Below are 57,671 nucleotides of genomic sequence, written 5' to 3' on the forward strand. Positions count from 1 at the left end.
CCGGTATAATGACCGAGCCCAGGTAGCCGGGAATTCCGGCAGCAGACTTTGCGTGGATGGCCTTCGAATGGGGAAGCCCTCCCCCACAGGAAAGCCCACCCCGGCGCGAAGGAAGCCCCCCGCCACACAGGAATACCACCCCGGCGGAGGCCGGGACCCAACTGGGTGACGGCGCTGAATTACGTTGCGCCCCGTCACTGCAACCTTTCCAATTGGGCCCCGGCCTCCGCCGGGGTGGTTGGCTTGCTCGAAAAGGTATGAGCCCAAGCCGGTTTTCCCGGCCCGCTACACAGAGGGACTTATCCGCAACACGACAGAGCCACAGCCAGCGTAGGTGCTTCCCGAAACCGCACCACCCCGGCGGAGGCCGGGGCCCAGTTGGATAGGTTGCGGTAACGATGCGCAACGCCAATCAGCGACGTTTCCCAACTGGACCCCGGCCTTCGCCGGGGCGGGCTTTGGGGCGTGTCGTTCGGGAGATGTGCTCGGACTGTTTCGGGAGACGTGGTTCGCAGGACGTGGTGCGGAAGGCGTAATTCGGAGGACGTGGTTCGACCCCAGCATTGGTCCACGGCCAGCTCCCCCCGACACAAGATCAAACGGCTCCCGCCATCCAACCCCGCTCATCCACCCCGCAAGCAGCGCATCGCGCGCCTATTTCGCGCCCTTGTCCCACGTCACCAGATCACCCTCGGCGATCCCCAGTTCCGCGGCCCTGCCGCCCATCAGTTCCAGCACCGCGCCGACCGGCTCCCCTGACGGGATCGGCGTTTCCGAGAACGGCACCGTATTCTCCGCGATCCGGGCGATCGTGCCGTCCGCGCGAATATACAGGATATCCAGCGAGCTCGGCGTGTTCTTCATCCAGAAGCTCGCCGGGACCGGCGCGCCGCCCGTCGGCGGATACGGCCAGAACAGCATGCCGCCGTCGGGCTTCAGGTCGGTGCGAAACATCAGCCCGCGCGCTTGTTCGTCCTGCGTCCTGGCGCGCTCGACGGTGAACGCATGCGTCCCGTTCGCGCTCTTGATCGTCAGCGCGAGCGTGCCATCCTTGGCCACCTCGGTATCAGCGTCGCTGTTCATGTACGCGACGCCCCCGGCGCCGACGCCCAGCGCCAGCACCCCCGCCAACACAGCCTTGGCAACAAAACTCATCCCAGTTCCTCTTCGACCGCAACGGCCAGCGGACCCTTGCGCCCGGCGACGACGCGCACGCGCAGCGGTTGATCGGGTTCGACCGATTCGATCCCGGCGCGGCGCAGCGTTTCCATGTGCACGAAGATGTCGCTGCCATCGGCGCCCCGTACCAGGAAACCATAGCCCTTCAAACGGTTGAACCATTTGACCGCCGCCGCTTCGAACGGTCCGGCGGCGTCGATCATCGCGATCGGATCGATCCGGTCGGGCGAGGTGGGAGGACGGACGGTTTCCTCGACGGCGTTGGTCAGGTCGATCGAGACGATCTCGCGCGCCTGGAAGCCGCGACCGCGCTGCACCGCCAGCGTCTCGACCCGCGCGCCCTCGGGCAGGCTGCGGCGGCCATGCGGTTGCAGCACCGAGAAATGGACGAGGATATCGCCGACGGTCTCGTCGTCCGCGACCGCGAACCCGAACCCGCGGGTGACGTCGAACCATTTGATCACGCCGCCGATCGCACGCGCGTCGAGAGCAGCCGTCGCCGCTCCCGAAACCGAACCATCGGCCGCACCCGAAACCGATCCCCCGGCGGCCTCCGGGACCGATCCCGGAACCGCGATCATCGTCGATACGACCTGCGCCGTCATGTCCGCATCCTGCTGCGTCTCGTTACGCATCGTTACACCCCTGAACCCCTTGCTAGCACGCTTCGTCGCAACCGCAACGAACCCGATGCGATCCTCAGTCGAAATCCATCGATTCGGGCGTATCGGACGGCGGTGCAGCAACAATTTTGCGCGCAAGATCGAAGCGGTGGCCCGCCCGCATCATCGCAGCGAGCTGTTTTTCGTGAAGCTTCCGGTCGCCTTCGCCATTGCCGTAAGGCCCGATTCGCTTGCGACGCGCAAAGGCGAGCGCCGATTCGACGGCGCGATCGGCGATCGCCGGCGCCACCGATTCCGCATCGCCCTCGTCGATTCCCGCCTCGCGAAACGCCCCCGCGACCCGTCGCGCGCCGAGCCCGCGTCGCTGCATCGCAGCAGCCCGCTGTTCGGCGAAGGCCCGGTCGTCGACATAGCCGAGATCGGCCATCCGCTGCGCCAATTCGGCGGGCTCGGCCGGTGCCGCAGTGGAGCCCCCGTCCCAGCCGCGCTCGCGGATCTTGCGCATGAGATAGTCGGTCAGCCGGCCCCGCGTCGTCGCGAACCGCTCGACATAGCGCAGCGCCATCCGCTCCAGCGCCGCGGCGTCGAGCGGTTTGAGCGGGGCACGTTCGGCGTTCCTGCCACCTCCACCAGCCCGCCCGCCAGCCCGCGCGCCAGCCCGTCCGGGCGCGCCCGACTTTCCACGGCTGTTGGGGCGCCCTGTCGCGCGATCGGGGTCGTCATCGTCGGACACGCCATCATTGTGCCACACTGACACCCGAAGTTGAACGGCTAGACTAGAAATAGGTGTGCTGCGTTCAGCCGCCATGCCGGGCAAGACGCCAAAGACAGGAACTGCGATGACGACAGAGACGCTTCAGAAGGACGGCCAGACCGCGGCGATGATCGTCGCGACGCCGACCGAGGACGCCCTGCCGCGCCGTTTCGCCGATTTCGGCACGCTGAGTGAAGCGCTCGATTATGCCGCGAGCGGTAACCGCGGGCTTAATTTCCACGACGCGCGCGGGACGCTGTCGCAGCCCTACCCCTATTCGCAGCTCCGCACCGACGCCCGCGCGATGGCCGACCGCCTGATTGCCGCCGGCGTTGCCCCCGCCGACCGCATCGCGCTGGTCGCGGAGACCGGCCCCGAATTCGCCGCGCTGTTCTTCGGCGTCGTCTATGCGGGCGCATGGCCCGTGCCGCTGCCCCTGCCGACCTCGTTCGGCGGCCGCGATTCGTACATCGAACAGCTCCGCGTCCAGCTTGCCAGCTGCGATCCGAAGATGCTGATCTTCCCGCCCGAACTCGCGCAAATGGCCGGCGAGGCGGCGCGCCTGTCCGGCACGATCGGTATCGACTGGTCCGAGTTCGCCGCCAAGGATGCGCCGGTCGCGACGCTGCCCGAGGCGAAGCCGGACGACATCGCCTATCTGCAATACTCCAGCGGCTCGACGCGCTTCCCGCACGGCGTTGTCATCACCCACGCCGCGCTGCTCAACAACCTCGCCGCGCACAGCCACGGTATGGAAGTCTGCGACACCGATCGCTGTGTCTCGTGGCTGCCCTGGTATCACGACATGGGTCTGGTCGGCTGCTTCCTGTCGCCGATCGCGAACCAGGTCTCGACCGATTATCTCAAGACCGAGGATTTCGCGCGCCGTCCGCTCGCGTGGCTCGATCTGATCAGCCGCAACACCGGCACGACGCTCAGCTACTCGCCGACCTTCGGCTACGATATCTGCGCGCGCCGCATGTCGTCGCAGACCAAGGCGAGCGACCGTTTCGACCTGTCGCGCTGGCGGGTCGCGGGCAACGGTGCCGACATGATCCGTCCCGACGTGATGCAGTCGTTCGTAGACGCGTTCGCCGATGCGGGCTTCAAGGCGAGCGCGTTCCTGCCGAGCTACGGCCTTGCCGAAGCCACGCTCGCCGTGTCGCTGATGCCGCCGGGCGAAGGCATCCGCGTCGAACTGGTCGAGGAAACGCAGCTTTCGGGCGGCTCACGCGGCGGTGACCGCCCGCAACGCTACCGTGCGATCGTCAATTGCGGCAAGCCCGTGCGCGACATGCAGATCGAGATCCGCGAAGAGGACGGCACGCCCCTCCCCGAGCGCGCAATCGGCAAGGTGTGGTGCAAGGGCAAGTCGGTGATGGTCGGCTATTTCCGCGACGACGCCGCGACCGAGGCGTGCATGTCCGACGGTTGGCTCGATACCGGCGACATGGGCTATATGTCGGACGGCTACATCTACATCGTCGGCCGCGCCAAGGACATGATCATCGTCAACGGCAAGAACCATTGGCCGCAGGATATCGAATGGGCGGTGGAGCAGCTTCCGGGCTTCAAGGCCGGCGACATCGCCGCGTTCGCGATCACCACGCCCGGTGGCGAGGAGACGCCCGCCGTCCTGGTCCAGTGCCGCAGCTCGGACGAGGCCGAACGCCTGCGCCTGCGCGACGAGATCCGCGAGCGCGTGCGGTCGGTGACGGGCATGAACTGCCTGATCGAACTGATCCCGCCGCGCACGTTGCCGCGCACGTCTTCGGGCAAGCTCAGCCGGGCGAAGGCGCGCAACCTGTATCTCAGCGGCGACATCAAACCATATGACATCGCGGCCTAGGGAAACGCTCACGCGAAAACACCGGTCGATTCGGTGAATTAAACCCGAAACCCGCGAAATTCCGGTTCATTTCGGACCGATGCGAACGTTCTGCTAACCAACCGGATCTATGACTGCTGGCGTGAGTATGAGATCACCCTCGACGTCGCACCGGGTCCTGACCGGCATCGCCCTGCTGCTCGGGCTGCGCGATGGTGCCGATCCGGCGGAGTGGAGCCGTATCCGTGCCGCGCAACTCTCTGCCGGCCGCAGCATGGCGCTGTTCCTGCTCACCGCCAACATCCTCGCAACCCTCTCCATCGTGTTTCTCGTCGAGGGTATCGTACCGCTCTGGCAGGCCACGACATGGTCGGCGCTGATGGTGGCGATCGCGGTGACGATCGCCTTCCGGCGCCTTTCGACCGATCCTCGCGGCGAACGCTATGCGAGCGTCCGCGATCTTCGCAAGACTGGCTGGGAGGGGCTGGCGCTGGCGCTCGGCTGGTCGACCGTGCCGGTGCTGTTTTGTACGCACGCCCCCTCTGGAACGACCGCCGGGCTGGGCATAACGCTGGCGGTCCTGATGACCGCCGCCGCCTTCGTGATGGCGCCGCTGACGCTCGCGACCCTGATCTTCCTCGGCTATCTCGGCGCCGCGATGGTGGTCCAGCTGGTGATGGCCGGAACGCCCGCCGCGGCCGTCGGCATCTTCGGCTTCACCCTGATGCTGATGATCGTCTGCGTCAGCCGGGCGCGGGCGCTAGTGACGATCCGGGCCAGCGAGATCGCGCTGGGCGACCGCGACGAGACGGTCAGCCTGCTGCTCCACGAGTTCGAGGAAACCGGCGCCGACTGGCTTTGGGAAGCCGACACCGCCCGGCGGATCGTCCGCGCGTCTCCGCGGTTTGCAGCGGCCTGCGGTCTCGATCCGGCCGACATCGAGGGCATGCCGTTTCTCCAGCTACTGGCGGGCCCGACCTGGGAAACCGGCGAATTCGCCGCCGGCCTACGAATGCTCGCGCAAAGGCTGAAGGCGCGCGAGAGCTTTCGCGACCTGCGCGTACCTGTGCAGATCGCTGGCGAGGACCGTTGGTGGGAGATCGCCGCCTCGCCCCGGTACGGCGACCTGGGCGAATTCTGCGGGTTTCGCGGGGTCGGCTCCGACGTCACCGAACAGCGGGCATCCGTCGACAGGATCAACCGCATGGCACGGTTCGACACGCTCACCGGGCTGCCCAATCGCCTCATGATCAACGAGACTCTCGCCAAGACGATCGTCGAGGCCGAGAAGCTCGGCAGTCGCTACGCGTTCATGATGCTCGATCTCGATCGGTTCAAGGCTGTCAACGACACGCTGGGCCACCCGATCGGCGACCGCCTGCTGGGTCGCGTATCCGAACGCCTCGACCATCTGATGGACGACGACTGCCTATGCGGTCGCCTCGGCGGCGACGAATTTGCGGTCATCGTGCCGGACGCGAACGACATCGCGGAGGTGGAGCACCTCGCGCAGCGCATCATCGAATCGCTGTCTCGCCCGTACGAACTCGATGCCCATACGCTGTACATCGGCGCGAGCGTCGGGCTGGCGATCGGGCCGCGGGACGGTCGTACCGCGGACATGCTGGTGCGCTCCGCCGATCTCGCCTTGTACCGCGCCAAGGATTCGGGCCGAGGCGTATTCCGTACCTACGAACCCGAATTGCATGTCCAGGCGGAGGAACGCCGGGTCCTCGAACTCGCGCTGCGCACCGCGGTCGAGAATGGCGAGATGCACCTCGATTACCAGCCGGTCGTCGATACCGACACCGGGCAGCTCCAGGGTTTCGAGGCACTGCTACGCTGGACCAGCCCCGGCTTGGGAAGCATCCCGCCCAGCAAGTTCATCTCGATCGCGGAAGATGCGCGGTTGATCGCACCGATCGGCGCCTGGGTGCTGCGTACCGCCTGTGCCGAAGCGGTGAAGTGGCCATCGGATATCCGGGTCGCGGTGAACGTCTCGGCGATCCAGCTCCAGAACCCCAGCTTCCTGACCACTGTCGCATCGGCGCTGGCGAATTCCGGCCTGTCCGCCGAGCGGCTCGAACTCGAGGTGACCGAGAACGTCTTCCTGCACGAGGGACTGGGCGTGCTCCGCGTACTCGACCGCCTGCTCGATCTGGGCGTACGGCTGAGCCTCGACGATTTCGGCACCGGCTATTCTTCGCTGGGCTATCTCAGCCGGACGCGGTTTTCGTCGATCAAGATCGATCACAGCTTCGTCCGGGACGCCGCGCAGGGTGTTCGCGAAGCCGTCGCGATCGTCCGCGCGGTGGTCGCGCTCGCCAACAGCCTCGACATTGCCACGACGGCAGAGGGTGTCGAGACCAAAGTGGAGCATCAGACGGTGCGCGATTTCGGCTGCACCAAGGCCCAGGGATATTATTTCGGCCGCCCCATGCCGGCCGAACAGGCGCGTACGCTGGCCAATCGGGGATGGAAGGCATCCGCGGCGGCCTGATCGCGCGGTGCCGTTGGAACACCGGGCGACGAGGCGTTCGCATCGCCGGTTCAGGCGAACCTGCGCCTCACCGCCGCCGTTCGCGTCCGGCGAAGCTTACGACGCTCTCCGCGCCATCGGCCGACAGCGACGACACGCCGACGAAATTGTCGTCGACCGGCACCTGCGCCAACAGCGTCTCCGTCCCCGTCACGTCGCGCGCCTCCGCCCAGTCCTGCGCGTCGTTGCGGCGCCAGCGGACACGGTATCCCGCCGCGCCGGGTACGGCGGTCCACTTGACGGTCGTATCGCGCGACAGCGCACCGGCAATCGAGACGTCCTCCGGCGCGGCGGGTGCGCCGGCGATCCGTGCGAGCATGGCGACGTTGATCGCGGTCACCTTGGCGAGATACGGGAAATCCATGCCCTCGATCGTGTCGCCATAGACGACGCTCTTTTCGGTGCGGAGGTCCTGATGCTGGCGGTCCCAATTCTCGGCGGCGACCGAAAAGCGCACGGCGGGATAGCCCAGTTTGAGGAAGGGCTCATGATCGCCGCCACGGCCGAACCGGTCCGGTCGACGATCGAGCATCACGTCGAGCCCGCCGGGGATAGTGCCAGCGATCCCGTCGATCGCCTTGGCGAGCGCGCGGCTGGGGCCATCGTCCTCGCCACCCTCGGCGCGGCGGCCCTGCTGCGCGACCAGATCCTCGGAGGCGCGGATGCCTTCCGAGAACACGCGGACCTTGTCGGCGACGCGTACCCCGCCCTGCCCGACCGTGTTGCCGACAATGTCGTTGTTGAGCATCGCCGACACCTTCCAGCCCCGCGCCTTGGCGGTATCGGCGAGCAGCTCGGCGCCCCATAGCCCCTGTTCCTCGCCCGAGAACACCGCATAGACGATCGTCGCATCGAAGCTGTGCTGCGACAGCAAGCGCGCCGCCTCCAGCACCAGCGCGACGCCCGACGCGTTGTCGTTGGCGCCCGGCGCGTCGGACGTGACGTTCATCACATCGGTCACCCGGCTGTCGATATGCGCGCCGACGATCACCACGCGGTTCGGGTCACGCCCCTTCTGGATGCCGAGCACGTCCTGGACGACGACCCCGGTCGGTGCACGCGGCCCGGTGAACGTCCGCGCGATCCGCTCGACCGTGATGCAGCCTCCGCAGGTCGCGCCGATCTCCATGAAACGCTGCGCCGCCCAGGTGCGTGCGGCGCCGATGCCGCGCTTGGGATCGGTGGTGGTCGACGCCGTGTGGCGCGTGCCGAAGCCGACCATCGCGGTGACGTCCGCCTTGAGCCGGGTCGCGGATGGCGCAGGCAGCCGGGCGGGCGGGGAAGAGATCGGGGCGGCGGCTGCGAGAAGCAGCGGGACTGCGAATAAGGGCATGGCCAATCGTGCCCGTATCGGCAGCGCGGCTCAAGCCAGGAAATGCAGCAAAGCCGAACTTGCGTCCGCCGAGCATCCTGAACCGTAACTCGACGCACGGATCACTATAAGTTCACCTGATCGTTATGATCTATGTTTCAGACAAACAGGGTAAAACACTAAAAGCACTGTCGAGTTTGCAGGGAGCCAAGATGATATTGGGTCATTCGATTTCGACCATCGCAGGGGTTATCCAGACGATCGACGAATCCGTCGCAACGATATTGCAGCGCACACAAAAGCAGCTTGTCGGCCTGTCGTATATGTCCATCACGCACCCGGAAGACCTTGCTCGCAACCTTGCACAGGTCGCTGCACTGCAACCCAATGGAAGTTCGGCGCGGATACGAAAGCGCTATCTCGGCGGCGACGGCGCGGTCATCACGCTCGAAGTCCAGGTCTCGCGAATCGGTAGTTGCAGCGACGGGCATCTCTTCGGCACGCTGTCGACCGTGCCGCCGCCCCTGCCACCGGTTGCCCGCCTCGCCGCGGCGGATCCCACGCCCTATCGACTGTGGCATCGGGCAAAGGACCTGCTCGACGTCATGCGGTCCCGCGATGCGATATTGGGGGCAGACCTGTTTGCGGATCACGCCTGGGCTAGCCTGCTGATGGTCTATGTCGCAGAGGCCGAGAGCCGGATCGCGACGGTGGAATCGCTCGTCGCGCAGCTCAGCCTGTCGCGCGCCACGCTGATGCGCTGGCTTCGCGTGCTCCAGGCGAAGTCTCTGATCGAACAGATCAACAGGGAACTCGACGCGGTCCAGCTGACCCAGACCGGCATCGAGCGTATCGAGCGGCTGCTCTCGACCAAGGCGCCCGTAACGGTAAGCTGACGGGGCCGGCTGACGGGACTCAACTCAACCGGTCGATCGCCTCGCGGGTCAGCGACCCCGGGATGATCATCACCGGCACCGGCAGCGCGCCCGCATCCGCACCGGTGAAATGCGCGATCAGTTCGCCCGGCGCGCCGGTCGCCGCCGCACCCAGCACCAGCGCCGCAATCTCCGGATTCGCTTCGATCATCTCGCGGATGATCTTCGGCCCTTCACCTTCGCGCACGGTGATAGAGGGACGCAGGCCCGATTCCTCCAGCAATGTGCCGGCTGCACCCGCGACCAGGCCCTCGGCGTGGAGATGCGCCTCTTCCTCGATCGTCGCCTGGACGCCGCCGAACGCGATGAATTCTTGCGGCGGGATCACGGTCAGGATCTCGACGCCGCCGCCGGTCTTCACCGCACGCCGCGCGGCGAAGCGCAGAGCGATGCCGGCTTCGGGACTGTCGTCGATAACCACCAGATAAATGCGCATTTTGGCCCCCGTTATCGGACGTAGGTGGCCCGAAGCCGCGGACGACGCAAGACCGCCGACTTGTGCCGACGGGGTTGACCCGAGCGGACGAGGGCGCGAGTAGGCATGCCGTTACGTCACGCCCTGGGGAAATCCATGTCGATCGAGATCAAGATGCCTGCCCTGTCCCCGACCATGGAGGAGGGTACCCTCGCCAAATGGTTGATCAAGGAGGGCGACGTCGTGAAATCCGGCGACCTGATGGCCGAGATCGAGACCGACAAGGCGACGATGGAATTCGAAGCCGTCGACGAAGGCACCGTGGTCAAGATCCTCGTCGCCGAGGGTACCGACAACGTGAAGGTCGGCACCGTCATCGCGATCATCGCCGAAGAGGGTGAGGATGCGTCCTCGGTTTCTTCCACGCCTGCCAAGAGCGAGACGCCCGAGCCCGCTGCGAAGGAATCGGAAGCCAAGCCCGACCCGAAGGATCCGAACGACACCGGCAGCGAGGCCAAGCCGGTCGAGCGCACCGAGGATTCGGCCGAGGATCATGGTCGTCCGGCAGAGGCGGGCCCAGCCTCGTCGGGTGACCGCGTGAAGGCGAGCCCGCTCGCGCGGCGCCTTGCCGCCGACAAGGGTATCGATCTCGGCGCCGTGTCGGGTTCGGGGCCGAAGGGTCGCATCGTCAAGGCCGACGTCGAGAGCGCGAAGCCGGCTGCGAAGACCGAATCGGCGGCTCCGACCGCTCCCGCACCTGCCCCCAAGCCTGCGACCGTGCCGGATATCCCGCACGAGGCGACCAAGCTCAGCAACGTGCGCAAGACGATCGCCCGTCGTCTGACCGAGTCGAAGCAGACCGTTCCGCACATCTATCTGACCGTAAACATCCGCCTCGATGCGCTACTCAAGCTGCGCGGCGAGCTGAACAAGAGCCTGGAATCGCGCGGCGTGAAGCTGTCGGTCAACGACCTGCTGATCAAGGCGCAGGCCGTCGCGCTGATGCAGGTGCCGACCTGCAACGTGATGTTCACGCCCGACCAGCTGATCACGTTCCAGCGCGCCGACATCTCGGTGGCGGTCAGCACGCCTTCGGGGCTGATCACGCCGATCATCGTCGGCGCGGATACCGCCTCGCTGTCGTCGATCTCGACGCAGATGAAGGACCTTGCCGCGCGCGCCCGCGACGGCAAGCTGAAGCCCGAGGAATATCAGGGCGGCACCGCCTCGATCAGCAACATGGGCATGTTCGGCATCACGCAGTTCGATGCGGTCATCAACCCGCCGCAGGCGATGATCCTCGCGATCGGCGCGGGCGAGAAGCGTCCGTACGTCGTTGGCGACGAACTCACCGTGGCGACCGTGATGTCGGCGACCGGCAGCTTCGATCACCGCGCGATCGACGGGGCCGACGGCGCGCAGTTCATGAAGGCGTTCAAGCATCTCGTCGAGAACCCGCTGGGTATGCTGGCGTAAGCTGAAAAGCATGACCGTTGCGTCCCTCTCCCCCACCCCGTTCGTGCCGAGCGAAGTCGAAGCAGGTGAGTCTCACACCCTTCGACTTCGCCCAGGGCGAACGGGGGTGTGCGGCTCCGCTTCACTATGAAGCAGACGAGCATCGAGATCCTGCACATCCTCGCGGGCCTCGTCGTCGCCGTCGCGATCACGTGGGCGGCGGCATGGTCCTACCCGCTCGGGCAGGACGTGATCTGGGCTTGCGGGGCTGCGGCAATGGTCGCGACCGTGCTGATGGGCGTCGGGCCGTTGCGCCGCGCCCGCCGTCTCGACCAAACGACCCGCAGGAGTGAAGCGTGACCGACCTGCCTCCCAATAAAGCCCCGACGATACGGGTCACCGCGATGCCCGCCGACGCCAATCCGTATGGCGACATTTTCGGCGGCTGGCTGATGGGCCAGATGGATCTCGCGGCCGGCTCGGTAGCGTCGCGGCGCAGCGGCGGCCGCGCCGTCACCATTGCGGCGGATGCGATGAAGTTCCACATGCCGGTGGTCGTCGGCGACGAGGTGTCGGTCTACGCAGACCTGATCGCGGTCGGGCGCACGTCGATGACGATAGAGGTCGAGGCGTGGCGCCGTGCCCGCCACAGCAACGACAGCTGCAAGGTGACCCAGGCGCGCTTCATCTTCGTGGCGGTCGGCGACGACCGCAAACCGCGGCCCGTGCCGCCCGAAATCAACTAATCCAAAGGACTCTACCGTGGCTGATACCTATGATCTCGTCATCCTCGGCTCGGGCCCCGGCGGCTACGTCGCCGCGATCCGCGCGTCGCAGCTCGGCCTGAAGGTCGCGATCGTCGAGCGCGAGCGGCTGGGCGGCATCTGCCTCAACTGGGGCTGCATCCCGACCAAGGCGCTGCTGCGCACGTCCGAAATCTATCACTACATGCAGAACGCCGAGAGCTACGGGCTCAAGGCTGACAATGTCGGTTTCGATCTCGCCAAGATCGTCGACCGCTCGCGGAAAGTCGCGGGCCAGCTCAACGCAGGCGTCAAGGGCCTGATGAAGAAGAACAAGGTGACCGTCGTCGAGGGCGTCGGTACCGTGACCGCCAAGGGTAAACTGTCGGTCAAGCAGGGCGACAAGACGGTCGAGCTCGAAGCCAAGAACATCATCGTCGCGACCGGCGCGCGCGCGCGCGACCTGCCGTTCGCGAAGGCCGACGGTAAGCGGATTTGGACCTATCGCCACGCGATGGTCCCGACCGAGATGCCGACCAAGCTGCTGGTCATCGGCTCGGGCGCGATCGGCGTCGAGTTCGCCAGCTTCTACAACGACATGGGCGCCGACGTGACGATCGTCGAGATGCTCCCGCGGATCCTGCCCGTCGAGGACGAGGAAGTCTCCGCGTTCATGGACAAGGCGCTGAGCAAGCAGGGCATCAAGCTGCTGACCCAGACCGGTCTCGAAGGGCTGACCCCTTCGGCGAACGGCGTCACCGCCAAGATCAAGGCGAAGGACGGCAAGGTTTCGGAAGAGACCTTCAGCCACGCGATCATCGCGATCGGCATCGTGCCGAACACCGAGAATATCGGGCTGGAGGCTTTGGGCGTCGAGACCGACCGCGGCCATATCAAGACCGACGGTTACGGCCGCACCAACGTCGATGGCATCTGGGCGATCGGCGACGTCACCGGCGCGCCCTGGCTCGCGCACAAGGCCAGCCATGAGGGCATCATCGCGGTCGAGAAGATCGCCGGCGGCTCGCCGCACCAGATGGACAAGGCCAACATCCCCGGCTGCACCTATTCGCGTCCGCAGGTCGCGTCGGTCGGCATGACCGAGGCGAAGGCCAAGGAAGCGGGCTACGAGCTGAAGGTCGGCAAGTTCCCCTTCATCGGCAACGGCAAGGCCATTGCTTTGGGTGAGGCCGAGGGCTTCGTGAAGACCGTGTTCGACGCCAAGACCGGAGAACTGCTCGGCGCGCACATGGTCGGTGCGGAAGTGACCGAGCTGATCCAGGGCTATGTCGTCGCGCGCCAGCTCGAGACCACCGAAGCCGAGCTGATGGAAACCGTGTTCGCGCATCCGACGCTGTCCGAGATGATGCACGAAAGCGTGCTGGCGGCGTACGGCCGCGCGATCCACTACTGAGGCGACCGCTCGATCCTCCCCCGCAAGGGGGAGGTGGCTGGCGCTTGCCAGACGGAGGGGGCGGTAGGCGCCTACCTCTGCTTCGTATCCTCCCCCTCCGTCGCCTTCGGCGCCACCTCCCCCTTTCGGGGGAGGATTGGAGTTCGGCTTCGTACCGGCCTCCCTTTCCCGACCCGCACTGCCATTGTTTCCCCGCGAAGGCGGGGACCCAGACTGGACTCCCGCCTTCGCGGGAGAACAGCGCGGTGGTCGTGGCGGCGGCTGACGACCTCTTCGATGCCCGACCGGTCTAGCCAGTCGGGCGAACCGTCTCGTTTCGGCCCTATCTCGCTTGACCATCGCTCATGTCCCATCGAAGGGGCGTTTCGGTCGCGGGGTTCAGCGCTCCAGGATTTCGCGAACACAAGCCCCCCGGTGCAGGACCCGCGAATGTCGATCGAATCCGTACCACGCGCCACCGCCCGCATCGCCATTCTCGTCGCAGCCGCATTGTGCCTAGCATCGCTCGCGCTCTTCTGGCCTGGGATCGCGATGTACGACACCGTGGCGCAATATCGCCAGGTCCTGTCGGGCGTGTACGACGACTGGCACCCGCCGATCATGGCGCGCACCTGGGCGGTGCTGGCGCCGCTCGGGTACGGCGCGACGCCGATGCTGGTGCTGCAACTCGTCACCTATTGGCTCGGCCTCGGCCTGATCGCCGGTGCACTCGCGCGGCTCGGGCGCACCCGCAGCGCACTCGCGATCCTCGTCGTCGGCCTTCTACCCCCGTTCCTCGGCTGGCAGGGTGTCGTGCTGAAGGACGCGCAACTTGCCGGCGCTTTGCTCGCCGCGGTTGGAATCGTGGGCTGGTGGCGCCTCGAGGGCCGCCCATTGCCCGGCGCGATGTGGGTCCCGGTGACGCTGCTGCTCGGCTATGCCGTGCTGGTCCGGGCGAACGCCGTGTTCATCGTCGTGCCGCTCGTCGTGACCCTCGCGCCCCGCCCCGCCCATCCGGTCGCCAAGCTCGCCACCGGACTGGTCGCGATCGTCGCGGTTCTGGGCGTGGCGCCAATCGTGAACCACGGGCTGCTCAAGGCGCAACGCAGCGGCGTGGAGGCGACCCAAGCGCTCTACGACCTCGCCAGCATCGCCGCGCGGGCACCTGACAGCCCCACAACAGGCCTGACGCAAGCCGAAGCCGCCACCGTGATCGCCCGCCACTGCGCGAAACCATTCTTCTGGGACCCGCTCGGCGACGATGCGCATTGCGGGACGACGATGGCGCGGTTGCGCGCGCTGCCGACCGCGACGCTATACGTCACACTGGCGTCCGCGGCACTGCATCACCCGTTCGCCTACGCGACGCACCGTTTCGCGCATCTGAACTCGACCGACCGCTGGCTGGTGCCGTTCCACTGGCCAAGCGCCGCGCCGCCGACCGCGTCCGAGCCGAACACGATCGGGCTCGCAGACCCCAACGCCGCCGCCCGCACCTGGGAAGGCATGACCGCCGCGATCGTCGAGACGCCGCTGGGCTGGCCGATCGCGTGGATCGTCGTCGCGATCACCGCGCTGGCGACATGCCGATCGCGCCGGCGCGACGCGACGCGAGACTTCGCCACCGCGCTGCTGGTGTCAGCGCTTGCCCTGGAGGCGAGTTTCGCGGTGCTCAGCATCGCCTCGGACCTGCGCTATCATCTGTGGCCAATGATCGCGACTGCGATGGCCGTGGTCCTGCTCGCCGACCGAACCCCGCCGCTGCGGACGCTGACCATCGGCGGCGGGGCTCTCATCCTGGTGATCTTCGGCGGGCTAGCCGCGCGCGCGACGCTTCCCCTGCCACCGCAGAGTTACGCGGGCATGCTCGGCTGAGCTGCCCTTTAGCGCCGCCTGACCTTCCGTCGAGGTGACGCGTCGTAATATTCGGTGGTCGTCGTTGTCGTCGTGGTCACCGGTACAGACTGCACGATCACCGTCGTCGAACCCGCCGGATATGTGCCGCCGCTCGTCGTCGTGACCGTCGTCGCGCCGTCGGGCGAGACCCATGTGCCACCGGGCGCGACCGTATAGCTGCGCGGCGGGGCATAGTCCGCGCCGTAGGGCGGGGGCGCGTAGTCGTCGGCATAAGCGGGCGGCGGCGGTGCGTACTCGGCGGCATAGACCGGCGGGGGCGGGTAGTCGGCTCCGTATCCTGAAACGCGTGCTGGTGGAGGCGGCGGTGGCGCAGGGCGGCCCCGGTCCTCGGTCTTGTCGATCGCATACCCCGCCACGGCACCGACGCCCGCGCCGATCAGGGTCCCGCCCAGGCGATTGCCGCGCCCTGCGATGACGTTGCCCGCGACGCCGCCGACAGCCGCTCCGATCGCTGCGCCGCCGAGACCGGTGTAGCGCCGAGGCGCACCGCGATCGTCATAGGGCGGGGCGTATCCGCGGTCGCTCGGCCCGGCATAGACCGAGTCGTTGGCGGCATAGTCGCGGGGGCTCACGGCCACGTAGCCGTTGGAGTCGTAACGATCCCAGTCGATGTCGCTCGCCGTGTCGTAGACCGATCCGCGCGAGTCGATCAGCACCGCGTCGTCGTAATAGCGCGCCCAGTTATAGCCCTGCGGCGGTCGGGAAAGGCCATAGGTCGACCAGTCGCCGATGTAGAAGCGCGGGGCGTTCCAATAGGTCGGCACGGCCCAGCCGCGATGCGGGCGACGGTATCCCGCCCAACCGCCGGGCGCGTTGGCGCCGCCCCACCAGCGCCCGCCGATCTTGCTGCCCCAGCGCGGCTGGCGGCGCGTTGCGGCCTGCTGCGATCCGACCGGTCGCGAGGACGTATGAACGACGGGCGGACGTGCGGCGATCGGTCCCGGGCGACGGGGGTTCGCCATCGGCGCCTGCATTGTCGCACCCGGCACGTCGTAGCTGGTGCCCGGGCGCTGCTGGGCCTCCGCTGCGCCGCTGACGGCAGCAAGCCCTGCGCTTGCGATCAAAAGGCTTCGCATGTCCGTCTCCCTGGTTCCGCCACCCTATCCCGCGCAAAACGCCGGATGTCTTAACGGGTTGCTTACCAAAGCCGCGGGCGAGTCACCAGCAAGCGTACCGTCCCGAAACGGATCAGGTCCTACAGCCGCTGGCCGAGCAGTGCCGCCAGCGCCTCGCACCCCGCCGCGTCCTCGGCATCGAACCGCGCGGGTTCGGGGCTGTCGAGGTCGAGCACCGCGACCAGCGTGCCGTTCTTCGTCACCGGCACGACCAGTTCGGAGCGGCTCGCGGCATCGCAGGCGATGTGGCCGGGGAACGCGTGCACGTCCTCGACCAGCTGCGTCGTCAACGTGGCCGCGGCGGCACCGCAGACGCCCTTGCCGACCGGGATACGAATGCAGGCGACCTTGCCCTGGAACGGCCCGAGGACGAGTTCGCCGCCCTGGGCATCGGGCAGCAGTCGGTAGAAGCCCGCCCAGTTCAGGTCGGGGAGATATTCCCCTACGAGCGCGGCGGCGTTGGCCATGTTGGCGATCGGGTCACGCTCGTCCGCGGTCAGCGCGTCGAGCGCGGCGAGCAGATCGCGGTAGAGATCGGCCTTGGTGCCGGCGGAGATGTCGAACTGGTACATGTCGTCGTCCTTGGTCGGCGGGGCGCCGGATCATCGCGGAGATAGGCGTGTGGATCGTCGGAAAACAGGGGATGGAATGAGATCCGGACAGCGAACATGAGCACACTACATGCATCAAACGTCGCCACCGCATAGCCACCGCATAGCCACCGCATAATCGTCCCCGACCAGTTCCGTCACCCCAGCGAAAGCTGGGGTCTTGCTGTTGGCGCGTGTTGCCCGTTCCTCGGGGATACCCCAGCTTTCGCTGGGGTGACGGCCGGGGGGCGTGATGAGCGGGGGCGCGACGGGTTCGGCGCTCATCCGTCTCATTGAGATGTGTGTACCCGCGAAGGCGGGGATCCAGACTGGGCTCCCGCCTTCGCGGGAGAACATGGAAGGGTCAACGTCGTACTATTGCGGAGGATGGTCCGCAGAACGGAAATACAAGCTTGATCCGACGGTTCATGGACCAATCGCTCAATCGTCGCGGACCTTGCCGCGCCCCGCTTTCACCCCGCTTCGGACTTTCTTCGTATCGACCCGCCTAGCCTTCGCCGCCTTGGACGGCTTCGTCGCGCGGCGGGCCTTGGGGACGATCGTCGCTTCCTTGATCAGCGCGACCAGCCGCTCGCGGACTTCCTGACGGTTGAGCAGTTGCGAGCGCGAGCCCTCGCTCCGCAGCACCAGCACGCCGTCGCGCGTGAGGCGCGATCCCGCGAGCACCGCGATGCGGTTCTTCACCGCCAGCGGCAGGCCGGGCGAGAGGCCGACGTCGAACCGCAGGATGACCGCGCTGTCGGTGGTGTTGACATGCTGGCCACCGGGACCGCCCGAGCGGGTCGTGCTCTCGATCAGTTCGCTGTCGTCGATCGAGATCGACCGGGTGATCGGGATCGCGACCATAAGCCCCTCCCCTCGGCTCTCAGCCGTCGGTGGAGTCGGGCGTCGTCACCGCGTCGGCAACCGGAGCGACGTCGCCGGCTGGCGTCACCTCGTCGGCGAAACCGGCCTTGGCGAACCGCTCGGGCAGCGGCGCTTCGGCGAGCACGTCGGGCTTGCCCGGACGCGGCACGATCAGCCGCTGCGCGTGGAGCATCATGCCGAGCCCGTCCGCCTTGCCGTACACGCCGTCGCCGACCACCGGCGCGCCGAGTCCGCTCGCGGCGTGGACGCGGATCTGGTGCGTGCGGCCGGTCTCGGGCAGGAATTCGACCAGCGAGCGGCCGTCCTTGATCTCGAGCACGCGCCACTTGGTCCGCGACTTCTTGCCGTCCGGGTCCTCGACCATCCGCCAGCCGGTTTCGGCGGTGCTGACCTTGCCGAGCGCCATCTCGATCAGGCCGGACGTGCCCTCGACCACGCCGTCGAGCAGCGCGACGTAGCGCTTCGAGACGAGGCCCTGCTCGAACGCCTGCTGCAACCGGGCATGCGCCTTCGGGTTGCGCGACAGGAGCAGGCAGCCGCTCGTGTCGCGGTCGAGCCGGTGCACGGGCTTGGGCCAGCGCTGAAAGCCGAACTTCAGGCTTTCGAGATGATTTTCCAGGCTCAGCGAGCCATCGCGGGGCGGATCGACCGGCAGCCCTGCGGGCTTGTCGATTACCAGGGCCTCGCCGTCGAGGAAGAGTACGCGTTCACCATGCATGCCGCCGCCCTTGCCATCATTAGCGTCTGCGTGCCAGAGCCGTCGCGATGTTGCACCGTATAGTTGCCCTTGTGCTGGTCCTGGCACCGACCGTCGCCGAGGCACAATTGTGCGAAGGCCAGAGCGCCGCGATCAGCGCCGATGGCCGTGCGTTCGGGCATTTGCCCTATGGCGATGCGCCCGAAAGCGAGCTGGTCACGCTACCGTCGGAGTATTCGGTGGGCAATCCGTGCGTGGTGCGTGCCGACATGCTGCCCGATCTGTTGCGGCTGTTCGCAGCGGCGCAGGGCGATCCCTCGGTGATGGGCCAGCTTCGCGCGCTGTCGTGCCAGCGATCGATCGCCCGCCAGCGCAGCGTCTTCTGCCGGGGCGAGATCAGCAGCGCGGCCGATCGCGCGATCTCAGTCGCTCCGCCGGGGTATAGCGAGCATTCGACCGGCTATGCGCTGGATTTCGCGGTGCGGCCGGCGAACGGGTGTCCCGATGCGGAGGCGTGCATGGCCGCGACCCCTGCCGCGCGTTGGCTTCGCCTGAACGCCCCGTGGTTCGGGTTCGAACAGAGCTTTCCGGGTGGGAACAAGCAGCATGTGAAGTGGGAGCCCTGGCATTGGCGCTGGGTCGGGGCGAGCGAGAATGCGCCTGGGGCGGCGAAGGCGCGGTTCGTGTTTTCTCGCGCGCGGCGGTTGTATCCGGCCGATCCGGGGGTTGTGCCGCTGGTGGTGAAGTTCAGCGCACCGCCGCCGCTACCCACGCCGGTTGCGCCACCGCCGTCTCGGTCGAAGAAGAAGCGCCGCTGACGCCAAAGGATTTGATCCTCCCCCGCCAGGGGGAGGTGGCTGGCCCTTGCCAGACGGAGGGGGGAGGAAAGGGAAACGTAAGTTGCGCTTGCCTCCCCCTCCGTCACCTTCGGTGCCACCTCCCCGTGGCGGGGGAGGATCGGTTCAATCAGCGATCCTGCAGCCCGATCAGTGCAGCACCGCTCCGCCCGGGCGCACCACGCCGTCGCGCAACGCATGATCGTACAGGATCTCGGTCTCGAGCATCACCTGGCTCGACAGCCGGTCGAGCATCGACTCCGCCTGGACGCCGAACTTTTCCCATTCGCCTGGCTTGATGACCGGCAACCAGCGGCCGATGAACGCTTTCCAGTCGGACCGGAGGATGTCGAGATTCTCCTCCATCGTCGCGATCGTGTCTGGCGAATATTTCGCCTCCATCGCCACCACGGTGCGGTCGATCACTTCGTCCTCGAGGTCGAGATGCCTAGCGACAGTGACCGCGAGTTCGATCAGCTTTCGCGAGGCGAGGCCACTATGTTCGCGAGAGCCCTGCGCCAAGTCGGCGAGGACGATGCACTGCTCGGCGATCTGCTTGTGATCGTCGATCAACTGCGCCCAGTTCGCGCGATCCTTGTCCGAGGCCGCGTGGACCATCACCCTGTCGCTTGTCACCTTGTCGTTCATCCTGCCGTATCCCCCGTACGTATACGATCGACGCCTTACTGCGGATGCGCCTAGCGGTGCAGGCGATCCACAATCTATAGTATATTCGTCACTGTCGACGTTCCAAAACGACCCATTTCGAGATCCCGCGGCCGGGTATCGCGTCACATATCGACATGCGCCCTTTGACAGGACGCCGTGCCGCGCCTATATCCGCCTCTCACCACAGCATCCGGGAAATGACATGCCGTCGCGCAGCGTGTCGATCGTATTGGATACCGAGGTTTCATACGCTGAGAGCCGCCGCACACGATGCGCGCGGCCTTTCTGCGTTAACGTGCGTCCCGCTTAGGGGTTCCTAAGCACGAATTTACGGCTGACCCGATCAGTTTTTATAGGGCGAAATAAAACCTATGGCATCCAAGGCGATCGAACACGGCACTGCAAAGCGCCGTATCCGCAAGGTTTTCGGCAACATCCACGAAGTCGTGCAGATGCCGAACCTGATCGAAGTGCAGCGCGAGAGCTACGAGCAGTTCCTGCGCTCCGACAAGTCGATCGGCCACGTCTCGGGTCTTGAGAAGACGCTGCGCAGCGTATTCCCGATCCAGGATTTCGCCGGCACCGCCTATCTCGATTTCGACGATTACGTCCTCGAGCCACCGAAGTTCGACGTCGAGGAATGCCGCCAGCGCGGGATCACCTACGCCGCGCCGATGCGCGTCACGCTGCGCCTGACCGCGTTCGAGGTCGATCCCGATACCGAGGCCAAGTCGGTCATCGATATCAAGGAGCAGGACGTGTACATGGGCGACATGCCGCTCATGACCGAGAACGGCACGTTCTTCATCAACGGCACCGAGCGCGTCATCGTTTCGCAGATGCACCGTTCGCCGGGCGTCCTGTTCGATCACGATCGCGGCAAGACGCACGCATCGGGCAAGTATCTGTTCGCGGCGCGCGTGATCCCGTATCGCGGTTCGTGGCTCGATTTCGAGTTCGACGCGAAGGACATCGTCAACGTCCGCATCGATCGCAAGCGCAAGCTGCCCGTCACGGCGCTGCTCTACGCGCTCGGCATGGCGTCGGAAGAGATCCTCAACTATTTCTACAACCGCGTGACGTTCGTCCGCGGCCAGGGTGGCTGGATCGTTCCGTTCCAGGTCGAGAACTGGCGTGGCCAGAAGCCGATGTTCGACATCGTCGATGCGAAGACCGGCGAAGTCGTGTTCCCGAACGGCCAGAAGATCAGCCCACGGGCTGCGAACAAGGCATTCAAGGACGGCCTCACCGACCTGCTGATCCCGACCGAGGAAATCTTCGGTCGCTATTCGGCATACGACCTGATCGACGAGTCGACCGGCCGCATCTACATCGAAGCCGGTGACGAAGTGACCGCTGAGAACCTCGAACTGCTCGACCAGGCAGGCATCGAGCGTCTCGACCTGCTCGACATCGATCACGTCGCGACGGGTCCGTGGATCCGCAACACGCTCAAGGTCGACAAGGCCGAAGAGCGCGAGCAGGCGCTGTCCGACATCTACCGCGTGATGCGCCCCGGCGAGCCGCCGACGCTGGAGACGGCCGAGGCGTTGTTCTCGGGTCTGTTCTTCGATCCCGACCGCTACGACCTGTCGGCCGTCGGTCGCGTGAAGCTCAACATGCGTCTCGACCTCGACGTCGAGGACACCGTGACGACGCTGCGTACCGAGGACATTCTCGAGGTCATCAAGACGCTCGTGAACCTGAAGGACGGCAAGGGCGAAATCGACGATATCGACAACCTCGGTAACCGTCGTGTCCGTTCGGTCGGCGAGTTGCTCGAGAACCAGTACCGCGTCGGCCTGCTCCGCATGGAGCGCGCCGTGAAGGAGCGCATGTCGTCGGTCGACGTCTCGACCGTCATGCCGAACGACCTGATCAACGCGAAGCCTGCGGTTGCCGCGGTCCGCGAATTCTTCGGCTCGTCGCAGCTGTCGCAGTTCATGGATCAGACCAACCCGCTGTCGGAAGTCACCCATAAGCGTCGCGTGTCGGCACTTGGACCAGGTGGACTTACCCGGGAACGTGCTGGCTTCGAAGTCCGCGACGTTCATCCGACGCATTACGGCCGCATCTGCCCGATCGAGACGCCGGAAGGCCCGAACATCGGTCTGATCAACTCGCTCGCCAGCTTCTCGCGGGTGAACAAGTACGGCTTCATCGAGACGCCATACCGCAAGGTCGTCGATCACAAGGTGACCGACGACGTCGTGTACCTGTCGGCGATGGAAGAAGCCAAGCACACGATCGCGCAGGCCAACGCCGAGCTCGATTCGTCGAACGGCTTCGTCGAGGAGCTGGTGTCGTCGCGTCAGGCTGGCGAATTCCTGATGGCGCTGCCCGACAACATCACGTTGATGGACGTCAGCCCCAAGCAGCTCGTCTCGGTCGCCGCATCGCTCATTCCGTTCCTGGAAAACGATGACGCCAACCGCGCGCTGATGGGCTCGAACATGCAGCGTCAGGCCGTGCCGCTCGTCCAGGCCGAGGCGCCGTTCGTCGGCACCGGCATGGAAGAGACGGTCGCGCGTGACTCTGGCGCGGCCATCTCGGCAAAGCGTGCGGGCATCGTCGACCAGGTCGACGCGGCGCGTATCGTGATCCGGGCGACCGGCGAGATCGATGCCGGCAAGTCGGGCGTCGACATCTACACGCTGATGAAGTTCCAGCGCTCGAACCAGTCGACCTGCATCAACCAGCGTCCGCTGGTGAAGGTGGGCGACGTGGTGGCGCAGGGCGACGTGCTTGCCGACGGTCCGTCGACCGAGTTCGGCGAGCTGGCGCTGGGTCGCAACAGCCTCGTCGCGTTCATGCCGTGGAACGGCTACAACTACGAGGATTCGATCCTGATCTCCGAGCGGATCGTGAAGGACGACGTGTTCACGTCGATCCATATCGACGAGTTCGAGGTGATGGCGCGCGACACGAAGCTCGGGCCTGAGGACATCACCCGCGATATCCCGAACGTCGGCGAGGAAGCGCTTCGCAATCTCGACGAGGCGGGCATCGTGTACATCGGTGCAGAGGTCGAGCCGGGCGATATCCTCGCCGGCAAGATCACCCCCAAGGGTGAATCGCCGATGACGCCGGAGGAGAAGCTTCTCCGCGCGATCTTCGGCGAGAAGGCCAGCGACGTGCGCGATACGTCGCTTCGCCTGCCGCCGGGCGTGTCGGGTACGGTCGTCGATGTTCGCGTCTTCAACCGTCACGGCATCGACAAGGACGAGCGCGCGATGGCGATCGAGCGCGAGGAGATCGAGCGCCTGAAGAAGGATTCGGACGACGAGCGCTCGATTCTGAACCGTGCGACCTGGTCGCGTCTTCGCGAGATGCTGCTCGACCAGACGGCCACCTCGGCGCCGAAGGGCGTCAAGAAGGGCGTCGTGATCGACATGGATCTGCTCGACAGCGTCGACCGCCACGAGTGGTGGAAGTTCGCGGTCGCCGACGACAAGGTCCAGGGCGATCTGGAAGCGGTCAAGATCCAGTATGACGACGCAGCCAAGCTGATCACGGACAAGTTCCACGATCGTCGCGAGAAGCTGGAGCGTGGTGACGAGCTGTCGCCGGGCGTGCTGAAGATGGTCAAGGTGTTCGTCGCGGTGAAGCGCAAGCTGCAGCCGGGCGACAAGATGGCCGGCCGTCACGGCAACAAGGGCGTCATCAGCCGCATCTTGCCGGCGGAGGACATGCCGTTCCTCGCCGACGGTACGCCGGTCGATATCGTCCTCAACCCGCTGGGCGTGCCGTCGCGCATGAACGTCGGTCAGATCTTCGAGACGCATCTGGGCTGGGCCGCACGTGGCCTGGGTCAGTCGATCACCGCGGCTCTCGAGACGTGGCGTGAAGAGAATCCGGACGCCAAGCCGGGTGCGATGCCGGAGGCGGTCCGCGATCGCCTCAAGACGGTGTACGGCGAGCAGTATCACGCCGAGATCGACGCCCGCACGGGTGACGAGATCGTCGAGCTTGCCAAGAACCTCAAGGGCGGCGTGCCGATGGCGACGCCGGTGTTCGACGGTGCGCGTGAAGCGGACGTGTCGGCCATGCTGGAACTGGCGGGTCTCGATCCGTCGGGCCAGTCGGACCTGTTCGACGGACGTACCGGCGACAAGTTCGATCGCAAGGTGACGGTCGGCTACATCTACATGCTGAAGCTCCACCATCTGGTCGACGACAAGATCCACGCACGGTCGATCGGGCCGTACTCGCTGGTCACGCAGCAGCCGCTGGGTGGTAAGGCGCAGTTCGGTGGGCAGCGCTTCGGCGAGATGGAGGTCTGGGCACTCCAGGCCTACGGCGCGGCGTACACCTTGCAGGAAATGCTGACGGTGAAGTCGGACGACGTTGTCGGCCGCACCAAGGTCTACGAGGCGATCGTCAAGGGCGACGACACGTTCGAGGCCGGCATCCCGGAGAGCTTCAACGTGCTCGTCAAGGAAATGCGCTCGCTCGGCCTGAATGTGGATCTGAAGCAGTCGGAGCCCGGCTTCGACAGCGACGGCATCCAGATCGCGGCGGAGTAGTTCCTTTGCCCTCCCCTCCCGCTCGCGGGAGGGGACCGAGGGGTGGGCTCCCGGCCGGCAGCGAAGCGCGACGTCGATGCCGGGCGCCCACCCCCTCCCAGCCTGAAGAGGCTGGGCCCCTCCCCCTCCCGCAAGCGGTAGGGGGGAAGATTTTTCCTAAGGACAGCTCATGAACGAGATGACCCCCTTCGCCAATCCGGTCGCCAAGACCGAGACGTTCGACCAGATCCAGATCGGCATCGCGTCCCCGGACAAGATCCGCTCGTGGTCGTTCGGCGAGATCAAGAAGCCCGAGACCATCAACTACCGCACGTTCAAGCCCGAGCGTGACGGCCTGTTCTGCGCGCGCATCTTCGGTCCGATCAAGGACTACGAGTGCCTGTGCGGCAAGTACAAGCGCATGAAGTACAAGGGCATCGTCTGCGAGAAGTGCGGCGTCGAGGTCACCGTCTCGAAGGTTCGCCGCGAGCGGATGGGCCATATCGAGCTGGCCGCCCCGGTCGCGCACATCTGGTTCCTGAAGTCGCTGCCGTCGCGTATCGGCCTGCTGCTCGACATGCAGCTCAAGCAGCTCGAGCGCGTGCTGTACTTCGAGGCGTACATCGTCATCGAACCGGGCCTGACCCCGCTCGAAAAGTACCAGCTGATGACCGAGGACGAGCTCCTCGACGCGCAGGACCAGTATGGCGAGGACGCGTTCTCGGCCGGTATCGGTGCCGAAGCGGTCCGCATCATGCTCGAATCGCTCGATCTCGTCGGTGAGCGCACCGCGCTGCTCGAAGAGCTCGCGGTCACCAAGTCCGAGCTGAAGCCCAAGAAGATCATCAAGCGCCTGAAGGTCGTCGAGAGCTTCATCGATTCGGGCAACCGCCCCGAGTGGATGATCCTCGAGGTCGTTCCGGTCATCCCGCCCGAGCTGCGCCCGCTGGTGCCGCTGGACGGTGGTCGTTTCGCGACGTCGGATCTGAACGATCTGTATCGCCGCGTGATCAACCGCAACAACCGTCTGAAGCGCCTGATGGAGCTTCGCGCGCCGGACATCATCGTCCGCAACGAGAAGCGCATGCTCCAGGAGGCCGTCGACGCATTGTTCGACAATGGTCGCCGCGGTCGCACGATCACGGGTGCCAACAAGCGTCCGCTGAAGTCGCTGTCCGACATGCTCAAGGGCAAGCAGGGCCGCTTCCGCCAGAACCTTCTCGGCAAGCGCGTCGACTATTCGGGTCGTTCGGTCATCGTGACCGGGCCTGAGCTGAAGCTGCACCAGTGCGGCCTGCCGAAGAAGATGGCGCTCGAGCTGTTCAAGCCGTTCATCTACGCGCGTCTCGATGCCAAGGGCCTGTCGATGACCCTGAAGCAGGCGAAGAAGTGGGTCGAGAAGGAGCGTAAGGAAGTCTGGGATATCCTGGACGAGGTGATCCGCGAGCATCCGGTCATGCTGAACCGTGCGCCGACGCTTCACCGTCTCGGCATCCAGGCGTTCGAGCCGGTGCTGATCGAGGGCAAGGCGATCCAGCTTCACCCGCTGGTCTGCTCCGCGTTCAACGCCGATTTCGACGGCGATCAGATGGCCGTCCACGTCCCGCTGTCGCTTGAAGCGCAGCTCGAAGCACGCGTCCTGATGATGTCGACGAACAACATCCTGTCGCCGGCCAACGGCAAGCCGATCATCGTTCCGTCGCAGGACATGGTCCTCGGTCTCTATTATCTGTCGATGATGAAGGAGAACGAGCCGGGTCAGGGGATGCTGATCTCCGACATGGCGGAAGTGCATCAGGCACTGAACGCACAGTCGGTGACGCTGCATACCAAGATCATCAGCCGCGTTCCGCAGACCGATGAAAAGGGCAAGCAGTACCTCAAGCGGTACGAGACCACGCCGGGCCGCATGCTGCTCGGCGAGTGCCTGCCGCACAGCCACAAGGTGCCGTTCGACACCGTCAACCGCCTCCTCACCAAGAAGGACGTGGGCGACGTGATCGACGAGGTCTATCGCCACACCGGCCAGAAAGAGACCGTGCTGTTCGCCGATGCGATCATGACGCTCGGTTTCCGCCACGCGTTCCGCGCCGGCATCTCGTTCGGCAAGGACGACATGATCATTCCGGACGCCAAGGTTGGTCTGGTCGACGACACCAAGGCACTCGTGAAGGACTTCGAGCAGCAGTATCAGGACGGCCTGATCACGCAGCAGGAGAAGTACAACAAGGTGATCGACGCCTGGAGCCGTTGCGGCGACCAGGTCGCGAATGCCATGATGGACGAGATCCGCTCGGTGAAGATCGACGAGGAAACCGGCCGTGAAAAGCCGATCAACTCGATCTACATGATGGCCCATTCGGGTGCGCGTGGTTCGCAGGCGCAGATCAAGCAGCTTGCCGGCATGCGCGGCCTGATGGCCAAGCCGTCGGGCGAGATCATCGAAACGCCGATCATCTCGAACTTCAAGGAGGGCCTGACCGTCCTTGAGTACTTCAACTCGACCCACGGCGCTCGCAAGGGCCTCGCGGATACGGCGTTGAAGACCGCGAACTCGGGCTATCTGACGCGTCGTCTGGTCGATGTGTCGCAGGATTGCGTCATCATCGAGCCGGATTGCGGTACGACCCGCGCGCTGGAGATGAAGGCCATTCTTCAGGGTGGTTCGACCATCGCAAGCCTCGGCGAGCGCATCCTCGGTCGTACGACCGCGGAGGACATCGTCGATCCGAAGACCGGCAAGGTCATCATCCCGTCGGGCACCCTGCTCGACGAGCCGATGATCACGACGATCGAAGGCCTCGGCACGCAGTCGTGCAAGATCCGCAGCCCGCTGGTCTGCGAGTCGAAGATCGGCGTCTGCGGCAAGTGCTACGGGCGCGATCTCGCCCGCGGTACGCCGGTCAACATCGGTGAAGCTGTCGGCGTCATCGCCGCGCAGTCGATCGGTGAGCCGGGCACGCAGCTGACGATGCGTACGTTCCACATCGGTGGTGCGGCGCAGCTCAACGAAACATCGAACCTCGAGGCGCATGCTGACGGTACGGTGCAGTTCCGCGATCTGCGTATCATCGTCGACCAGCGTGGCCGTCGCGTGGTGCTCAGCCGCTCGGGTGAAATCGCGATCGTCGACATGGACGGCCGCGAGCTCTCGGTCGATCGCATCCCCTACGGTGCGTACGTGCTGTTCGACGATGGCCACATCGTGTCGAAGGGCGACCGGATGGCCGAGTGGGATCCGTTCACCATGCCGGTGATCACGGAGAACCCGGGCACGATCAAATATGTCGACCTGATCGAGGGCAAGACGCTCACCGAGCAGACCGACGAAGCCACGGGCATCGCTCAGCGCGTCGTGATCGAATATCGCGCGGCGACCAAGTCGAAGGAGGATCTGCGTCCGCGCCTGACCCTGCTCGACGAGACGTCGGGCGAGAGCGGTCGCTACATGCTGGCGATCGGCGCGACCCTGTCGGTCGAGGACGGCGCACAGGTCCAGGGCGGCGACGTCGTGGCCCGCGTCAGCCGCGAGAGCGCCAAGACGCGCGACATCACCGGTGGTCTGCCGCGTGTTGCCGAGCTGTTCGAGGCACGTATCCCCAAGGACTCGGCGATCATCGCCAAAATCTCGGGCCGCGTCGTGTTCGGCAAGGACTATAAGGCGAAGCGCAAGATCGGCATCCAGCCCGAGGATGGCGGCGACGTCGTCGAGTATCTGGTGCCGAAGTCGAAGGTCATCGACGTGCAGGAAGGCGATTACGTCAAGCGCGGCGATAACCTGATCGGCGGCTCGCCCGATCCGCACGATATCCTCGAGACGATGGGTATCGAACCCCTTGCCGAGTATCTCGTGTCGGAAATCCAGGAGGTCTATCGTCTCCAGGGCGTGAAGATCAACGACAAGCACATCGAGACGATCGTTCGTCAGATGCTGCAGAAGGTCGAGATCACCGACGGCGGCGACACCACGCTGCTGAAGGGCGAGCAGGTCGATCGCGAGGAAATGGACGCGACCAACGAGAAGCTCGAGAAGAAGCAGACCCGTGCACAGGGCAAGCCGATCCTGCTCGGCATCACCAAGGCGTCGCTGCAGACCCGCAGCTTCATCTCGGCGGCATCGTTCCAGGAGACCACCCGCGTCCTCACCGAGGCGGCGGTCCAGGGCAAGCAGGACATGCTGATGGGCCTGAAGGAGAACGTGATCGTCGGCCGGCTCATCCCGGCAGGCACCGGTGCAGGCCTCAACCGCCTGCGGGTCGTGGCCAACAGCCGCGACGCCTCGATGCGCGTCGCCCAGCGCAAGATGGCGGAGGTGTCGATCGTGGCACCGATGTCGGCTGCCGACGAGCATGCCGCCGAACTGGCACGCAGCCCGCGTGACGCAGGCGGCGTCGGTGAGGATCCGCTCGCAGCGGTCGTCACCTCGGGCACCGGCACCGACGCGGATGCCGGCGAGTATCTGAACGAAGCCGAGTAATCGGTTTCGTCGGACGCCTAGGCGCTGACTAAGGAAAAGGCCGCCGTCCGGGACACCGGGCGGCGGCCTTTTTCGTTCGCGCGCGAACGGCCCCCTTCCCTCTCCCAGCGGGAGAGGGAGAGACGCCGAAGGCGACGAAGGGTGAGGGCACGCGTATGGGCGCCAGCCGTCCGATTTCCACGATGCGGCGACCCAGCCCCGACCTCCGGCGAATGAACTCTTGGTCATCAGGCCGCTGACATGTTGCGGGGCGGGCGCGGTACGGCTAGGCGAACGGCCGATGCGGTCGGCGTACCATCCTTCGTCGAGCGAGACGCGCGTTTCCACGCGACGTCGCAGTGCCGCGTTCGTGCTGACGGTGATCGCGCACATCCTGATCATCCTGCTGCTGTTGCGGCTGGCCCCGTCGGCGGTCGTCAAGCCGGAGGAACGGCGCGATCCAGTGACGTTCCAGATGGCGCCCGATCAGAGCACGCCTACCCCGGCGAAGCGCACGCCGTCGCCGACCAAGCAGAAGCGGGCCAGCGGCGGCTCACCACCACGGGCGGCACCGCGCGCCGAGTCCGCGCAGGCGCCCCCTGCCCCGCCGAAATCTCCGCCCCCACTGCCGATCAAGATGCTGGGCGGGATGGAGATGTTCGATGCGGCGGATATCTCGAAGATGCCCGCGCATCCCGAAGACCAGCTTGCGGGCGGGGATGGGGGGAGCGGGACGGGGAAGGGTCAGGACAGTGGTTCGGCCTATGGTCCTGGCGAAGGGCCGGGCGGGCAGCGGCTGTACAACGCCGAATGGTACCGCGAGCCCACCCATGCCGAGCTAGCCGAGTTCCTGCCCAACGGTGCGCCGCCGGGCGGCTGGGCGCTGATCGCGTGCAAGACGATCGCGAACTACCAGGTCGAGAATTGCCGGTCGCTCGGCGAATCCCCGGTTGGATCGGGGCTCTCCCGCGCGATGCGGCAGAGCGCCTGGCAGTTTCGCATCCGCCCGCCCCGCATCAACGGCAAGCCGATGATCGGCGCCTGGGTCAAGATCCGGATCGACTTCACGCAGGGGGGCGACAAGAAATAGTCGTGTGCCACGGGCCATTCCGCAGAAATATCGCCGACGCTCTGGAAATCCGGACCGACCACGGGCATTTTTAGATCATGACGACCGATCCCAGCGACAAACCGCCCTCGCTTGCCCGTGCAACGCGGACGAGCGTGATGCTGAGCGCGGATGTGTTTCGCGTCGACCAGGACGGCGCCAGCCAGCACCGCGTCACCAACATCTCGGAAACCGGCCTCTGCATCGCGCAGGCCGGGGACCTCGTGGCGGGCACCGTCGTCGTCGTCGCGATCGGGTCGGTCGCACCCGCCGCCGCCAACGTGGTGTGGGTCCGGAGCGGGCTGGCGGGGCTGGCGTTCCAGAAACCCATCGACGTCTCCGAAGCGCGGCGCCGGCGGGCATCCGGCAGCACCTTGCGCGCGCCCGCCGCCGGCTGGCTCACCGAACTCAACAACCCCTATAAGAGCTGACCTACAGCGTCCGCGGCACCGTCACGAACCGCCCACCTTCGACGCGGATCTCGTTGAACGCGGGTGGACTGCCGCGGGTGCGCTTCGACAAGGTGCCCGCGCCGATCATCCGGATCGTCCGACCTTCGCGTTCTATGGGAATGTCGAACGGATCGTGGACATGCCCCGACAACACCGCATGCGCACCAGCCTCCGCCAGCGCAGACAGCGCCGCGTCGCCGTGACGCGTCTTCGCGGTCCCGGTCGTGCCGCCTTCGATCAGCGGATGATGCGCGCCGATGAAGATCAGGTTGCCCTTCGGCACGTCCGCGACCATCGCCAGCGCGCGCTTGAGCGAGCCGGGGCTCACGCGCCCCTTCGACCAGTTCCACCGCCATTGCGCCCGCGCGGTCGTCTTCAGCGGCACCACCGTGACACCGGGCAACTCCAGCGGCCGCTCGATCATCTGCTCCACCGCGGCATAGCGTTGATAGGGCGAGAACAACCGCCGGAACGGGTCCCAGTAATAGGGGATGTCGTGGTTGCCGACTTCCAGCGTCACCGGCACGCCGAGCGACCGCAGCCAGTCGCCACCCTGTTGGAACTCGTCCTTGGTCGCACGCATCGTCAAATCGCCGGTCATGATAACCGCGTCCGGCTTTTCCTGCGCGACGCAATCGGAGAACCAGGCGATCGCCGCCGGATCCTCCGCGCCGAAATGGACGTCGCTGACGTGGAACAGCTTCAGTGTAGGGCCCCCCATCGTCATGTCAGGCGAGTTCGGCCAGCTTCGCCGGCTCGTGCATCGGGCAGCCGTTGAAATTACCGCGGAAGCTTGCCGACTGCTTGTAGGTGTCCTTGCGCACGCGGTTCACCCCGCCGAGCGGCTGGTGCGCGGTGATACCGTGCCAGATGCTGTACGACAGCGCGTCGTCGGTTTGGTCGGTGACGCCCTGCTCCCACGAAAGCTGCGCAGGCACGTCCAGCGTGGCGACGGTCACGAACGGGCTCTCCGCCTCGTCCCAGACCACCGATGCGTCCTCGATCGGCATCTTTTCGAGATCGGTGTTGAGCTGCACGCGGAACTCCCATTTGCCGCCATGCTCGACCAGTTCCTCGCGGACGACTTCGCGCAAGGCGTCCGGGCGTGCGGTGATGTCGACCAGATCGCCGGTCAGCCGGGTCAGCTCGGGCGAGACCGGGAACAGCGCGACCTTCGCGATATAGTCGCCGAAGCGGAACGGCGTCTGCGAATAATAGGTCTCGCCGAGCGGATGGACGGGCTTGGCGCCACCGAGCGTGGTCAGCGTCGCCGACTTGCCGCCAACCGCCTCGAGCGCGGACTCGACGACGCGGAAGGTGGCCGACATCGCCTTCTTCACGCCCTCGAACCGATCGGTCGTCTTCGCCAGCAGCTTCAGGTTCTTGGCGAAAGACTTGGGGTCCGCCGCGGAAAAGGCCGGACCGTTGACCATGATGAAGTCCTGCGTCGTGTCGCCTTCCGATCCCGGCAGGCGTGCGCCCTCGACGTCGAGGATCTTCAGCGCCAGGCCGCGCGGCAGGCTGATGCTGTCGTCGAGGATATCGCCGGCGTTGGTCGAGATGCGGATGATCGCCTCATGCTGGCCCGGCGTCGCGAAAATGCCCTGTGCGAGTTCGGGCGGAAGGCCATCGGCGACCGTAAACGTGCCGCGCGCGATGCCGTGCGCCTTGGCGTGGACCGACCGGACCGCATGGCCGTAATCTTGCGATGTGGTTTCCAGGATCTCCTGGAACGAGTCCTTCATGCTCTGCAACGTATCCTGCTCGTCGGGCGCGATCGTTTCGACGGACGGATCGAACCGCACGGGGTTGGTGCTGGGCATTGGGGTATCTCCGGTAAGTGCCTAGCGGTAACCCGTTGTGTGGACAGACGTTCCGGTTTCGTTGCCGCGGCCGGCCGTTGCAAACGATGCGCCCGCAGTCGATGAGAGCGCGCGAAGGAGCCATCATGCATATTCCCACGATCACCGCCCCGACCGTCGCCATCGCCGGTTCGACCGATCGCTTCCCGGTCCGCCGGATCTTCTGCGTCGGCCAGAACTATGCCGATCACGCGCGCGAGATGGGCTCCGATCCCGATCGACAGGAGCCGTTCTTCTTCACCAAGCCCGCCGACGCGGTGGTGGAGAACGGCAGCGCCCTGCCCTTCCCGCCCCAAACCGAAGACCTGCATCACGAGGTCGAACTGGTCGTCGCGCTTGGCGCGGGCGGCAAGGACGTCGCGGTCGCGGATGCGGCGGCGATGATCTTCGGCGCAGGCGTCGGCATCGACCTGACGCGACGCGACCTCCAGGCGGCGGCAAAGAAGATCGGGCGGCCGTGGGACATGGCAAAGGGTTTCGATCGCTCCGCCCCCGTTGCCGCGCTGACGCCGGGCGTGCCCGCCACATCGGGCAGCATCGCGCTCGCCATCGACGGCGAAACGCGCCAGTCGGGCGACCTGTCGATGATGATCTGGAGCGTACCCGAGATCATCGCGACGCTGTCGACCTTCGTCGAGCTGGCGCCCGGCGACCTGATCTTCACCGGTACGCCCGCCGGCGTCGGGCCGATCCGTCGGGGACAAGCCGTGCGCGCGACGATCGACGGGTGCGAACCGCTCGAGGTGACATTCACCGCCTGATCCGCCATCGTCCCCTGCAATAGGTGGGTAAACGGGGGCGGCATGGCTGACACGCGGGAATACGGCGAACGAGATTCGGGCGCGGACGGCTTTCTCAGCCGGGCGCGCACGGTGGCCGCGCCCGGCTTCAACCGCTGGCTCGTGCCCCCCTGCGCGCTCGCGATCCACCTGTGCATCGGCATGGCGTACGGGTTCAGCGTGTTCTGGCTGCCGCTTTCGCGTGCGATCGGGATTTCGGACCCGGTCGTCTGCCCCAACCTCTCGCTGATCGGCGCGCTGACCACGACGACCTGCGACTGGCGCGTGAGCGATCTCGTCTGGACGTACACGCTGTTCTTCGTCGTGCTAGGCGCCGCCGCCGCGATCTGGGGCGGGTGGCTCGAACGCGCGGGCCCGCGGAAAGCCGGCATCGTCGCGGCGTTCTGCTGGTGCGGCGGCATGGGGATCGCCGCGATCGGCGTGTCGATGCACCAGCTCTGGCTGATCTGGCTCGGGTCTGGCGTGATCGGCGGGATCGGGCTGGGGCTCGGCTATATCTCGCCGGTGTCGACGCTGATCAAATGGTTTCCCGATCGGCGCGGGATGGCGACCGGCATGGCGATCATGGGCTTTGGTGGCGGCGCAATGATCGGCGGACCGCTCGCCGATCTGCTGATGAAGCATTTCGCGAGCCCCGCGGGTTCAGGGGCTGGCGTCGGCGTGTGGCAGACGTTCCTGGTCCTCGCGAGCGTCTATTTCGTATTCATGATGGCCGGCGCGATCGGCTATCGCGTGCCCGCCGAGGGCTGGGCGCCTGCGGGCTGGACCGCGCCGACTTCGGCCAAGGCCTCGATCAGCCGCTTCAACGTCGCGCTGTCGAACGCGCATCGCACGCCGCAATTCTGGCTGGTGTGGCTGGTGCTGTTCTTCAACGTCTCCGCCTCGATCGGGATCATCGGCATCGCCTCGCCGATGTTGCAGGAGCTGTTCGGCGGTCGCCTGATCGATGCGCCGGGCGTGCTGTTCACGGCGTTCGACGACGACCAGAAAAAGGCGGCGGCGGCGGTCGGCGCAGGGTTCGTCGGTGCGATCAGCCTGTTCAACATCGGCGGACGGTTCTTCTGGGCGTGGCTGTCCGACCGGATCGGGCGCAAGCCGATGTTCGCGACAATACTCGTCGCCGGCGCACTGCTTTATGGCCTGGCGGCACCGGCGCTGGCGGGGACGACGCTCGGCCTGTTCATCCTCGTCTTCTGCATCCTCGCCTCGATGTACGGCGGCGGGTTCGCGACCGCGCCGGCGTATCTCGCCGATCTGTTCGGGACGAAATATGTCGGTGCGATCCATGGCCGGCTGTTGACCGCGTGGTCGACCGCAGGTGTGGTCGGGCCGCTGCTCGTCGCGAACATGCGCGACCGCGCGATCGCGGCGGGCGTGCCGCGGGGCGATATCTATCCGCCGATCTTCTGGGTGCTGGCGGCGATGCTGGTCGCCGGGTTCGTCGCGAACCTGTTCGTCCGGCCGGTCGCGGCGAAGTTCCACATGGCGGCGGACGAAAGGCCGGTGGCGGTCGAGACGGTGGCCGGCGGCGGGACGGTCGCGGCGGAAGGCGGCACCTCGCCGGTGATCGTCTTTGCGTGGCTGGCGGTCGGGCTGCCGATCCTCTGGGGGATCTACATGACGCTGTCGAAGGCGTTGATCCTGCTCAAGTAAAGCGCAACCCGATCGGTCGGCCATCGGTTGCCTCTGCTTACCCCAGACAGGAGCACCCCATGGCCGACCGGCTCACGATGCAGGATCCGCGCACGCAATATCCGCAGCCCCCCTTCCCGCAACAGCCGCAGGAAGCGCCGGGTATCGCGTCGAAGATGGACCCGAAGCCCGATCACGGCGAGACCAGCTACACCGGCTCGGGCAAGCTGGGCGGGCGGAAGGCGCTCATCACCGGCGGCGACAGCGGCATCGGTCGCGCCGCCGCGATCGCCTATGCCCGCGAAGGTGCCCACGTCGCGATCGTCTATCTTCCTGCCGAAGAGGCCGATGCGCAGGAGGTCGTCGCGCTGATCGAGGCCGAGGGGCGCAAGGCGCTCGCGCTACCCGGCGACGTGAAGGACGAGTCGTTCTGCCGTGCGGCCGTGCAGCAGACGGTCGATGCGTTCGGCGGTCTCGACGTGCTGGTGGTCAACGCCGGGCGCCAGCAGACGCGACCGACCGTCGCCGATATCTCGACCGACGATTTCGACCAGACGATGAAGACCAATGTCTATGCGCTGCACTGGTTCGTGCAGGCTGCCGTCCCGCATCTGCCCGCGGGCGCGGCGGTGATCACGACCGCGTCGGTGCAGGGCTATGATCCGTCGGACAATCTGCTCGACTATGCGACTACCAAGGCGGCGATCGTCGCGTACACCAAGGGTCTCGCCAAGCAGCTGATCGAGAAGGGGATCCGCGCCAACGTCGTCGCGCCGGGACCGTTCTGGACGGTGTTGCAGCCGAGCGGTGGCCAGCCGCAGGAGATGGTCGAGACGTTCGGGGCGAAGAGCCATTTCGGGCGGCCGGGCCAGCCGGTGGAGATCGCGCCGGTGTACGTGCTGCTCGCGTCGCAGGAGGGGAGCTATATTACGGGTGAGGTCTACGGCGTGACGGGCGGCGCAGGAGTCGCTTAGCCTTTAATCCTCCCCCGCCAGGGGGAGGTGGCTGGCTCTTGCCAGACGGAGGGGGAGGTAAGGATCACCGCGGTTGCGCATTCCTCCCCCTCCGTCACCTTCGGTGCCACCTCCCCCTGGCGGGGGAGGATCAGTCGACGAAGCCCCTACCCCCACATCGCTATTGCACATCGTTATCAAATCTGTACCTGTGTGCCGGTGACCATCCGCCAGCGCCTTTCCCCCGACATGCCCGTGTCCCGCGCATGACTCGCGGCACGATCAAGGCCTGGTATCTCGTCCACAAATGGACGAGCCTGATCTGCACGGCGTTCCTGCTGATGCTCTGCGTGACCGGCCTGCCGCTGATCTTCGAGGAGGAGATCGACGGGTGGATCAACCCGCCCGCGCCGATGGCGACGCTGCCCGCCGGCATGCCTTCGCTCTCGCTCGACACCATTCTCGCGCGGGCGGCGAAGGCGGCTCCCGGAGAGGTCCCCCTGTACATCAGCTTCGACGAAGAGCGGCCGATCGTCTACGTCACCACCGGCCCGACCCCCGACGCAGTGCCCGCGGCGATGCATTTCCACGCCTTCGACGCGCGTACCGGTGCGAAGATGCCGCCCTATGTCCCGGGCGTGATGGCGTTCATCCTCGAACTCCATACAGACATGCTGCTCGGCTTCTGGGCGGAGATCTTCCTCGGCGTGATGGGGCTGTTGTTCTTCGCGGCGATCGTCTCGGGCGTCGTGCTCTACGCGCCGTTCATGGCCAAGCTCGACTTCGGCACGTTGCGGCGCGGACGCAGCAAGCGGCTCGGCTGGCTCGATCGCCACAATCTGCTCGGCATCGTCACTGTGGTGTGGGCGAGCGTCGTCGGCGTGACGGGAACGATCAACACCTTCGTCGTGCCGATCACCGCCATCTGGAAGGCGAACGGCCTTGCCGAGGTCATCGCCAGCGAGGCACGCACGCCGCTCGGGCCCCAGCGCGCGTCGGTGCAGGCCGCGCTCGACGCGGTGCAGCGCAAGGCACCCGACATGAAGCCGCAGTTCATCGCCTTCCCCGGCGTCGTCTTCAGCAGCCAGCATCACTACGCCGTCTTCCTCAAGGGTGCGACGCCGCTGACGTCGAAGCTGTTGCTGCCGGGCTTCGTCGATGCCGCGAGCGGACGGCTCGACGCGGTCGTGCCGATGCCCTGGTACATGCAGGCGATGCTGCTCGCACAGCCGCTGCATTTCGGGAATTATGGTGGCCTCGCGATGAAGATCGTCTGGGCGATCTTCGACATATTGACGATCATCGTGCTCGGCAGCGGGCTGTATCTTTGGCTGCGTCGTCGCGGCGGTCCAAGCGACCAGCGCGTCCGCGAAGTCGTGATGGCGGGAGAAATCGCATGACCCACAAGACCAACCGCCAGATCTTCGCGCTGCCGATCCTGCTGGGCGTGTCGACCGTCGCCGGGCTGGGTGCCGGGTTGATCGGCGACGGTGTGTGGGACGTCGGCGCGGGGCTCCTGCTCGCGCTGCCGCTGGCGGTGACCGGAGGCTATTGGGTCCGCCAACCCGCCACGCACTCGCGCCAGACCGAAGCCCCAAGGGTCGCCTCGATCGCCCGCTAAACCACCCTCGATCCTCCCCCGCCAGGGGGAGGTGGCTGGCGCTTGCCAGACGGAGGGGGAGGTAAGGTGAAACCGCGGTTCCGTGTCCTCCCCCTCCGTCACCTTCGGCGCCACCTCCCCCTGGCGGGGGAGGATCGTGAAACCTGGATTGCAGCACACGTCGCATCGCCGATTCGGAGCGCTTAGCGTTCCGAATACGTCATCCCCGCGGAGGCGGGGACCCAGATGCTCATACGCTGGCGATCACGCCGCGACGTCCGCCAGTATGGATCCCCGCCGGCGCGGGGATGACGGTGTTTGGGCAGCGTCGTTGCCACGCTGCCCAGAATCAAAAATGGAGCCGGTTTTACCCGGCTCCATCCTAGTCACGTCGCTGGCGTAGTCTGCGGGGCCGGTGTCGCTGTCGGAGCCGGCACACCCGCCGGGGCACCGACCGGTGCGGGGGCCGCACCCGCAGTCATCGGCGGCGGCGGAGGCGCCATGCCGGCTGGGGGCGGAGGCGCACCCGGACCACCGGGGCCACCGGGGCCATCACGGCCTGGGCCGCCGGGACCATGCGGCGGACCGCCGATGGGACCGAGCGCGGTCAGCTTGCCGCCCGCACCGACCAGGAACGCGGCATGGACGAAGCCATTCTCGAACCGGCCCTGGATCGTCACCGGCTGGCCGGCGGTGACCAGAGTGCCGTCCTCGCCTTCGCGCCCGAGGTCGACCAGCGCGCGGCCGGTCGGGTCGGCCATCACGAACTTGTTGCCGTAGATCTCGGCGACGGTGCCGCGGATCGTGACGATCCCCCCCGAGCGGCCGTCCGACTGGAGCGAGCGGATCGCGACCGGGGTGGCAGGCGCCATCGTCACGCTCGGGCGAGTCGCGGCGACCGTGACGGCACCGGCGGCGCCACCGACCGCGAGCAGGCCGGCCGCGGCGAGCGCGAGGCGGTTGCGGCGAAAATTAAAGCCTCTCGGGGGCAGCGGATGGGCGGGATGCTCGGACATGATAGTCTTTCCTCTCGTTGGTTGACGAATCACCGTCTAAGCGCGCGCTGCCGACGCCCGCTGAACCAAGCTGTTCAGATTCCGTTGGGGTCTCGGACATAGGGACGATCGCATGCGGGTATTATTGGTCGAGGACGATGCGGCGATCGCCGACGGGCTGGCGCGGGCACTGCGCGCGGAGCATTTCGCGGTCGACGTCGCGAGCAACGGCGAGGATGGCGGGCACCTAGGCGCGACCGAACTGTACGACGCGGCGGTGCTCGACCTCGGCCTGCCCAAGCGCGACGGCTTGTCCGTGCTGCGCGACTGGCGCGCGGCAGGCCGCGACCTGCCCGTCCTGATCCTCACCGCGCGCGACGGCTGGTCGGAAAAGGTCGAGGGCTTCAAGGCCGGCGCCGACGATTATGTGGTGAAGCCATTCCGCGTCGAGGAAGTGGTGATGCGACTCCGCGCGCTGGTGCGTCGCGCCGCCGGTCATGCCGCGGCGCGCGTGACGTGCGGTCCGCTGGCCTTCGATGCGCAACTCGGCACGTTCGAGCTGGATGGTTTGCCGCTGAAGCTGACCGCGTTCGAATGGCGCGTGCTGTCCGCGCTGATGCTCCGGCGAGAGGTGGTGATCGAACGCGCCGACCTGATCGAGCGGGTCTATGAGGGTGATGCCGACGTGGACTCGAACTCGATCGAGGTGATCATCGGCCGGTTGCGGCGGAAGATCGGCGCTCAGATGATCGAGACGGTGCGGGGGCGCGGGTATCGGCTGACGGCGGATGGGTCGTGATGATCCCGACGTCTTCTGTTCCCTCGCGAACGCGGGGGCCCAGGATTACAGGCGCAGACGCTCTTGGCTCCTGGACCCCCGCCTTCGCGGGGGAACAGAAATGTGCGGCCGCGGGTCCTCCTCCAACTCAATCACCCAAAATCGAAGCGCGATGAAGAAACCCCTCCGCCTCATCCCGCGATCGCTGTTCGGCCGGATGCTCGCGATCGCGGCGCTCTCGACCGGGCTCGCGCTGCTGTTCGCCGGGATCACGATCGGCAATGTCCTCGAGCGCTTCGTCATGGGCGGGCTCGACGAGCGGCTGGATGCACAGGTGGCGGTGCTGGCGCGCGCGGTCCGTCCCGACGCGACGCTCGACCGGACGCGCGCGGTCGACCTGCCCGAATTCGGCGTGCCCGGATCGGACTGGTCCTGGCAGGTCGAAGGCCCCGCCGGTCGGGTCGACAGCGGCACGACCCGCCCCCTGCCCCCGATCACGCCCCCGATCACGCCCCCCGCTCCCAAGCCGGCGCCGCCGATCGACGCGACGGCGCCAGCGAGGCTGCCTGATCCCGAAGGGCCACCTCGTCCTCCCGGCCCCGGCGGCTCCGACGATCACGCGCTCCATGCCGGCGACACGCGCGACCGCGGTGGCCAACGCCTCCACTCGCGTACCCTGGACGTCGCGACGCCGCGCGGCACCGTGACGATCACCGCGATCGGGCCGCGCCGGATCGTCGAGGAACCGCTGCGCGAGGCGATGATCCCGCTGCTCGGCTCGCTGGCGCTGCTTGGCGTCGGGCTTGCGCTGGCGACACTGCTCCAGCTCCGCTTCGGCCTGCGCCCCCTGCGCGATCTTCGAACCTCGCTCGCCGCGGTCCGCGCCGGCACCGAACGCCACGTCCCCGACGACCAGCCCGGCGAGCTGCAACCGCTGGTCACCGAACTCAATGCGCTGATCGACCAGAACGCCGCCGGGCTCGCGCATGCCCGCCAGCATGTCGCCAACCTCGCGCATGGTTTGAAGACCCCCCTCGCCGCGCTCTCGCTCAAGCTCGCCGAGGCGAACGCCGATAACAATGTCCGCGACATGGTCGACCAGATCGACCGCCGCGTCCGCCATCACCTCGGCCGTGCCCGCGCCGACGCGACCGGTGGCGCGCGCACCCGCACGCCGATCGCCCCCGCCGTCGACGATCTGGTCGCGGTGCTGCGCCGTATCCATGCCGATCGTCCAATGGCGCTCGATATCGCGATCCCTGCCGAGCTCGCCGTCGCGATCGACCCGCAGGACCTGGACGAGATGATCGGCAACCTGCTCGACAACGCCTGGCGTCATGCGCGCTCGACACTGGCGATCAGCGCGGCCGCGACCGACGGCGTCGTGACGCTGGAGGTCGCGGACGACGGCGAAGGCCTGGACGACACAGCGATGGCACAGGCGATGCTGCCCGGCCGCCGCCTCGACGAGCGCGGCGACGGCCACGGGTTCGGCCTGTCGATCACCCGCGAACTCGCCGAACTCAACGGCGGTACGGTGACGCTCGATCGCTCGGCAGCGCTGGGCGGCTTGCTGGTCCGCCTGGCTCTGCCGCAACGTCGCTAGCCGCCGGCATACGCGCATTTGCCCACCCAAGCCGTCATCCCAACGAATGCTGGGAGGACCGGCTGGGTGGCGGGTTGCCTGCTTATGGACGGATACCCCAGCTTTCGCTGGGGTGACGGAATGGGGCTAGCGGCAGGTCAGATCGGGTCGGATCGGGTAACGTCAGATCAGATCAGCACAGCACAGCACAGCACAGCACAGCACAGCACAGTCAGTTACAGGACGCGACGGCAGACCCGTCACAGCGCTCGCACTACGACCGGCGCAGGCGACGCCTTGGCCAGCGTGTTGCGCAACGGCAGCGCGAACGGTGCCGCCTCGATCTCGAACACGTCGCCGTCCTGCGTCGTGATTCCTTCGCTGAACGACAGCGTCGCCGTCCCGAAGAAATGGACATGGACGTCGCCAGGCCGCCGGAACAGGTCATATTTGAAATGATGCGCTTCGAGATTGGCGATCGTGTGCGACATGTTCGCCTCCCCCGACAGGAACGGCTTTTCCCACAGCAGCGCACCGTTGCGGTGGATGCGGCTCATGCCCTCGACATGATCCGGGATCGCACCGGTCAGCAGTTCGGGCCCCAGCGCCGCCTGACGCAATTTCGAATGCGCGAGCCACAGGTAATTATGCCGCTCGGTCACATGGTCGCTGAACTCATTGGCGAGGCAAAGCCCCAGCCGGAACGGAGTCCCATCCGGCCCGATGAGGTAGATCCCGGCAAGCTCGGGCTCCTCGCCGCCGTCCTGCGCAAAGGCCGGGCTGGTCAGCGCAGCACCGGGCGCGACGAGGCCCGATCCATCGCCCTTGTAGAACCATTCGGGCTGCTGCCCCGTCTCGCCCGCCGCCGGCTTGCCGCCAGCGACCCCATCGAGAAACATCCGCATCGAATCGGTCAGCGTCTCTGCCGCCGCGGCGGCGCGGTGCATCTTGTCGCGACCTTCCGCGGACCCGAGATGCGTCAGCCCGGTCCCGGTCATGATCAGGTGCGCGGGATCGTCGTGATCGATCGGCGACACCAGCCGGCCCGCCACGAGTTCGGCGGCGATGTCCACCGCATCACCCTGCCCGCAAGCCTCGACAGCCTCTGCCAGGCCGGTGCCGTCGGCGATCGCGCGCGATGCCAGTGCTCGAACGCTGTCGACGCCGGTGACGAAAAACGCCCCTTCGACGGTCGCCGCGATCACCGACCGCGCACCGTTCGCGGCGCGATGCTGCAACAGACGCAAACTCATTTCTGTCTCTCCTTGGGACGACATCGGCCGCTTTTCGGCAATTACTCGGACTTAAACTTTGCGCCCTAACTTGACAACGCTTCTCGTTCCACCACGCTGATATGATTGTTACGATTGTTACGCCGCTCCAGGGAGCAACTTGCATGAAGACGTTCGCCGATGCGCCGCCACCTTTGATGGATGCGCCGACTGCCGCGGAAGACACCACCGCTGCCACACCGCGTGTGCGACGCGGGACCGGGCGACGGCTCCACGGCGCGATCGCGCACAAGCTCGGCACCGCGATCCTGGCCGGGGAATATCTGCCCGGCGACATATTGTCGGGCGAAGTCGCGTTTTCCGAAGCGCTCGACGTGTCGCGCAGCGCCTATCGCGAGGCGGTCCAGGTGTTGACCGCCAAGGGTCTGGTCGAAAGCCGCCCCAAGGCAGGCACGCGCGTCTTGCCGCGCAGCCGGTGGAACCTGCTCGACCCCGACGTCCTCGCCTGGGCCTTTGCGGGCGAACCCGATATCGCCTTCGTCCGCGGGCTTTTCGAATTGCGGGCGATCGTCGAACCGGCCGCCGCGGCGCTGGCGGCCGAGCGGCGCGAACGGACCGACCTGAAGATCATGAAGGATGCGCTGGCCGCCATGCGCCGCCATACGCTCGCCACCGAAGCCGGGCGCGCGGCGGATCGCGAGTTTCACGACGCCGTCCTGACCGCGACGCGCAACGACGCGCTGATCGTGCTGAGTGCCAGCATCGGCGCCGCCGTCAGCTGGACCACGCAGTTCAAGCAGCGCGCCCGTGCCCTGCCCCGCAATCCCATTCCCGATCACGTGCTGGTCTACGACGCGATCGCCGCGGGCGACGCCACCGCGGCCAGCAATGCGATGCGGACGCTGGTGGATCTGGCCCTGGAGGATACCAAGCTGGCGATGAGGCGCTGACCCGCACGCCCCCGCACGCCACCACCCGCCAATTATCGGTTCAGGGAACGGCGACGGGATCGGGCAGCGGGTCGGTGACCTTCGATCCCCATATTGCGTAGAACAGCACATAGAGTTCGCACGCCGCGGTCAGCAGGAACGAATTCTGCAATCCATAGGTATCGGCGAGCCAACCCTGCACGATCACCAGCGCGCCGCCGGCGATCGCCATGATCAGCAGCCCCGAGCCCTCTTCGGTCAGCGGCCCCAGGCCCTTGATCCCGAGCGTGAAGATCGTCGGGAACATGATCGAGTGGAACAGGCCGACCGAGATCAGCGCCCACATCGCGACATGACCGGTGGTGAAGGTGGCGACGAGCATCACCACGCACGCGCCGATGCTCGCGAACGCCAGCACGCGCTCGGCGGGGATCGTCCGCATCACGACGCTGCCGATCAGGCGGCCGACCATCATCCCGCCCCACAGGATGAACAGATAGTGCGAGGCCTGCTCGTGCGTCAGGTTGCCGATATTCGGCTGGCTGACGAAATTGATGAACAGGTTGGCGACGCCGATCTCAGCTATAAGATAAATGAAGATCGCCGGAATGCCGAACACTAGGTTGCGGTGCGACCAGAGCGACAGGCCCTTGCGATCCGCCTTGGCCGAGCGCTGCGTCGCCGTGCCCATTGCCGGCAGCGGGAAGCGCGCGATGACCACGGCCAGCACGATCAGCACGCCTGCGACGATCAGGTATGGCAACACCACCGACTGCGCATCGGCGATCCGCTCGGCCTGCGTCAGAACCGTGGTCGAACCGGCAGCGGCGGTGCCGGAGGTCGACCGACCGAGGATCAGATACCCGCCGAACAGCGGCGCAAGCGTCGCACCGGCCGAGTTGAAGGCCTGCACCAAATTCAACCGCGACGACGCGGTCTCGGGCGGGCCGACGACCGCGACATAGGGGTTCGCCGCAACCTGCAGCAGCGTGATGCCGCTGGCGATCACGAACAGCGCGACCAGCGTGACGCCGTAGGACGGCAGCCGCGCGGCGGGCACCATCATCAGCGCACCGACCGCCATCAGGCCAAGCCCGAACACCATGGCCCGCTGATACCCGACCCGCTCGATCAGCTTGGCGGACGGGATCGACGCGAAGAAATAGGCGATGAACCAGACGCTCTCGATCAGCGTGGTCTGCGTGTAGCTGAGGTCGAACACGCTGCGCAGATGCGGCAGCAGCGTGTTGTTGATGACCGTGATGAAGCCCCACATGAAGAACAGGCTGGCCAGCAAAGTCAGCGCGGATCGGTAACTCGGGCTCCCGCCCGGCGCCGAGGAAGACGTGGTGCTTTCCATCGGTCGTTGCGTCTGAATCGGCATCGCCATAATCGTCCATCCTCCGTGCCGTGTCGGCGACTGATCGACAGTCTTTTCCCGCATGGCTTGCCCAGAAATATATTGTCCGACTATATAGCGACACAAGGCGCGTCAACGGCGTCGAACGATAAAGGACGGGAACCGGAATGCGCGCAATCGGAAAAACGGGGATCATCGTGGCAACCTTGCTGGCAGCGCTTTGCGCGCACACGGCCAACGCGGCAGAGGCGAAGCGCACGCCCGCCGGTACCCTGAAGGACGGCACCGCGATCGAGACGGTGACCCTCACCAACGCGCAGGGCGTATCCGCGCGCATCCTGTCCTATGGCGCGACGCTGCAATCGTTGATGGGGCCCGACCGCGCCGGCAAGATCGCCGACGTCGTGCTCGGCTATGACGACCTCGCCTCCTATGTCGACCATCCCAATTTCTTCGGCGTGACGGTCGGGCGTTTCGCGAACCGTATCGCCGGTGGCCGCTTCACGCTCGACGGCAAGTCGTACCAGCTGCCGCTCAACGACAAGGTCAATTCGCTGCACGGCGGCGGCCAGGGCTTCGACAAGGCCGCGTGGAAGATCGTGTCGATGAAGAGCGGCCCGACCGCGACGCTCGTGCTCGGCCACCGGAGCCCCGACGGCGACTCGGGCTATCCCGGCAACCTCGACGTGACGGTCACCTACACGCTCGACGAAGCCGGCAATCTCGGCATCGCCTATGACGCGAAGACCGACAAGCCGACGATCGTCAACATGACCAACCACGCGATCTTCGATCTCGGCGGCGAAGGGTCGCCGATGGGCGCCAACGGCCACCGGCTGACGATCCCGGCGAAGGCGATCACGCCGGTCGACGACAAGCTGATCCCGACCGGCGCGCTGCAACCGGTTCAGGGTACCGTGTTCGACTTCCGCAATGGCCGGATCGTCGGCGAGGGCATTCGCGACGGCCGCGACCAGCAGATTCGCTATGGCCATGGCTACGACCATAATTTCGCGCTCGACAAGGGGCTGACCGCCAAGCCGGAACTGGCCGCACGACTGGAAGACCCCGCCTCGGGGCGCGTGCTCGAAGTGCTGACGACGGAGCCGGGCGTGCAATTCTACACCGGCAATTTTCTCGACGGCACGTTCATCGGCAAACAGGGCCATCTGTACCGGATGGGCGACGGCATCGCGCTGGAACCGCAGAAATTCCCCGATGCGCCCAACAAGCCGAACTTCGTTTCCGCGCGTGTCGATCCGGGCAAGCCGTATCATCACGCGATGATCTACCGCCTTTCCGTCGCCCGCTGACACCCAGACCGCTCCCCCAGGAAATTCCCGATGACCGACATGCCCAATCCTCCCACCAAGCTCCGCAGCCGAGCGTGGTTCGACAACCCCGAGAATATCGACATGACCGCGCTCTATCTGGAGCGCTATCTGAACTTCGGGCTGTCCTTGGAGGAACTGCGCTCGGGCAAGCCGATCATCGGCATCGCGCAGACCGGCAGCGACCTGTCGCCGTGCAATCGCCACCACCTCGTGCTGGCCGAACGCCTGCGCGAAGGCATCCGTGAAGCCGGCGGCATCGCGCTCGAATTCCCGGTCCACCCGATCCAGGAAACCGGCAAGCGCCCGACCGCCGGGCTCGACCGCAACCTTGCCTATCTGGCGCTGGTCGAGGTGCTCTACGGCTATCCGCTCGACGGCGTGGTGCTGACGATCGGCTGCGACAAGACCACGCCCGCCTGCCTGATGGCCGCCGCGACGGTCAACATCCCGGCGATCGCGTTGTCGGTGGGCCCGATGCTCAACGGCTGGCACAAGGGCGAGCGGACCGGCTCGGGCACGATCGTGTGGAAGGCGCGCGAGCTGCTCGCGACCGGCGCGATCGACGACGAGGGCTTCATCAAGCTCGTCGCGTCGTCGGCGCCGTCGACCGGCTATTGCAACACGATGGGCACCGCGACGACGATGAATTCGCTCGCCGAGGCGCTCGGCATGCAGCTGCCCGGTTCGGCCGCGATCCCCGCGCCGTACCGTGACCGCCAGGAGGTCGCGTACAAGACCGGCAAGCGGATCGTCGACATGGTTTCGGAAGATCTGAAGCCGTCGGACATCCTGACCAAGGAGGCGTTCCACAACGCGATCGTCGTCAATTCGGCGATCGGCGGCTCTACCAACGCGCCGATCCATCTCGCCGCGATCGCGCGCCATATCGGCGTCGACCTGCCGATCGACGACTGGCAGATTCACGGCCACAAGGTGCCGCTGATGGTCAACCTCCAGCCCGCTGGCGAATATCTCGGCGAGGATTATTACCATGCCGGCGGCGTCCCCGCGGTGGTCGCCGAATTGATGAAGCAGGGCCTGATCCACGAGAACGCGATGACCGCCAACGGCAAGTCGATCGGCGACAATTGCCGGACCGCGACGATCGAGGACGAGCGCGTCATCCGCCCGTTCGCGACGCCGCTGCTGGAGGACGCCGGCTTCATCGTACTGCGCGGCAATTTATTCGACTCGGCGATCATGAAGACCAGCGTGATCTCGCCGGAGTTTCGCGCGCGCTATCTGTCAAACCCGGACGATCCCGAGGCGTTCGAAGGTCCCGCGGTCGTGTTCGACGGGCCCGAGGATTACCACCACCGGATCGACGATCCCTCGCTCGGGATCACCACCGACACGTTGCTGTTCATGCGTGGCGCAGGGCCGATCGGCTATCCGGGTGCCGCCGAAGTCGTCAACATGCGCCCGCCGGCGTACCTGATCCGCGAGGGCGTCCATGCCCTCCCCTGCATCGGCGATGGGCGCCAGTCGGGGACGTCGGGCTCGCCCTCCATCCTCAATGCCTCGCCCGAAGCGGCGGCGATGGGTGGCCTCGCGCTGATCCGCACCGGCGACCGGGTTCGCATCGATCTCGCCAAGGGATCGGCCAACGTGCTAATTTCCGACGAGGAACTGGCCGAGCGCCGCCGCACCCTCACCGCAGACGGCGGCTATGCCTTCCCGCGCTCGCAGACGCCGTGGCAGGAAATCCAGCGCGCCACCGTCGGCCAGATGGAGACGGGCGCGATCCTGGAGGGCGCCGAGAAGTATCAGCGGATCGCGCAGACGATGGGCCTACCGCGCGACAATCACTGAGGCGTGACTGCGCGCCGCTCGATCAGGGCGGTGCGCAGGCATTGGCAGACGATCTCGTCGCGCTGGTTGATCAGGCGGTGCGTGAAGGTGACGATGCCGGCGTTCGGGCGCGACTTGCTGGGCTTTAGGTCGGTCACCTCGGTTTCGCAGCGCATCGTGTCGCCGATGAACACGGGCTTCGGGTGCACGAGCTTATCGTAGCCGAGATTGGCGACGAGCGTGCCGAGTGTCGTCTCGCCGACCGACAACCCGACCATCAGCGCGAAGGTGAAGGTGCCGTTGACGAGGATCCGGCCGAACTCGCTGGCCTTGGCGGCCTCGATATCGAGGTGGAGCGGCTGCGGGTTGTGCGTCATCGTCGAGAACAGGAGATTGTCCGTCTCGGTCACCGTGCGGCGGATCTCGTGCTCGATCCGGTCGCCGATGCTCCAGTCGTCGAAATAGCGCCCGGCCATCAGTTATCCTTCTCGATGCGGACGAGCATGGTGCCCTCGGTCACCTGCCCGCCCTCGATTGCGTTGAGGTCCGCGACGATGCCGTCGAACGGTGCGGTCAGGGAGTGCTCCATCTTCATCGCCTCGAGCGTAACCAGCTTCTGGCCCTTGGCGACGGTATCGCCGGCCGCGACGTCGACCGCGATAATCCGGCCGGGCATAGGCGACAGGATCGCGCCGTCCGCTGCCCCGCCAGCGGCGACGCCCGACGCACGCCATGGTTTTAGCTGCCAAGTCTGGCCGGCTTCGGAAATCAGGACGCCTTCGAACGCCGTCGTCGTTCCGGCCTGCCCGTCGAGATCGACCTCGACCTGTTCACCGTCCAGCAGGAACGTCGCGCTGCGGCGAGGAGCGGCGTTGAGGCGGAAGCCCGCGATCGGATCGGCCGAAACGAGTGCACTTGCGGCCTCGGCCAAAGCCTCTTCGGTCGGGTGGGTCGGCGGCATGAGCGCGTCGCCTTCGCGGGCGATCAGACCGGTGTCGAGCGTGCCTGCCACGAAGTCGGGATGGTCGAGCGCCTCGACGAGGAACCCCGCGTTGGAGCGTACCGGCCAGACGACTGCACCGTCGAGCGCGTCGGCCAAGGCTTCACGCGCGGTTTCGCGATCTTCGCCCCAGGCGATCACCTTGGCAATCATCGGGTCGTAGAAGGGCGAAATTTCGGCGCCCTGCTCTACCCCGGTATCGACGCGAGCGCTGTTGCCGAGATCGAAGCGTTCGAGCGTGCCGATGGAGGGGAGGAAACCCTTGGCGGGGTCCTCCGCGTAGAGCCGCGCTTCCATCGCCCAGCCGTCGATCGCCAGTTCGTCCTGACGCTTGGGCAAGGGCTCGCCGCTCGCGACACGGAGCTGCCATTCGACGAGGTCCTGACCGGTGATCTTTTCCGTCACCGGATGCTCGACCTGTAACCGCGTGTTCATTTCCATGAACCAGATGCGGTCGGCGCGGAGGCCTTCGCTGGCGTCGGCGATAAACTCGATCGTGCCGGCGCCGACATAGTCGACCGCCTTGGCCGCCTTCACCGCGGCGGCGCAGATCGCTTGGCGGGTGGCGGCGTCCATGCCGGGTGCGGGGGCTTCCTCGATCACCTTCTGATGGCGACGCTGAAGCGAACAATCGCGTTCGAACAGGTGGACGACGTTGCCGTGACTGTCGCCGAAAACCTGTACCTCGATGTGGCGCGGCGAGAGGATGTATTTCTCGATCAGGACGTCGGTGTTGCCGAACGACGAGGCCGCTTCGCGTTGGCACGAGACGAGCGCGTCGGCGAACTCCGCGGCCGTATCGACGCGGCGCATGCCCTTGCCGCCTCCGCCCGCGACCGCCTTGATGAGGACGGGGTAGCCGATCGCGTCGGCCTCCGCCTTCAGACGTTCGGGCGACTGGTCCTCGCCGAGATAGCCGGGCGTGACGGGGACGCCGGCGGCGATCATGCGCTGTTTCGCGGCGTCCTTCAGGCCCATCGCGCGGATGCTGTCGGGGTTGGGGCCGACCCAGATCAATCCGGCGTCGATCACGGCCTGCGCGAAGTCGGCGTTCTCGGACAAGAAGCCGTAGCCGGGGTGGATGGCCTCGGCGCCGGTTTCTCGCGCGGCGGCGATGATGCGGTCGCCGACGAGGTAGCTTTCGCGGGCCGGGGATGCGCCGATGTGCACGGCTTCGTCGGCCTGACGGACGTGGAGCGCGTTCGCGTCGGCGTCGGAATAGACCGCGACGGTGCGGATGCCGAGCGCCCGGGCGGTGCGGATGATCCGGCAGGCGATCTCGCCGCGGTTGGCGATCAGGAGGGATGTCAGCATGTCAGAATCCCTCACCCAAGCGCAGCCCGTCGGACCGACCTGGCCCGTCATCACGACGCAGCCCGTAAGTCCGACCGGCCACGTCTCCCCGACCCGGCCCGTCCCCCCGATCCGACCCGTCCCCCCGATCCGACCCGTCCCCCCGACCCGACCCGTCCCCCCGACCCGACCCGTCCCCCCGACCCGACGCGTCACCCCAGCGAAAGCTGGGGTCTCGTGCGGCAAGGGCGCGGGCCGAAACGGGGAGACCCCAGCTTTCGCTGGGGTGACGGGGGTTTGCTATTGCGTGCCGGACGATACCTACCGAGTGACAGGCGACACTCATCCGCTGGGACGAGACGCTCATTGCCCGCATCCCGTGGTGCGCGAGGACCAGGTGAGGTTGGCGATCTTCCAGCGGCCAGCCTCCCGCACCATGTCGAAATGGTCGGTGCCGCAATGCGCGACCTTGCCGTCGATCGTGAAGACATAGGGCGACCAGACCATCGCGATGTCGCCGTCGATGTCGACCGCGGGATCGGTGAGGCGCTCGGCATAGCGCTCGGGGCCAGGCTTAATCATGGCCGCGAACTCGGGCCAACCCATGCGGCGGACCGAGCGCGTGCCGTCGGGCTTTTCCTCGGCGACGGTGGCGCCGCCGTCGGCGCGGACCTGCGCGAGGATCGCCTGGCCATCGCGGGCGGCCAGCGCGGCGAAGAGCGCGTCGATCGGGACCATGACGCCGGCCTCCTCGGTCATTTCCGCGGGCGGCAGGCCGGTGCCTTTGACGATCGGCTGGACCGGGGTGACCTGACCGGCGGCGAGGAGAAGTGACAGCAGGATCATTGGGTTACATCCTGAACACGCCGAACGCGGGGCGTTCGGGGATGGGAGCGTTGAGCGTCGCGGCGAAGGCGAGGCCGAGTACGTCGCGGGTCTGCGCGGGATCGATGATGCCGTCGTCCCAGAGGCGTGCGGTGGCGTACCAGGGGTTGCCCTCGTCCTCGTATTTCTGGCGAACAGGCGCCTTGAAGGCTTCGGCCTGCTCGGGCGTCCAGCTTTCGGCGTCGCGGTGGACGGTGGCGAGGACCGACGCCGCCTGCTCGCCGCCCATCACGCTGATCCGGCTGTTGGGCCAGGTGAACAGGAAGCGAGGGGAATAAGCGCGACCGCACATGCCGTAATTGCCGGCACCGAAGCTGCCGCCGATCAGGACGGTGATCTTTGGAACGGTCGCGGTGGCGACGGCCGTGACGAGCTTGGCGCCGTGTTTCGCGATGCCCTCCGCCTCGTATCTGCCGCCGACCATGAAGCCCGAAATGTTCTGGAGGAACAGCAACGGGATCTTTCGCTGGCAGGCGAGCTCGATGAAATGCGCGCCTTTCTGTGCGCTCTCGCTGAACAGCACGCCGTTATTGGCGAGGATCGCGACGGGGATGCCCCAGATGTGTGCGAAACCGCAGACGAGGCTAGTGCCGTAAAGCGCCTTGAACTCGTGGAATTCACTGCCGTCGACCAGTCGCGCGATGACCTCATGGACATCGTAGGGCGCGCGGACGTCGCTGGGGACGATGCCGTAGAGCTCTTCGGGCGCGAACTTCGGCGGTCTGGGCTGCTGGAGGTTCGCCGCGGTCTGCGCTTGCGGTTGCAGCGTCGAGACGATGTCGCGGACGATGGTCAGCGCATGCTCGTCGTTCTCGGCGACGTGATCGACCACGCCCGAGCGGCGGCCGTGCGTGTCCGCCCCGCCCAGTTCCTCGGCCGAGATGACCTCGCCCGTCGCCGCCTTCACCAGCGGGGGGCCGGCGAGGAAGATCGTCCCCTGCCCGCGGACGATGATCGTCTCGTCGGACATTGCGGGGACGTAGGCGCCACCCGCGGTGCAGCTGCCCATGACGCAGGCGATCTGCGGGATACCGAGCGCGGACATGTTCGCCTGGTTGAAGAAGATGCGGCCGAAGTGATCGCGGTCGGGGAATACCTCCGCCTGGTGCGGCAGGTTCGCGCCGCCGCTGTCGACGAGGTAGATGCAGGGGAGCCGATTTTCCTGTGCGATCTCCTGCGCGCGGAGGTGCTTCTTGACGGTCAGCGGGAAGTAGGTGCCGCCCTTCACCGTCGCGTCGTTGCACAGGATCATGCACTGGCGACCGGCGACGCGGCCGATGCCGGCGATGACGCCGGCGCCGGGGACTTCATCGTCGTAGAGGCCGTTGGCGACGAGCTGGCCGATTTCGAGGAACGGCGAGCCGGGGTCGAGCAGGCGTTCGACACGGTCGCGCGGGAGGAGTTTTCCGCGGGCGGTGTGGCGCTCGCGGGACTTCGCGTTGCCGCCGAGGGCCGTGCGGGCGACGTCCTCGCGGAGGGTTTCGGCGAGCGCGCGGTTATGCGCGGCGTTCGCGCGGAAGGTTTCGCTGTCGGGGGATAGCGCGGAGGTCAGAACGGGGGCGGTCACTGAACCCTCTCCCCTCGGGGGAGAGGGAAGGAGGAGCGCAGCGACGGGAGGGTGAGGGCACGCTCGAGGTGCGCGCGTGCCCTCACCCTCCCACCCGGCTGCGCCGTGCGGGCCCCTCCCTCTCCCCTGCAGGGAGAGGGGTTTAGTGCAGCGTTCACTGCGCCACCTTCGGAGCAGCCCCGATGAGTTCGCGCCCGATCAGCATGCGGCGAATCTCGTTCGTGCCGGCACCAATGTCGAGCAACTTCGCGTCGCGCATGAACCGCTCCACCGGCCAGTCCTTGGTATACCCCGCCCCGCCGAGCGCCTGGATCGACTCCAGCGACACCTTCACCGCGCTCTCGCTCGCCAGCAGGATCGCGCCGGCCGCGTCGAACCGCGTGGTCTTGCCCGCATCGCACGACTTGGCCACCGCATAGACGTACGCGCGCGCCGAACTCAGCGCGACGTACATGTCGGCGACCTTCGCCTGGATCAGCTGGAACTGGCCGATCGCCGTCCCGAACTGCTTCCGCTCGCGCACATACGGAATCACCACGTCGAGGCACGCCTGCATGATGCCGAGCTGAATCCCGGCCAGCACCGCGCGCTCGTAATCGAGGCCCGACATCAGCACGCCGACGCCGCCATTTTCGGGGCCCATCACATTCTCGAACGGCACCTCGCAATCGGTGAAGACGAGTTCCGCGGTCGGCGATCCCCGCATCCCCATCTTGTCGATCTTCTGGCCGATCGCGAAGCCCGGCATGTCCTTCTCGATCAGGAACGCGGTGATCCCGCGCGAGCCTTCGCCGGTCTTGGCATAGACGACCAGCGTGTCCGCATAGGCCGCGTTGGTGATCCAGAATTTCGTGCCGTTGAGCACATAGCCCGTGTCGGTCTTCACCGCCTTGAGCTTCATCGACACGACGTCGGAGCCCGCCCCCGCCTCGGACATGGCGAGGCTGCCGACATGCTCGCCGGAGACGAGCTTGGGGAGATACTTGGCCTTCTGCTCGGGGCTGCCCCAGCGGCGGATCTGGTTGACGCACAGGTTCGAATGCGCGCCGTAGCTGAGCCCGATCGACGCCGATGCGCGCGACACTTCCTCGACCGCGACGACGTGCTCGAGATAGCCCAGGCCGAGGCCGCCATATTCTTCCTCGACGGTGATGCCGTGCAGCCCGAGTTCGCCCATCGCCGGCCAGAGTTCGCGCGGGAACCAGTCGTCGGCGTCGATCTTCGCGGCCAAGGGCGCGATCTTGTCGGTGGCGAAGCGGTGCGTGCTCTCGCGGATCATGTCCGCGGATTCGCCGAGCGCGAAATCGAAATCGGGTATCATGCAGCCTCTCCAGACCTTGTGTTGCCACTCTGATACCCGGTCGTGGCGCCTAAGAGAAATTGATACGACCGAACACATGCGATAGATCGTGTCTATGGTCGGGTCATGATCGAACGCTATGTGTTGCGCTATTTCCTGGCGGTCGTCGACCAGGGCAATTTCACGCGCGCCGCCGTGCAGTGCCGGATCTCGCAGCCGACGCTGTCGGTCGGCATCGCCAAACTGGAGGCGGCGCTCGGCCAGACGCTGTTCCTGCGCAACAATCGGCGGATCGAACTCACGCCCTCGGGCACGCGGTTCGCGGTGCATGCCCGCCGGATCGAAGCCGAGTTCGCGGCGGCCGAACGGGATTTGCAGGACAGCGTTCCGACCAAACTGGTGCGGCTCGGGATCGCGACGACGCTGCCGCCGTCCTGGATCGCAGCCTCGCTGGGCCGAGCGCGACGCGCCTCCACCACCGAGCGCCTCGAAGTGGTCGAAGGACGCAGCAGCGAGCTCGTCGCGTTGCTCGATCGCGGGCGGATCGACGTGATGCTCGGCGCGATCGACGACGATGCGCGCGGTCGCGTACTGTTCGAGGAGGGTTTCGCGGTCGCGGTGGCGCAAGACCACCGCCTCGCAGGACGCGCCACGCTCGCGGTCGCCGACGTCGCGGAGGAAACGATGATCGTCCGCCGCCACTGCGAAGCGCTGGCCGAGACCAGCCGCTTCTTCACCGCGCGCGGCGTGCGCCCGTTCATGGCCGCCCGCACCGTCAGCGACGACCGCGCGCTGACCTATGTCCGCGCCGGGCTTGGGATGACGGTCATGCCGCTGAGCTTTGCGAGCGAGGGCATCGCGATGATCCCGCTGACGGGCTTCGACCCTACGCGCCGCGTCGGCGTGCTGGTGGCGAACGATTCCGCCTCGCGCATCGAAGGAAGCGTCATGGTCGCGGCGATCGAGGAGACGTTCAGGGACCTGCACGCGGCGGGAACCGGCACCGACGGCATCATCTGAAGCTATCTGGAAAGCTGTCCCGGCGAACCGGTCATCAACGAGAATGGTGGAGCCGAGGGGGATCGAACCCCTGACCTTTCGCATGCCATGCGAACGCTCTCCCAGCTGAGCTACGGCCCCATTCCCGTTGGGAGGCGGGTCACTAACCGGACCCGCCCGGGTTGGCAAGCGGCGTAAACACCGCCTGCCAAATTTCTTTCAACTTAACGCCGATCTTCTCGGATCAACGCTCATGCTCGTCCTGCGGCGTCTCGACGCCGAGGTCGTCGTCGCCGCCGAGATCGACTTCGTCGTCGGCCGACGGCTCTTCGTCCTCGCCGGTGATCGAGGCGATGTCCTCTTCCTCGTCATCCTCGAGATCCGCGTCGGGCTTCTTGGTGTCGGGCTTGGCGACCTCGAACGGCAGCGGCTGCTTCGACTTCAGGATGGGCTCGGGCTCCCACGCATACCCGCACTCGATGCAGGTCACGGGGTCGGCTTTTTCGAGGTCGTAGAAACGCGTCGCGCATTTCGGGCACGAACGCTTCGTGCCCCATTCCGGCTTGATCATGCCGATAGAACCTTTCGAATGGATAGATTGTGAGGGATGCCCTCGCAAAGTGGGCGCGCCTTGCCATAGCGCAAGGCCACTGTCAAAAGCCCGGCCCCATGGCACATCCTTCTTCTTCGGCCCTCCCCCAGCCGCTCGACGTCGTCGCACGCGGTCCCCTGACCGGTTCGATCGCGGTCCCCGGCGACAAGTCGATCAGTCACCGCGCCCTGATGTTCGCAAGCTTAGCTGTCGGCACCAGTCGGATCGAGGGTTTGCTGGAAGGTGAGGACGTGCTCGCCACTGCCGCCGCGATGCGCGCGATGGGCGCGACGATCGAGCGCGGCGAGGATGGGATCTGGACGGTGGACGGCGTCGGCGTAGGCGGACTGCTCCAGCCCGATACGGCGCTGGAGATGGGCAATTCGGGGACGTCGACGCGGCTGCTGATGGGGCTGGTGTCGAGCCATCCGATCACCTGCACGTTCACCGGCGACGCGTCGCTGTCGGGGCGGCCGATGGGGCGGGTGATCGAGCCGCTGTCGCAGATGGGCGCGGACATTACCGCTTCGCCTGGTGGGCGGCTGCCGTTGATGGTGCGCGGGATGTGTCCGGCGGTGCCGATCGAGTACACGCTGCCGGTCGCGTCGGCGCAGGTGAAGTCGGCGATCCTGCTGGCGGGGCTCAACACGCCGGGGATTACGCGGGTCATCGAGCCGGTCGCGACGCGCGATCATAGCGAGCGGATGCTGACCGGGTTCGGCGCGAAGCTGACCGTCGAGGAAACCGCGGCCGGGCGGATCATCTCGATCACCGGCGAAGCGGACCTGAAGCCGCAGGACATCGTCGTGCCGGGCGATCCGTCGTCGTCGGCGTTCTGGCTGGTGGCGGCGTCGATCGTGCCGGGGTCGGATATCGTTGTGCGCAATGTCGGGCTTAACCCGACGCGGATCGGGATCGTCACCGCGCTGCGGATGATGGGCGCGGATATTACCGAACTCGACCCGCGCACCGTCGGCGGCGAGCCGGTCGCGGACCTGCGAGTCCGGCATGCGCCGCTGACCGCGATCGAGGTGCCGGCCGATCTCGCGCCGAGCATGATCGACGAATATCCGGTGCTGTTCGTCGCCGCCGCCTTCGCGACCGGCACGACCATGGCCCGCGGCGCACACGAGCTGCGGGTGAAGGAATCGGACCGGATCACGACGATGCGGATCGCGCTCGAAGCCTGCGGGGTGCATTGCGAGGAGTTCGAAGATGGCATGGCGATCACCGGGTCGGGCGGTGCGGCGATTCGAGGCGGCGCTCGGGTGGCCTCGAAACTCGACCACCGCATCGCAATGAGCATGGTGGTGGCTGGACTTGGCGCCGTTCAGCCCGTCACGATCGATGATGTATCGCCGGTGGCGACGAGCTATCCCGTGTTCTTCCGGTCGCTCGATGCGCTGACCGGACGGGGGGAATAAGAATGATCATCGCAGTCGACGGTCCGGCAGCATCGGGCAAGGGCACGATCGCGCGTGCCTTGGCCAAACATTATGGGCTGCCGTATCTCGATACCGGGCTATTGTACCGCGCGGTTGCGTTGAGCGTGGCGCGGATGGGGCTCGATCCGGAAACCGAGGCCGACGCGGTCGCGGCCTGCGATTTCAGCGATGCGCTGCTGAGCGATCCGGCGTTGCGTGACGACGAGATCGGCGCGCTGGCGTCGGTGGTGTCGGCGCATCCGCTGGTGCGTGCGGCGTTGCTGCACCGGCAGAAGCGGTTCGCGGCGCAGGAGGGTGGCGCGATCCTCGACGGGCGCGACATCGGCACGGTGATCGCGCCGGATGCGGATGCGAAGCTGTTCGTGAAGGCCACGCCGAATATTCGGGCGCAACGGCGGCATGCGGAGTTGCAGGCTCGGGGTGGGACGGCGAGCAAGGATCGGGTGTTGGCGGATATTCGGGCTCGGGATGCTCGGGATAGTGGGCGGTCTACCGCGCCGTTGGTGATGGCGGCGGATGCTGCGTTGCTGGATACGAGCTTTCTTTCGATCGAGGCGTCCGTGCAGCGGGCGGTTGCGTTGGTTGAGGCGCAGCGGGCGAAGAAGGCGGCTTCGGTTTAGGCTCATTATACCGATCCCAACATGCTCCACCCCGGCGAAGGCCGGGGCCCAGTTGGAAAGGTCGCAGTAACGGAGCATCGCCCTCAGTTAGCAACGTCCCCCAACTGGGCCCCGGCCTTCGCCGGGGTGGCGGTGTTGGGGGTGGGCGCACCTTTCTTCTCGCTCCCCTCCCTGGAAGGGAGGGGCAGGGGGTGGGTCGGCTTCCGCATCGGCGATCGGGCGTGGCACGAGCTGGCCGACCCACCCCCAACCCCTCCCTTCCAGGGAGGGGGGACCGGCGGAGCCCCCCCCTGGTAGGGGATAAGCGCGCGCCCTTCCTGGGAAGGGGATCAGTGGACCTAAAGCGCAGTCACCAGCGCCACCGCCCCGAACACCACCCCCGGAAAATTCGCCACGACGATCGGCCAGTCCCGCTTGTCCTTCAGAAACCCGTACCCCACCCACAGCGCGCAATTCACCATCGTCGCGAACGGCTGGACCACCGATCCCTTCTGCCCGGCGAGGTTCAGCAGGATCTGGTCGATGTACGACAGGTACATCACGATCGCCGTCACGGTGGCGACCCAGCCCAGCACGAGAATGCCGCGTTCGTTCAAATCTTCGCTCCTGTTGTGAAGCGCCCCAACGAAGCCGAGCCGAACTTGCTCCGAGACGCGGTTTCGGCTACACAGCGACGTCCGGCGAGCGATGCTCGTGGAGGAAGGCGCGGA

48 protein-coding genes and 1 tRNA gene are annotated in these 57,671 nt (G+C 66.5%); 26 read left to right on the forward strand and 23 right to left on the reverse strand.

Annotated features, from left to right (window positions below):
* Positions 1–654: 654 nt before the first annotated feature.
* The 3 genes from NLI89_RS08855 to NLI89_RS08865 all read right to left on the reverse strand — a co-directional run bounded on the left by NLI89_RS08855 (position 655) and on the right by NLI89_RS08865 (position 2,535).
* Positions 655–1,083, reverse strand: a complete 429-nt coding sequence (locus NLI89_RS08855) for a DUF192 domain-containing protein (RefSeq protein ID WP_439144501.1) — start codon at positions 1,081–1,083, stop codon at positions 655–657.
* 68 nt (positions 1,084–1,151) lie between these two features.
* Complete coding sequence (locus NLI89_RS08860; RefSeq protein WP_254686715.1) at positions 1,152–1,814, reverse strand: cold-shock protein; 663 nt, start codon at positions 1,812–1,814, stop codon at positions 1,152–1,154.
* 64 nt (positions 1,815–1,878) lie between these two features.
* Complete coding sequence (locus NLI89_RS08865; RefSeq protein WP_368077257.1) at positions 1,879–2,535, reverse strand: regulatory protein RecX; 657 nt, start codon at positions 2,533–2,535, stop codon at positions 1,879–1,881.
* A 106-nt stretch (positions 2,536–2,641) separates the two neighbouring features.
* Here NLI89_RS08865 and NLI89_RS08870 point away from each other — a divergent pair, with 106 nt between their 5' ends.
* Together NLI89_RS08870 and NLI89_RS08875 are read left to right on the forward strand one after the other, a co-directional pair.
* Positions 2,642–4,405: a fatty acyl-AMP ligase gene (locus NLI89_RS08870; protein ID WP_254686716.1), complete on the forward strand. Its 1,764-nt coding sequence runs from the start codon at positions 2,642–2,644 to the stop codon at positions 4,403–4,405.
* A gap of 127 nt (positions 4,406–4,532) precedes the next feature.
* On the forward strand, positions 4,533–6,884 hold the full coding sequence (locus NLI89_RS08875; protein WP_254686717.1) for a putative bifunctional diguanylate cyclase/phosphodiesterase: 2,352 nt from the start codon (positions 4,533–4,535) through the stop codon (positions 6,882–6,884).
* Positions 6,885–6,951: 67 nt separating this feature from the next.
* Here the strand turns inward: NLI89_RS08875 and NLI89_RS08880 are convergent, their stop codons facing one another.
* Positions 6,952–8,256 carry a M28 family metallopeptidase gene (locus NLI89_RS08880; protein ID WP_254686718.1) on the reverse strand — a complete coding sequence of 435 codons (1,305 nt, stop codon included), beginning with the start codon at positions 8,254–8,256 and terminating at the stop codon, positions 6,952–6,954.
* A 125-nt stretch (positions 8,257–8,381) separates the two neighbouring features.
* Between NLI89_RS08880 and NLI89_RS08885 the strand changes: the two genes are divergently transcribed.
* Positions 8,382–9,131, forward strand: coding sequence for a PAS domain-containing protein (locus NLI89_RS08885; RefSeq protein WP_254686719.1), 750 nt, complete (start codon positions 8,382–8,384; stop codon positions 9,129–9,131).
* Positions 9,132–9,150: 19 nt separating this feature from the next.
* On the opposite strand, the gene NLI89_RS08890 is transcribed toward NLI89_RS08885, so the two are convergent.
* A complete protein-coding gene (locus NLI89_RS08890; protein ID WP_128453443.1) occupies positions 9,151–9,606 on the reverse strand; it encodes a universal stress protein in 456 nt (151 codons plus the stop codon).
* 135 nt (positions 9,607–9,741) lie between these two features.
* On the opposite strand from NLI89_RS08890, the gene NLI89_RS08895 reads away from it, so the two are divergent.
* From NLI89_RS08895 to NLI89_RS08915, 5 genes are all read left to right on the forward strand, one after another.
* Positions 9,742–11,061, forward strand: a complete 1,320-nt coding sequence (locus tag NLI89_RS08895) for a pyruvate dehydrogenase complex dihydrolipoamide acetyltransferase (protein WP_254686720.1) — start codon at positions 9,742–9,744, stop codon at positions 11,059–11,061.
* Positions 11,062–11,187: 126 nt separating this feature from the next.
* Entirely contained in the window at positions 11,188–11,400 is a 213-nt protein-coding gene (locus NLI89_RS08900) for a hypothetical protein (RefSeq protein ID WP_254686721.1), read from the forward strand.
* A 44-nt stretch (positions 11,401–11,444) separates the two neighbouring features.
* A complete protein-coding gene (locus NLI89_RS08905) occupies positions 11,445–11,786 on the forward strand; it encodes an acyl-CoA thioesterase (protein ID WP_254686805.1) in 342 nt (113 codons plus the stop codon).
* 16 nt (positions 11,787–11,802) lie between these two features.
* Positions 11,803–13,197: a dihydrolipoyl dehydrogenase gene (gene lpdA, locus NLI89_RS08910; RefSeq protein ID WP_254686722.1), complete on the forward strand. Its 1,395-nt coding sequence runs from the start codon at positions 11,803–11,805 to the stop codon at positions 13,195–13,197.
* A 429-nt stretch (positions 13,198–13,626) separates the two neighbouring features.
* Positions 13,627–15,051 (forward strand): hypothetical protein, encoded by a 1,425-nt coding sequence (locus NLI89_RS08915; RefSeq protein WP_254686723.1) that lies wholly within the window; start codon positions 13,627–13,629, stop codon positions 15,049–15,051.
* An 8-nt stretch (positions 15,052–15,059) separates the two neighbouring features.
* Here the strand turns inward: NLI89_RS08915 and NLI89_RS08920 are convergent, their stop codons facing one another.
* The 4 genes from NLI89_RS08920 to NLI89_RS08935 all read right to left on the reverse strand — a co-directional run bounded on the left by NLI89_RS08920 (position 15,060) and on the right by NLI89_RS08935 (position 18,404).
* Complete coding sequence (locus NLI89_RS08920) at positions 15,060–16,169, reverse strand: RcnB family protein (RefSeq protein ID WP_254686724.1); 1,110 nt, start codon at positions 16,167–16,169, stop codon at positions 15,060–15,062.
* 119 nt (positions 16,170–16,288) lie between these two features.
* Positions 16,289–16,780, reverse strand: coding sequence for a GAF domain-containing protein (locus tag NLI89_RS08925; RefSeq protein WP_254686725.1), 492 nt, complete (start codon positions 16,778–16,780; stop codon positions 16,289–16,291).
* A gap of 459 nt (positions 16,781–17,239) precedes the next feature.
* Positions 17,240–17,665: an alternative ribosome rescue aminoacyl-tRNA hydrolase ArfB gene (gene arfB / locus NLI89_RS08930; RefSeq protein WP_093399511.1), complete on the reverse strand. Its 426-nt coding sequence runs from the start codon at positions 17,663–17,665 to the stop codon at positions 17,240–17,242.
* Between the two features lie 19 nt (positions 17,666–17,684).
* Entirely contained in the window at positions 17,685–18,404 is a 720-nt protein-coding gene (locus tag NLI89_RS08935; protein ID WP_254686726.1) for an RluA family pseudouridine synthase, read from the reverse strand.
* A 47-nt stretch (positions 18,405–18,451) separates the two neighbouring features.
* On the opposite strand from NLI89_RS08935, the gene NLI89_RS08940 reads away from it, so the two are divergent.
* On the forward strand, positions 18,452–19,201 hold the full coding sequence (locus NLI89_RS08940; protein WP_254686727.1) for a M15 family metallopeptidase: 750 nt from the start codon (positions 18,452–18,454) through the stop codon (positions 19,199–19,201).
* Between the two features lie 168 nt (positions 19,202–19,369).
* Here the strand turns inward: NLI89_RS08940 and NLI89_RS08945 are convergent, their stop codons facing one another.
* Positions 19,370–19,867: a hemerythrin domain-containing protein gene (locus NLI89_RS08945; protein ID WP_254686728.1), complete on the reverse strand. Its 498-nt coding sequence runs from the start codon at positions 19,865–19,867 to the stop codon at positions 19,370–19,372.
* A 392-nt stretch (positions 19,868–20,259) separates the two neighbouring features.
* Between NLI89_RS08945 and rpoB the strand changes: the two genes are divergently transcribed.
* From rpoB to NLI89_RS08965, 4 genes are all read left to right on the forward strand, one after another.
* Complete coding sequence (gene rpoB / locus NLI89_RS08950) at positions 20,260–24,414, forward strand: DNA-directed RNA polymerase subunit beta (protein ID WP_254686729.1); 4,155 nt, start codon at positions 20,260–20,262, stop codon at positions 24,412–24,414.
* 169 nt (positions 24,415–24,583) lie between these two features.
* A complete protein-coding gene (rpoC, locus tag NLI89_RS08955) occupies positions 24,584–28,870 on the forward strand; it encodes a DNA-directed RNA polymerase subunit beta' (RefSeq protein ID WP_254686730.1) in 4,287 nt (1,428 codons plus the stop codon).
* Between the two features lie 280 nt (positions 28,871–29,150).
* Positions 29,151–29,939: a hypothetical protein gene (locus NLI89_RS08960; RefSeq protein WP_254686731.1), complete on the forward strand. Its 789-nt coding sequence runs from the start codon at positions 29,151–29,153 to the stop codon at positions 29,937–29,939.
* Between the two features lie 77 nt (positions 29,940–30,016).
* Complete coding sequence (locus tag NLI89_RS08965; RefSeq protein WP_254686732.1) at positions 30,017–30,388, forward strand: PilZ domain-containing protein; 372 nt, start codon at positions 30,017–30,019, stop codon at positions 30,386–30,388.
* Between the two features lies 1 nt (position 30,389).
* Here NLI89_RS08965 and NLI89_RS08970 read toward each other — a convergent pair whose 3' ends face one another.
* Entirely contained in the window at positions 30,390–31,136 is a 747-nt protein-coding gene (locus tag NLI89_RS08970) for a metallophosphoesterase family protein (protein WP_254686733.1), read from the reverse strand.
* A 1-nt stretch (position 31,137) separates the two neighbouring features.
* Positions 31,138–32,232, reverse strand: a complete 1,095-nt coding sequence (locus NLI89_RS08975) for a catalase family protein (RefSeq protein WP_254686734.1) — start codon at positions 32,230–32,232, stop codon at positions 31,138–31,140.
* A 125-nt stretch (positions 32,233–32,357) separates the two neighbouring features.
* Between NLI89_RS08975 and NLI89_RS08980 the strand changes: the two genes are divergently transcribed.
* The 5 genes from NLI89_RS08980 (at position 32,358) to NLI89_RS09000 (ending at position 37,277) form a co-directional block, all read left to right on the forward strand.
* Positions 32,358–33,032: a fumarylacetoacetate hydrolase family protein gene (locus NLI89_RS08980; protein ID WP_254686735.1), complete on the forward strand. Its 675-nt coding sequence runs from the start codon at positions 32,358–32,360 to the stop codon at positions 33,030–33,032.
* Between the two features lie 42 nt (positions 33,033–33,074).
* The gene (locus tag NLI89_RS08985; RefSeq protein WP_254686736.1) at positions 33,075–34,724 is read left to right on the forward strand and encodes an OFA family MFS transporter; all 1,650 of its coding nucleotides are present in this window, start codon (positions 33,075–33,077) and stop codon (positions 34,722–34,724) included.
* Positions 34,725–34,783: 59 nt separating this feature from the next.
* A complete protein-coding gene (locus NLI89_RS08990; protein WP_254686737.1) occupies positions 34,784–35,677 on the forward strand; it encodes an SDR family oxidoreductase in 894 nt (297 codons plus the stop codon).
* 245 nt (positions 35,678–35,922) lie between these two features.
* A complete protein-coding gene (locus NLI89_RS08995) occupies positions 35,923–37,056 on the forward strand; it encodes a PepSY-associated TM helix domain-containing protein (protein ID WP_254686738.1) in 1,134 nt (377 codons plus the stop codon).
* Positions 37,053–37,277, forward strand: a complete 225-nt coding sequence (locus NLI89_RS09000) for a hypothetical protein (RefSeq protein ID WP_254686739.1) — start codon at positions 37,053–37,055, stop codon at positions 37,275–37,277. The genes NLI89_RS08995 and NLI89_RS09000 overlap by 4 nt, the downstream gene beginning before the upstream one ends.
* 365 nt (positions 37,278–37,642) lie before the next feature.
* Here NLI89_RS09000 and NLI89_RS09005 read toward each other — a convergent pair whose 3' ends face one another.
* Positions 37,643–38,272 carry a hypothetical protein gene (locus tag NLI89_RS09005; protein ID WP_254686740.1) on the reverse strand — a complete coding sequence of 210 codons (630 nt, stop codon included), beginning with the start codon at positions 38,270–38,272 and terminating at the stop codon, positions 37,643–37,645.
* A 112-nt stretch (positions 38,273–38,384) separates the two neighbouring features.
* On the opposite strand from NLI89_RS09005, the gene NLI89_RS09010 reads away from it, so the two are divergent.
* Both NLI89_RS09010 and NLI89_RS09015 read left to right on the forward strand, forming a co-directional pair.
* Positions 38,385–39,050 carry a response regulator transcription factor gene (locus NLI89_RS09010; protein WP_056420590.1) on the forward strand — a complete coding sequence of 222 codons (666 nt, stop codon included), beginning with the start codon at positions 38,385–38,387 and terminating at the stop codon, positions 39,048–39,050.
* A 151-nt stretch (positions 39,051–39,201) separates the two neighbouring features.
* Complete coding sequence (locus NLI89_RS09015; RefSeq protein ID WP_254686741.1) at positions 39,202–40,635, forward strand: sensor histidine kinase; 1,434 nt, start codon at positions 39,202–39,204, stop codon at positions 40,633–40,635.
* 239 nt (positions 40,636–40,874) lie between these two features.
* Here NLI89_RS09015 and araD1 read toward each other — a convergent pair whose 3' ends face one another.
* On the reverse strand, positions 40,875–41,867 hold the full coding sequence (gene araD1, locus NLI89_RS09020) for an AraD1 family protein (RefSeq protein WP_254686742.1): 993 nt from the start codon (positions 41,865–41,867) through the stop codon (positions 40,875–40,877).
* A 176-nt stretch (positions 41,868–42,043) separates the two neighbouring features.
* Here araD1 and NLI89_RS09025 point away from each other — a divergent pair, with 176 nt between their 5' ends.
* Positions 42,044–42,796, forward strand: coding sequence for a FadR/GntR family transcriptional regulator (locus NLI89_RS09025; RefSeq protein ID WP_254686806.1), 753 nt, complete (start codon positions 42,044–42,046; stop codon positions 42,794–42,796).
* 40 nt (positions 42,797–42,836) lie between these two features.
* Here NLI89_RS09025 and NLI89_RS09030 read toward each other — a convergent pair whose 3' ends face one another.
* Positions 42,837–44,135, reverse strand: a complete 1,299-nt coding sequence (locus tag NLI89_RS09030; protein WP_254686807.1) for a sugar MFS transporter — start codon at positions 44,133–44,135, stop codon at positions 42,837–42,839.
* A gap of 167 nt (positions 44,136–44,302) precedes the next feature.
* On the opposite strand from NLI89_RS09030, the gene NLI89_RS09035 reads away from it, so the two are divergent.
* Together NLI89_RS09035 and NLI89_RS09040 are read left to right on the forward strand one after the other, a co-directional pair.
* The gene (locus NLI89_RS09035; protein ID WP_254686743.1) at positions 44,303–45,448 is read left to right on the forward strand and encodes an aldose epimerase family protein; all 1,146 of its coding nucleotides are present in this window, start codon (positions 44,303–44,305) and stop codon (positions 45,446–45,448) included.
* A 39-nt stretch (positions 45,449–45,487) separates the two neighbouring features.
* Positions 45,488–47,281: an IlvD/Edd family dehydratase gene (locus NLI89_RS09040; RefSeq protein WP_254686808.1), complete on the forward strand. Its 1,794-nt coding sequence runs from the start codon at positions 45,488–45,490 to the stop codon at positions 47,279–47,281.
* Here the strand turns inward: NLI89_RS09040 and NLI89_RS09045 are convergent.
* The 5 genes from NLI89_RS09045 to NLI89_RS09065 all read right to left on the reverse strand — a co-directional run bounded on the left by NLI89_RS09045 (position 47,275) and on the right by NLI89_RS09065 (position 53,326).
* Positions 47,275–47,736 (reverse strand): MaoC family dehydratase, encoded by a 462-nt coding sequence (locus NLI89_RS09045; protein WP_254686744.1) that lies wholly within the window; start codon positions 47,734–47,736, stop codon positions 47,275–47,277. The genes NLI89_RS09040 and NLI89_RS09045 overlap by 7 nt on opposite strands.
* On the reverse strand, positions 47,736–49,574 hold the full coding sequence (locus tag NLI89_RS09050; RefSeq protein WP_254686745.1) for an acetyl/propionyl/methylcrotonyl-CoA carboxylase subunit alpha: 1,839 nt from the start codon (positions 49,572–49,574) through the stop codon (positions 47,736–47,738). The genes NLI89_RS09045 and NLI89_RS09050 overlap by 1 nt, the downstream gene beginning before the upstream one ends.
* Before the next feature lie 342 nt (positions 49,575–49,916).
* On the reverse strand, positions 49,917–50,399 hold the full coding sequence (locus NLI89_RS09055) for a nuclear transport factor 2 family protein (RefSeq protein WP_254686746.1): 483 nt from the start codon (positions 50,397–50,399) through the stop codon (positions 49,917–49,919).
* 4 nt (positions 50,400–50,403) lie between these two features.
* The gene (locus NLI89_RS09060; protein WP_254686747.1) at positions 50,404–52,005 is read right to left on the reverse strand and encodes a carboxyl transferase domain-containing protein; all 1,602 of its coding nucleotides are present in this window, start codon (positions 52,003–52,005) and stop codon (positions 50,404–50,406) included.
* 154 nt (positions 52,006–52,159) lie between these two features.
* The gene (locus NLI89_RS09065) at positions 52,160–53,326 is read right to left on the reverse strand and encodes an isovaleryl-CoA dehydrogenase (RefSeq protein ID WP_056486781.1); all 1,167 of its coding nucleotides are present in this window, start codon (positions 53,324–53,326) and stop codon (positions 52,160–52,162) included.
* Between the two features lie 105 nt (positions 53,327–53,431).
* Here NLI89_RS09065 and NLI89_RS09070 point away from each other — a divergent pair, with 105 nt between their 5' ends.
* Entirely contained in the window at positions 53,432–54,325 is an 894-nt protein-coding gene (locus NLI89_RS09070; RefSeq protein ID WP_254686748.1) for a LysR family transcriptional regulator, read from the forward strand.
* 44 nt (positions 54,326–54,369) lie between these two features.
* Here the strand turns inward: NLI89_RS09070 and NLI89_RS09075 are convergent.
* Both NLI89_RS09075 and NLI89_RS09080 read right to left on the reverse strand, forming a co-directional pair.
* Positions 54,370–54,445, reverse strand: a tRNA-Ala gene (locus tag NLI89_RS09075).
* Between the two features lie 103 nt (positions 54,446–54,548).
* On the reverse strand, positions 54,549–54,875 hold the full coding sequence (locus tag NLI89_RS09080) for a TIGR02300 family protein (protein WP_128454229.1): 327 nt from the start codon (positions 54,873–54,875) through the stop codon (positions 54,549–54,551).
* Between the two features lie 98 nt (positions 54,876–54,973).
* Here NLI89_RS09080 and aroA point away from each other — a divergent pair, with 98 nt between their 5' ends.
* Complete coding sequence (gene aroA, locus NLI89_RS09085; protein WP_254686749.1) at positions 54,974–56,320, forward strand: 3-phosphoshikimate 1-carboxyvinyltransferase; 1,347 nt, start codon at positions 54,974–54,976, stop codon at positions 56,318–56,320.
* A 2-nt stretch (positions 56,321–56,322) separates the two neighbouring features.
* Positions 56,323–56,961 (forward strand): (d)CMP kinase, encoded by a 639-nt coding sequence (gene cmk / locus NLI89_RS09090; protein WP_254686750.1) that lies wholly within the window; start codon positions 56,323–56,325, stop codon positions 56,959–56,961.
* A gap of 338 nt (positions 56,962–57,299) precedes the next feature.
* On the opposite strand, the gene NLI89_RS09095 is transcribed toward cmk, so the two are convergent.
* Positions 57,300–57,557, reverse strand: a complete 258-nt coding sequence (locus tag NLI89_RS09095; RefSeq protein ID WP_254686751.1) for an SWEET family sugar transporter — start codon at positions 57,555–57,557, stop codon at positions 57,300–57,302.
* Between the last annotated feature and the right edge of the window lie 114 nt (positions 57,558–57,671).

It is taken from the genome of Sphingomonas faeni, from assembly GCF_024273235.1.
Lineage (GTDB): Bacteria > Pseudomonadota > Alphaproteobacteria > Sphingomonadales > Sphingomonadaceae > Sphingomonas > Sphingomonas faeni_A.

Bases quoted from the DNA above. Each gene is read 5' to 3' on its own strand.
- NLI89_RS08855 (WP_439144501.1), bottom strand. From the start codon at position 1,083: ATGAACAGCGACGCTGATACCGAGGTGGCCAAGGATGGCACGCTCGCG.
- NLI89_RS08860 (WP_254686715.1), bottom strand. From the start codon at position 1,814: ATGCGTAACGAGACGCAGCAGGATGCGGACATGACGGCGCAGGTCGTA.
- NLI89_RS08870 (WP_254686716.1), top strand. From the start codon at position 2,642: ATGACGACAGAGACGCTTCAGAAGGACGGCCAGACCGCGGCGATGATC.
- NLI89_RS08875 (WP_254686717.1), top strand. From the start codon at position 4,533: ATGAGATCACCCTCGACGTCGCACCGGGTCCTGACCGGCATCGCCCTG.
- NLI89_RS08880 (WP_254686718.1), bottom strand. From the start codon at position 8,256: ATGCCCTTATTCGCAGTCCCGCTGCTTCTCGCAGCCGCCGCCCCGATC.
- NLI89_RS08885 (WP_254686719.1), top strand. From the start codon at position 8,382: ATGATCTATGTTTCAGACAAACAGGGTAAAACACTAAAAGCACTGTCG.
- NLI89_RS08890 (WP_128453443.1), bottom strand. From the start codon at position 9,606: ATGCGCATTTATCTGGTGGTTATCGACGACAGTCCCGAAGCCGGCATC.
- NLI89_RS08895 (WP_254686720.1), top strand. From the start codon at position 9,742: ATGTCGATCGAGATCAAGATGCCTGCCCTGTCCCCGACCATGGAGGAG.
- NLI89_RS08900 (WP_254686721.1), top strand. From the start codon at position 11,188: ATGAAGCAGACGAGCATCGAGATCCTGCACATCCTCGCGGGCCTCGTC.
- NLI89_RS08905 (WP_254686805.1), top strand. From the start codon at position 11,445: ATGCCCGCCGACGCCAATCCGTATGGCGACATTTTCGGCGGCTGGCTG.
- NLI89_RS08915 (WP_254686723.1), top strand. From the start codon at position 13,627: ATGTCGATCGAATCCGTACCACGCGCCACCGCCCGCATCGCCATTCTC.
- NLI89_RS08920 (WP_254686724.1), bottom strand. From the start codon at position 16,169: ATGCGAAGCCTTTTGATCGCAAGCGCAGGGCTTGCTGCCGTCAGCGGC.
- NLI89_RS08925 (WP_254686725.1), bottom strand. From the start codon at position 16,780: ATGTACCAGTTCGACATCTCCGCCGGCACCAAGGCCGATCTCTACCGC.
- arfB (WP_093399511.1), bottom strand. From the start codon at position 17,665: ATGGTCGCGATCCCGATCACCCGGTCGATCTCGATCGACGACAGCGAA.
- NLI89_RS08935 (WP_254686726.1), bottom strand. From the start codon at position 18,404: ATGCATGGTGAACGCGTACTCTTCCTCGACGGCGAGGCCCTGGTAATC.
- NLI89_RS08940 (WP_254686727.1), top strand. From the start codon at position 18,452: ATGTTGCACCGTATAGTTGCCCTTGTGCTGGTCCTGGCACCGACCGTC.
- NLI89_RS08945 (WP_254686728.1), bottom strand. From the start codon at position 19,867: ATGAACGACAAGGTGACAAGCGACAGGGTGATGGTCCACGCGGCCTCG.
- rpoB (WP_254686729.1), top strand. From the start codon at position 20,260: ATGGCATCCAAGGCGATCGAACACGGCACTGCAAAGCGCCGTATCCGC.
- rpoC (WP_254686730.1), top strand. From the start codon at position 24,584: ATGAACGAGATGACCCCCTTCGCCAATCCGGTCGCCAAGACCGAGACG.
- NLI89_RS08960 (WP_254686731.1), top strand. From the start codon at position 29,151: ATGCGGTCGGCGTACCATCCTTCGTCGAGCGAGACGCGCGTTTCCACG.
- NLI89_RS08965 (WP_254686732.1), top strand. From the start codon at position 30,017: ATGACGACCGATCCCAGCGACAAACCGCCCTCGCTTGCCCGTGCAACG.
- NLI89_RS08970 (WP_254686733.1), bottom strand. From the start codon at position 31,136: ATGACGATGGGGGGCCCTACACTGAAGCTGTTCCACGTCAGCGACGTC.
- NLI89_RS08975 (WP_254686734.1), bottom strand. From the start codon at position 32,232: ATGCCCAGCACCAACCCCGTGCGGTTCGATCCGTCCGTCGAAACGATC.
- NLI89_RS08980 (WP_254686735.1), top strand. From the start codon at position 32,358: ATGCATATTCCCACGATCACCGCCCCGACCGTCGCCATCGCCGGTTCG.
- NLI89_RS08985 (WP_254686736.1), top strand. From the start codon at position 33,075: ATGGCTGACACGCGGGAATACGGCGAACGAGATTCGGGCGCGGACGGC.
- NLI89_RS08990 (WP_254686737.1), top strand. From the start codon at position 34,784: ATGGCCGACCGGCTCACGATGCAGGATCCGCGCACGCAATATCCGCAG.
- NLI89_RS08995 (WP_254686738.1), top strand. From the start codon at position 35,923: ATGACTCGCGGCACGATCAAGGCCTGGTATCTCGTCCACAAATGGACG.
- NLI89_RS09000 (WP_254686739.1), top strand. From the start codon at position 37,053: ATGACCCACAAGACCAACCGCCAGATCTTCGCGCTGCCGATCCTGCTG.
- NLI89_RS09005 (WP_254686740.1), bottom strand. From the start codon at position 38,272: ATGTCCGAGCATCCCGCCCATCCGCTGCCCCCGAGAGGCTTTAATTTT.
- NLI89_RS09010 (WP_056420590.1), top strand. From the start codon at position 38,385: ATGCGGGTATTATTGGTCGAGGACGATGCGGCGATCGCCGACGGGCTG.
- NLI89_RS09015 (WP_254686741.1), top strand. From the start codon at position 39,202: ATGAAGAAACCCCTCCGCCTCATCCCGCGATCGCTGTTCGGCCGGATG.
- araD1 (WP_254686742.1), bottom strand. From the start codon at position 41,867: ATGAGTTTGCGTCTGTTGCAGCATCGCGCCGCGAACGGTGCGCGGTCG.
- NLI89_RS09025 (WP_254686806.1), top strand. From the start codon at position 42,044: ATGGATGCGCCGACTGCCGCGGAAGACACCACCGCTGCCACACCGCGT.
- NLI89_RS09030 (WP_254686807.1), bottom strand. From the start codon at position 44,135: ATGGAAAGCACCACGTCTTCCTCGGCGCCGGGCGGGAGCCCGAGTTAC.
- NLI89_RS09035 (WP_254686743.1), top strand. From the start codon at position 44,303: ATGCGCGCAATCGGAAAAACGGGGATCATCGTGGCAACCTTGCTGGCA.
- NLI89_RS09040 (WP_254686808.1), top strand. From the start codon at position 45,488: ATGCCCAATCCTCCCACCAAGCTCCGCAGCCGAGCGTGGTTCGACAAC.
- NLI89_RS09045 (WP_254686744.1), bottom strand. From the start codon at position 47,736: ATGGCCGGGCGCTATTTCGACGACTGGAGCATCGGCGACCGGATCGAG.
- NLI89_RS09050 (WP_254686745.1), bottom strand. From the start codon at position 49,574: ATGCTGACATCCCTCCTGATCGCCAACCGCGGCGAGATCGCCTGCCGG.
- NLI89_RS09055 (WP_254686746.1), bottom strand. From the start codon at position 50,399: ATGATCCTGCTGTCACTTCTCCTCGCCGCCGGTCAGGTCACCCCGGTC.
- NLI89_RS09065 (WP_056486781.1), bottom strand. From the start codon at position 53,326: ATGATACCCGATTTCGATTTCGCGCTCGGCGAATCCGCGGACATGATC.
- NLI89_RS09070 (WP_254686748.1), top strand. From the start codon at position 53,432: ATGATCGAACGCTATGTGTTGCGCTATTTCCTGGCGGTCGTCGACCAG.
- NLI89_RS09080 (WP_128454229.1), bottom strand. From the start codon at position 54,875: ATGATCAAGCCGGAATGGGGCACGAAGCGTTCGTGCCCGAAATGCGCG.
- aroA (WP_254686749.1), top strand. From the start codon at position 54,974: ATGGCACATCCTTCTTCTTCGGCCCTCCCCCAGCCGCTCGACGTCGTC.
- cmk (WP_254686750.1), top strand. From the start codon at position 56,323: ATGATCATCGCAGTCGACGGTCCGGCAGCATCGGGCAAGGGCACGATC.